The organism is Streptomyces sp. NPDC055962 (genome assembly GCF_042270185.1).
Taxonomy (GTDB): Bacteria; Actinomycetota; Actinomycetes; order Streptomycetales; family Streptomycetaceae; genus Streptomyces.
The window spans coordinates 455784-513454 of sequence record NZ_JBHJYN010000003.1 but is presented as its reverse complement, the minus strand read 5'-3'; the positions used below and the strand labels follow the sequence as shown (position 1 = coordinate 513454).

The following is a 57671-nucleotide window of genomic DNA, read 5'->3' as shown; positions in this document are numbered from 1 at the left end:
GAAGAGCAGGTGCTTCCCCTCGCGGCGGTGCCGGGCCAGCGTGCGGAGCGGCTCCTTGCCCCGCTCCGCCGTCCGCTGGTCCGTGGTCGTGATGACACACCGGCCGCACGGCTTCACGACGCGGAACGCGACCTCCCCGATCACGATCCGCTTCCAGCCGTCCTCGGCCCAGGGCGCCGTCCCCTCCACCACCACGTTCGGCCGGAACCGGTCCATCGGCAGCGGCCCCTCCTCCGGGTGATCCCCCTGCGCCACCAGCGCGTTGAGCGCGTCGAGCGAGGAACGGGCGGTGAGGAGCAGCGGGAAGCCGTCCGCGAAGGACACGGTCTCGCCCGGGCGGCCGAACTCCGGATCGACGGGCCTGCGATGCGACGGCGCGTCCAGATGGACGAGCCGGACCTCCGCATCGAGGCGCGCGCCGAGCCAGGTGTGTGCCTCCCCGGAGGCCGGCACCACCTCGACCTTGCTCCGGTGGAGCTCGGCGGTCATGGTGCGGGCCTGATCGGGCACCCCCACCGTGAGCGGCGCACTCCCGGGCGCGGACAGCGACACCCCGCCGTCCGCCAGTGTTTCGGCGGACAGCTGTGCCATGCGCGGCAGCTGACGCTGGGTGACGACCCTGTTCTCGCCGTCGATCAGCATCCAGCGACGGTCGCCGCCGAGTCCCCATGGCTCGACGACGGCCTGGTCCGCCGCACGGGCGGCCAGCGACTTGACCGGGTGGACGTACACGGCACCGAGTGAGGGAGAGTGCATGCCCTCATCCTGCCAGCCGTCACCGACCGTGTGCGGCAGCGCCGGTCAGTACCCCCGGCCCTGGTACGGGCGGTTGTAGGGCTCCTCGTACGGCGACTGCGCGGGCGCGGGCCGCGGCGACGCGGGACGCATCGCCTCGTAGCCCGTGCCGGGCCGCTGCGGCTGCGCCTGCTGCTGGTAGCCGCGGGGCGCGGACGGCTGCTGCGGGATGTAGGGCGCCGGCGCGTGCTGCAACTGTGCGGGCTGCATCATCGGCGCCTGCTGCATCCCGGCGTTCTGGTACTGCGGCTGGGCCGCCTGCTGCGGATAGCCGTAGGACCCGGAGTGCTGCGACGGAGCCGCAGGCAGGGCCGGGAGCGCCGACGGCAGAGCCGGCAGGTAGCTGTTCCCGGTGTCGTAGGCGGCAGGGACCCGGATCGGTGCGATCTGAGGGGTCCCCCGCTCGGCGACCAGGGAGTCGTAGATCGGGGTGTCGGGGAACGACGGCGCGGCGTAGTAGCCGCTGCCGTAGGTGGAGCGGGGGGAGGTCATGACACATAAGTTAAGCCCACGATGTGCTGGTTGGGGAGACCCAATCTTGGGCTCATCCTTTTTATGCTGGTTCTGTCCCCTTGACCTGGCAAAACATCGTCAAAACTCCCGTCGGCGGAGGGGGTATTTTCGTCGGATGGCCCGATCGATGACGGTACGTTTCGAATGGGCTACAAAGGGCGACACCCCTGTGGGCGTACCGGGACGGGTATTCCCGGCCACTGTCGCCTCGCGCCAAGGGGCCGGGGCACCTGGACCGCCGGCGCCGCCGACCTCGGCCGGCGGAGTCTCGGGCCTCATGCCTCCGGGCGGTCAGGGATGTCGAGCCGGCGACTGGATCGCCCACCGGTAACACCACACCCGGACCCTGCTCCGCCTCGCCACCCGGCCGCCTCGACCGAAGACTTGGTATGGATGACGGAAGGCGGATCGTGCAATCAGACGCGGACGCGGGTTCGTCGGACTGGGCGAGGGCCTGGATGCGCGCCACTTTCACCCGCGGTCTCCGCTCCGAGGAGGTGTTCGTCCGCCAAGGATCCGATCCGGAGCAGGTGCGTCTGCTCGGCTGGGACGCAGCCTCGGAGCTGCTCCCGGGGGATTCGGGTGACGGGACGGTCTCGCTTCTGCGGGCCGGCAGGGTCGGTGAACGGGCCTTCTGTGTCGAGGCGGACGGCGGTATCGGCTTCGGCGAAGAAGCGCTCACCGCGGCACTTCACCCCGGACGACGCAGCCCTCGCCAGGCCCTGGCCCAGCCTGACGCCCGCCGAGGACGACGCACCAGCAGCACCGCTGAGCACCACCTGACATGGCTGAGGGACCGGTCCCGCCCGGGACCGCCCCGGATCCCGGGCCTTCAAGTGGAATGTGCTGAACGGCAGGACCTCGGGATCCCCGTGGGGCCGGTCGACGATTCAGCTGCCTTCATCACGGCGTACGCGGCCGGTCGTGGCGCACCGGGACGTTCAGGATCCCTGAACGCGCCCACCTGCTCCGGCAGTCGGGGACGGCCCGCCTCGTGGGGCTCCCGGGACCGTGTGAACAGGCGTCTTCCGGGCAGCCTGACGACGGGTGGGTATGCCGCGCGCCCGGATACGGAGAACATGGTGACGTACGATCAGGATGAGGCCGAGCAGCTCCGGGAGGAGCTCGAGGACGCGATAGGCCACTACATGGTGGCGGTGGCGGCCAAACTCCTCGACGAGGGACTTCCGGTGGCCGGCATTTCCGCATTCGGCGCGTACGACGATCCGGGCCAGGCGGAATTCGACGGTGACGTCGAGGGCAGCGTGGAATTCACGCAGGCGTTCCAGCGAAGCCTCTCCTCCCAGGAAGGCGGCGCGGGTCTTCTCTGGTGCGGCGTCTCCGGCTGGTGTCTCTTTCTCACACCTCAGGGATCCGGACAGGTACTCATGGATTCGGCCCGCTGGATGGGCGCCGGTCTGCTGCCTGCGCCGGCGCGGGTCGCCGCGTTCCTCTCCGCGGCGCGACTCGATCCGTCGTCCGCGGGCAGCGGCGAGCGGCCGTTCTACCGTGCCCCGCGCAGCGGACCCGTGGCACTGCTCGACCGGCTCCACGGACTCGAGGACGCCGGATCCGCAGCCGAGGAGCGGTTCTTCGACCGGCGGTTCGCGAGTGTGCGGACCGGCGCCTACGAGCGACGCGTCGTCGACGCGCTCACCGCGCCGAAGCAGGGCGTCGTCGACCTGGCGCTGCACACGGGAGAACTCGACTCCCTGGTCCGGTTCCTGGAGTACGTCGAAGGAGTGGCGCCGAGCCGCGACGCCCGGGAGCTGGCGCGGAGGCTGGGATCGGACCTCTCCCTGCGCGCACGGGACGGTCGCGCGAGTCATCAGGAGCACCGGACCGCCTTCGACTACGCCGTGTCCGACCGGTCGGCCGGCGGCCCGACGGACTGACGGCTGCGGGACGCACCCGGCACTCTCCGGCGGGTCCGGGAGGGGCGGGGCACGGTGGCGCGGGCTCCCGGCATAGGTTGGCCGTTCCATCCGGCCTACCGTGACAAGGACCAGCCATGCCCAGCAGCACCAGGATCCGTCTGGTCGAACCCTCCGACGCCGCCCCGATCGCCGCGCACCGGGTGCGGGACGTCGAGGCGTTCCGGCGGTGGGAACCGGCCCAGCCGGCCGGCTTCTTCACCCCGGAGGGCCAGGCGGAGCGGATCGGGAAGCTGTTGGCGGGGCACCGCGCCGGCACGGTCTGGCCCGGCGTCGTGCTCGCCGACGACCAGGTGATCGGGCAGGTCACCGTGGGCGGCATCCTGCCGCAGCCGCACCTGCGCCGTTGCTCCCTCGGCTACTGGATCGCGAGCGTCGCCCAGAACCAGGGGCACGCGGGTCGCGCCGTCGGGCTCGCGCTCCGGGTGATGTCGGACGAGCTGGGGCTCCACCGCGTCGAGGCGTCCACGAATCCGGAGAACCTGCCGTCGCAGCGGGTGCTGCGCCGCAACGGGTTCAGCCCGTACGGCGTCGCGCACTCCTCGATCTTTCTCGACGGGGGCTGGCGGGACGGGCTGCTCTGGGAGCGGATCCTCGGTGACTGAGGGGCCGGCCCGGGGCCTGCTGCCCCCTCAGTGCGGTGCGGGCTGTGGATTCAGGGCGTTGTCGATGCTGCAGCCGCCCTCTCCGGGCATGCGCTGGATCCTGGGCGGTACCCACACCTCGGTGGATCCGGGGCCCACACGGGCGAGGAGGCAGTCCGTCGGGTCGAAGCCGTTGCCCTCGCCCAGCAGGAGAACACCGACCCGGCCGCCGGTCGCCTTCACGACGGTGCGGATCGCCGGATCCAGGTCCAGCGCCGCGAGGGTACGGCGGACCTCGGCCTCGTCGACCCGGCCGCCCTCCGGAACCCGGGGAAGTTTCGCGCGGAGCTCCTCGTACGGCAGCTCGGGCGGTTCGGGCGCCGGGGCGAAGGTCAGCGGAGGACCGTCCGGGCAGTCCACGTCACGGGGGGCCTCGTCCCATTCCGACCGGGACGACACCCGCAGCGTGAAACAGCGCCGCACGGTGACCTCCTCGACGTCGATCCACCCGTTGTACGCCGAGCCGGTGGTGCGGACGACCACGACGACGCCGTCCCCGTCGTGCGTCGACGTACCCGTCAGCCGCATGACCTCCACCCCGTCGACGCCGGAGGCGTTGCGCCCGACCTCCTCCGCCGTGCGCGGACGCTGGCTGTACAGCAGCCGGCCCGCCCTCCCGGCCACCTCCCGCGCGGCGTCCGTCGCCTCGTCGTCGGACGGCTGCACCAGGCCGCAGCCGGAGATGAACAGCAACAGCGGTGCGAGCACAAGGAGTCGGCGCATGCGTTCACCCTTCCGAGTGCCGCCCGCGGCGGGCACCCGCTGACGTACTCGGACCGGAGTAGGCGATCGTACTCAGGCGGTACGGCCGACGGGACCGGGCGTACCCCCTCGGGGTGCGCAGAGTGTCAGCCCGTGGGCGAGGAGGCCGCCCGTGAGGCGGACCAGGAGGCGAGCAGACGCAGGGAGTCCTCGGAGGGGGAGCCCGGCTCGGCGGTGTAGACGGTCAGGGTGAGGCCGGGTTCGGCGGCCATCTCCAGGCTCTCGTAGGCGAGGGTGAGGTCCCCGACCGCCTGATGCCGGAAGCGTTTGGTGCCGGCACCGTGGTGGCGGATGTCGTGGGCGCCCCAGCGGGTGCGGAACTCGTCGCTGCGGGTGGACAGCTCGCCGACGAGATCATGCAGGTCCTTGTCGTGCGGATTGCGGCCGGCCTCGGTGCGCAGGATGGCGACGGTGACGTCGGCCGCGAGCTCCCAGTCGGGGTAGAAGCGCCGGGAGGCGGGGTCCAGAAAGGTGAACCGGGCGAGGTTGGCCTGGTTGTGAGGGGTGGCGTGGACATCGCTGTAGAAGGCGTGGGCGAGGGCGTTCGTGGCGAGGACGTCCATGCGGCCGTTGCGGACGAACGCCGGACCGGCCGTGATCGCGTCCAGGGTCCACTGCAGACTGCGGTGCGGGACCCACTGTCCCCTGGCCCGACGGCGCCGGGGGCGCGTGAGTGCGTCGGACCCGTCCGCGGCCTGTGCCAGATGGAGCAGGTACGCACGCTCGGCTTCGTCGAGCCGCAGGGCCCGCGCGACGGCCTCCAGCACGGTCGGTGAGACGCCGGCGAGACTCCCGCGCTCCAGCTTCGCGTAGTACTCCACGCTCATGTCGGCGAGCGCCGCGACCTCGCTCCTGCGCAGGCCGGGGACGCGCCGTCGGCTGCCGGAGGGCAGTCCCGCCTGCTCGGGGCTGATCTTCGCACGCCGCGAGGTGAGGAACTCGCGGACCTCTTCACGGTTGTCCACACCTCGACAGTACGTCCCGCGTACGGCCACAGGGATGTACTGGCGGTACACCCCTCGACGGTGACTCGCTGCGCCCCCGGAAAGGGCGTTACCTGGGTGATGTGGGGCTTCTCCCGCTGCCGTGCACGCGGTCGGTGGGGGGCGGCCCCCCCCGCCCTGCGGGCGTCCGGCTGTCCGGACAGGCCCGCACACCGCACCCGGCGCCTGCCCGCACCCCCGGCAGCGCGTCTTCCGGCACCGAAGGAGTCCTCCCATGCGCGGAGCAGTCATCCACGCCCCCGGCGACGTCCGCTTCGAGACCCTGGACGACCCGAAGATCCTCTCGCCCACGGACGCGGTCATCCGTACCGCCGTCACGTGCGTGTGCGGGTCGGACCTGTGGGCCTGGCGGGGCCTGGAGCCGATCGGCGACCCGCACCCCATGGGGCACGAGTACGTCGGCTTCGTGGAGGAGGTCGGCAGCGAGGTCACCTCGGTCGAGCCCGGCCAGTTCGTGATCGGCTCGTTCGCCACCTCGGACAACACCTGTGCGAACTGCCGCAACGGCTTCCAGTCCCACTGTGTGCACCGCGAGTTCATGAGCACCTGCCAGGCCGACCGCGTGCGCATCCCCCACGCGCAGGGCACCCTCGTGGCCACCGACGAGGTGCCGGCCGAGGAGCTCTGGCCGAGCCTGCTGGCCGTGTCCGACGTGATGGGCACCGGCTGGTGGGCCGCCGACGCCGCGGAGGTGAAGCCCGGCTCCACCGCCGTGATTGTGGGGGACGGCGCGGTAGGCCTCTCCGCCGTGATCGCGGCCAAGGAGAGGGGTGCGGAGCGGATCATCGCCATGTCCCGTCACGAGACCCGGCAGAAGCTGGCCCGCGAGTTCGGTGCGACGGACATCGTCACCGAGCGTGGCGACGAGGGCATCGCCCGGATCAAGGATCTCACCGGTGGTATCGGCGCCGACAGCGTCCTGGAATGCGTCGGCACCGCCCAGGCCATGCGGCAGGCTCTGCACTCCGCACGGCCCGGCGGCAGCCTCGGCTTCGTCGGCGTCCCCCACGAGGTGGCCCTCGACGGGCAGGAACTCTTCTTCTCCCACGTCGGGTTGCGCGGCGGCCCCGCCCCGGTGCGCCGCTATCTCCCCGACCTGATCGACCGGGTGCTGACCGGCCGTATCGAACCGGGCAAGGTGTTCGACCTCAGCCTGCCCCTGGACCAGGTCGCCGAGGGGTACAGGGCCATGGACGAGCGCCGCGCCGTCAAGGCCCTCCTCAAACCCTGACACCACACGCCCCACCCGTCCCGGGCGGTCGCCGCACGAGAACCGGCGGTCCCCACAGGAAGGACCTCTCATGACCACGTTCGCCCTCGTCGGCGCCGGGCCCGGCCTCGGGCTGGCCACGGCCCGCCGCTTCGGCGCTGCCGGACACGACGTCGCCCTGATCTCCCGCAGTGCCGAACACCTCGCCCTGACGGCCGAACTCGGCCGTGACGGCGTCCGGGCCCGCGGCCACCGTGCCGACGTCCTCGACCCGGAATCCCTCACGTCGGCGCTCCAGGAGGCCGCGGAGGCGCAGGGGCCGGTCGAGATCCTGCAGTACAGCCCCGTCCCTCGCGCCGACTTCATGAAGCCGGTGCTCGACACCACCGCGGAGGACCTCGACGATCCCCTGGCCTTCTCGCTCGGAGCGCCCCTCACCTGCGTGAACGCCGTCCTTCCCGGGATGCGGGCCCTGGGGCGCGGCACTCTGCTGTTCGTCAACGGCGGCAGCGCGGTGCGCCCGCACCCCGAGCGAGCCGGGACGTCGATCGCGTTCGCCGCCGAGAGCGCCTACGCACGCATGCTCCACGAGGTCCTGGCCGGCGAGAACATCCACGTCACGCAGCTGATCGTCCCCGGGGCCATCAGCCCCGACGCCGAGCACAGCAGCCCCGGCGTTCTCGCCGATCGCCTCCACACCCTCCACACCGAGCGCAGCGGTTTCCGGCACTACGCCGAGCCGATGCCCGACTGACCCGGCCGTGCCCACCCGCCGGCACCCCGCACCACCCGACCCGACCGAGGAACACCTGCCGTGGAACACATCACCCGGACCCCCACCGTCAAGGCCCCTGCCGCACGCTTCACCGGCGACGTCCACCTCAACATGATCGCGACCCCGGCCGAGCCGGCCCGGCTCGCCACCGCCCTGGTGCGCTTCGCCCCCGGCGCCCGGACCCACTGGCACTCCCACGCCAACGGCCAGACCCTCTACGTCACCGACGGCGTCGGGCTGGTCGGCACCCGTGACGGTGACGTCGTCCGTGTCGGCGCAGGCGAGACCGTCACGTGCCCGCCCGGCGAGGAGCACTGGCACGGCGGCACCGACACCACCCTGATGGCCCACATCGCCATCGTCGTCGGCGACGCCGACGGTGACGGGACCACCTGGCTGGAGCCGGTCACCGACGAGCAGTACGCCACGGCCCTCGCCGCCACCCGCTGAGGCGAGCCGCCGTCCGGCGCGGGTGGGGACGGCCGTCCCCACCCGCGTGCGTGAAGCGGCCGGTCCGCGCCTCGTGGGGGACCCCTGGTCCCCGATCCGGGCGAATGCGCGCAACGGGGCACCGAGCGGTGCTTTGATCGTGCGGGGTGCGGGGTGCGGGGTGCGGGGTGCGGGGAGCGGGGGCCGGCGGTGGACCGACGGCACCTGTCCCGTCGAGACTGTGGGCTCCCCGCAGGACCGGGGACTAGGTTGGCGGGAGACTCTCCGGCGTAGCCGGACGCGTGATGGGGGCGGGCATGACCATGCAAAAGGGAACCAACGTCGCGGTGCCGGCGCACGCCGTGCGGGTCGAGCTGGGCTGGCGCGCCTCTCCGGGGACACCCGACGTGGACGCCTCGGCGCTCCTGCTGGTGTCGGGAAAGGTGCGCAGCGACGCGGACTTCGTCTTCTACAACCAGCCGGTGCACGGGTCCGGCGCGGTGCGCCACGAGGGCAAGCGCACGGACGGGGGCGTCGTCACGGACAGCCTCACCGTCGACTTCGCCCGGATGGAGCCGGCGATCGACCGCGTCGTGGTGGCCGCCTCGGCGGACGGCGGCACCTTCGGGCGCGTGACCGGCCTCTACGTGAGGATCGTGGACGCGGCCGGCGGTTCCGAGATCGCGCGTTTCGACAGTGCGGACGCGACGGTCGAGACCGCCTTCATCCTCGGCGAGCTGTACCTGCGCCAGGGCGCCTGGAAGTTCCGGGCGGTGGGACAGGGCTACGACACCGGACTCGCGGGCCTCGCGACGGACTTCGGCATCTCCGTCGACGAGCCGCAGCAGGTGCCGCCGGCCCCGCAGCCGGCGCGGGCCCCCCAGCCGCCGGCACGCCCCGCACCCCAGGCCGCCCCGGCACCGCCGCCCGCGCCCCCCGTCGTGCAGGCCGTCAGGCTGACCAAGGTCACCCTGACGAAGGAGGCTCCCTCGGTATCGCTCTCGAAACAGGGCGGAACGTCCGGGGTGCTCCGCGTCAACCTCAACTGGGAGGTGCGCAAGCAGTTCAAGGGCTGGGGGGCGAAGCTCGGGAGGGCCGTCGCCGTGCACGGCGACCTGGATCTCGACCTCTGCGCCCTGTACGAACTCACCGACGGGAGCAAGGGAGTCGTCCAGGCCCTCGGGAACGCCTTCGGTTCCCTCCGGCAGCCGCCCTGGATCCACCTCGACGGGGACGACCGCACGGGCGCGGTGTCCACGGGCGAGAACCTGACGGTCAACCTCGACCACAAGGACCGGCTGCGCCGTGTCCTGATCTTCGTCACCATCTACGAAGGTGCCCGGAGCTTCGCCGATCTGCACGCCACCGTCACGCTCCAGCCGCAGAACGGCGCCGCGATCGACTTCTCGCTCGACGAGTGCACCGTGCCGTCCACGGTCTGCGCGCTCGCGCTGATCACGGGCGACGGGGGAGACCTCACCGTGCAGCGCGAGGCGCGCTACCTCGTTCCGCAGCGGGGCGTGAGCCCCCAGCGGACCATCGACGCCGCCTACGGGTGGGGCATGAACTGGACCCCCGGACGCAAGTGACCCCCCGCGGCCGGGTTCAGCCCTCCGGTGCGGCCTCGGGGCGGGCGTACGTACGCCCCTTCCAGGCCGCACCGCGGCCCCGGTGGTGCTGCACCGCCGAATCCACCGTCATCAGGAGGTAGAGGACGGCGGTGAAGGGCAGCAGCGGCGCCAGCCACAGCGACTGCCGGTAGTACCCGAGCATGGGCATGTACGTCCCCGCCATCACCGCCCAGGCCGCCCCGCCCGCCGACGCGGCCACCGGATCGCCCGCCGCCAGACCGGCGAACAGCGTGACGGGCGGAGCGACGTAGACGAGACCGAGCCCCAGGACCGTGCCGGCCAGCAGCACGGGGCTGTGCCGCAGTTGTGCGTACGCGCTGCGCGAGACCATCCGCCACAGGTCGATGAGGCAGGGGTACGGGCGCACGCTGTCCACCCGGTCCGCGAGCCCCAGCCAGATGCGGCCGCCCGAGCGGCGCACCGCACGCGCCAGCGACACGTCGTCGATGACCGCCTGGCGGATGGACTCCGGGATCCGTGCCCGCTCGGCCGCCCCGGCGCGCAGCAGCACACAGCCGCCGGCCGCAGCGGCGGTCCGCGACCCCACCGCGTTCACCCGGCGGAAGGGGTAGAGCTGCCCGAAGAAGTAGACGAACGCCGGCACGACCAGCCGCTCCCAGGTGCTCGTCACCCGCAGCCGCGCCATCTGCGAGACCAGGTCGAACCCGCCCGCCCCCTCGGCCCCGGCCGCCGCGACGAGCTCCCGCAGACTGTCCGGTTCATGAGCGATGTCGGCGTCCGTGAGGAGCAGGAACTCGGGCTTCCGCTGCCCGGCCAGCGCCATCCCGTGCCGCAGCGCCCAGAGTTTGCCCGTCCATCCCGGCTCCGGCTCGCCGGGGGTGACCACGGTCAGCGGCAGGCCCCCGCACCGGTCGGAGAGCGCCCGGGCCAGCTCACCCGTGCCGTCCTCGCTGCAGTCGTCGACCAGGAAGATCTCCGCGTCACCCGGATAGTCCTGGGCGAGCAGGGACGGCAGGCTCAGGGGCAGGACGTCCGCCTCGTCCCGCGCGGGGACGACCACGGCCACCGACGGCCAGCGCGCCGGTTCGCCGCGCACGGGGAGCCGCTGGTCGGTGCGCCAGAAGAAGCCCTGGCCCAGCAACAGCCACACCCACACGGTCAGTGAACCCACGGCGATCCAGGCAAGGGCGCTCATCCGTCGAAGTGTGCCCCACTCCGACGGTGCCGCAAGGGCTGTCGACTATGGTGACCGGGTGAAGATCGCACTCATGGACTCGGGGATCGGCCTGCTCGCGGCAGCGGCCGCGGTACGCCGGCTGCGGCCCGACGCGGACCTGGTGCTGTCGTCGGATCCCGGCTCGATGCCCTGGGGACCCCGCACGCCCGATGACGTGACCCGACTGGCGCTCGCCGTGGCGCGTGCGGCAGCCGAGCACCGGCCCGACGCCCTGATCGTCGCCTGCAACACCGCCTCCGTGCACGCTCTGCCCGCCCTGCGCGCCGAGCTGGAGCCCGGCATTCCGGTCATCGGTACGGTGCCGGCGATCAAGCCCGCCGCCGCCGGCGGCGGCCCCTTCGCGATCTGGGCCACACCGGCGACCACCGGGAGCCCGTACCAGCGGGGACTGATCCACGACTTCGCCCGCTCGGTGGACGTGACCGAAGTGCCCTGCCCGGGGCTCGCCGACGCCGTCGAGCACGCCGACGAGGAGGCGATCACCCGGGCCGTGGCCGCCGCGGCCGCGCTCACCCCGGCCGGTGTCACGGACGTCGTCCTCGGCTGCACCCACTACGAGCTGGTGGCCGAACGGATCCGCGCCGCCGTGGAGGGCGACCGCCCCGGCCGGGCGCCGCTCGTGCTCCACGGCTCGGCCGACGCGGTGGCCGCTCAGGCGCTGCGCCGGTTCGGGGCCGAACCCGCTCCGTCGGCCGAACCGTCCGGCACCCTCACCGTGCTCCTCGGCGGACACGCCGCAGATCTCACGGAACCCGCTCTGGCCTACGCGGAGGGACTCCTGCTCAAGGCCGTCAGCCCCGCGATCTGACCCGTCCGGCGCCTCGCCGGGGCCGCGCACCCCCTCCCCGCGGGCGGGAACGTGGGTACGCTGCTCGGCATGACGGACCATCCCGGCAACACGCGGCACGGTTCGAGCCAGGCCCCGAGTACGGTCTGGACGGGCCGGGCCACCAACCGCTTCCAGTGGCTGCTCGCGGCCGTGGGGGCGGGCTGCCTGGCACTCGGGATCGAGCTCGCCGTCGACTCGGCCTGGAGCGCCGGGATCGCCCCCCTGCTCATGTCCGTCATCGGCTGTGTCGCCGCCGGACTCCTGATCCTCTTCGGCACCCTCGCCTTCGTCCACGTCGCCGTGAAGGTGGACGGCGACGCCCTGGAGGTGCGCTGCGGACACGCCGGACTGCCCAGGCGCCGGATCCTGCTCACCCACGTGGTGGGCGCGGACTTCGCTCCCAAGGTCACCCCGCGCCAGTGGGGCGGCTGGGGCTACCGCTGGCGTCCCGACCAGGGCACGGCCGTGGTCGTGCGCCGGGGGGAGGGGCTGGTGCTCCTGCTGGGGGACGGCAGGACCTTCACCGTCACGGTGGACGACGCGGAGGCCGCCGTACGCTTCATCCGCGACCGCCTGCACCTCCCGGCCACCGGGAAGGCCGCGGGCTCCGCCTGAACCGACCCCCGCAGGACCCGCACACCGGACCCCGGCAGGGTGGGGCGGGCCGGTCCGGGACCGTCGTCCGGCGCGGCTGACGTCCTCACAGCAGCTCACCGTAGACTCCGGCAGGTGAGCGCCACCATCACCACCGCCGAACCGCCGCCCGCCCCCGCCTCCCGCAGCAGCACGCTGTGGCCGCGGCTCGTCCGGCCGGCCGCAGCCGTCCTGTCCGGTGTGCTGCTCTACGCGAGCTTCCCGCCCCGGCCCCTGTGGTGGCTGGTGCTGCCCGGCTTCGCCCTGCTGGGCTGGGTCCTGACCGCGCGCCGGGTGCGCGCGTCGCTGGGCCTCGGCCTGCTCGCGGGCCTCGGCTTCATGCTCCCGCTGCTCCACTGGACGGGCGAGGAGGTCGGCCCCGTCCCCTGGCTGGCCCTCGCCCTCGCCGAAGCGCTGTTCATCGCCGTCGGCTGCGCCGGTGTCGCCGCGGTCTCCCGGCTCCCGTACTGGCCCGTCTGGGCAGCGGCCGTCTGGACCCTCGACGAGGCGCTCCGGGCCCGGGTCCCGTTCGGCGGCTTTCCCTGGGGCAAGATCGCCTTCGGCCAGGCCGACAGCGCGTTCCTGCCGCTCGCCGCCCTCGGCGGCACCCCCCTGCTCTCCTTCGCCGTGGTGCTCTGCGGCTTCGGCCTCCTGGAAGCCGTACGGCAGGCCCGTCGCCACCACGCCACCGGCACCGTGCCCCGCTCCGCCGTGATCGCGGCGGCCGTCACCGTCGCCGCCCCCGTGGCCGCGGCACTGGCCGCCCTTCCGCTCGTGGACGACTCGCCCGAGGACGGCACCGCCACGGTCGCGGCGGTCCAGGGCAACGTGCCGCGTCTGGGTCTCGACTTCAACTCCCAGCGCAGGGCCGTCCTGGACAACCACGCGCAGCGCACCGAACAGCTCGCCCGGGACGTCGCGGACGGGAAGGTCGCGCAGCCCGACTTCGTCCTCTGGCCGGAGAACTCCTCCGACCTCGACCCCTACCGCAACGCCGACGCCCGCGAGGCCATCGACCGGGCCGTCCGGGCCATCGGCGCCCCCACCGTGGTCGGCGCCGTCCTCACCCCCGACACCGGACCGCTCCGCAACACCCTGATCCAGTGGGATCCGAAGAGCGGTCCCGTGGACACGTACGACAAGCGGCACATCCAGCCGTTCGGCGAGTACATGCCGATGCGCTCCGTCGCACGGATCTTCAGCAAGGACGTCGACCGGGTGCAGCGGGACTTCGGCTCCGGCACCAAGGTCGGCGTGTTCGACCTGGCGGGCACGAAGGTCGGGTTCGTGACCTGCTACGAGGCCGCGTTCGACGACGCCGTGCGCGACACGGTCGAGGACGGCGGACAGCTGATCGCCGTACCGAGCAACAACGCGACCTTCGGGCGCAGCGAGATGACCTACCAGCAGCTCGCGATGAGCCAGGTGCGGGCGGTCGAGCACGGGCGGTCCGTCGTCGTGCCCGTCACCAGCGGGGTCAGCGCGGTGATCCGGCCGGACGGCACGATCGTCGAGAAGACGAAGATGTTCACCCCGGACGCCCTGGTCGACGAGGTGCCCCTGCGCTCCTCGCTCACGCCGGCCACCCGGATGGGAACCCTCCCGGAGGGCGTCCTGGCGCTGCTCGCCCTGGGCGGGATCGGCTGGGCGGCCACCCGCTCGGTGCGCGGGAGGAGGGCGCGGAAGGACGCCGCGGCCGGCCCGCAGGACGCTCCGGCGGCCACGTAGGCTCGCCGCATGGCTACTCCTGACTTCATCCGAGACATCCGCGCCACCGCCGGCCACCAGCTGCTCCTGCTGCCGGGGGTCACCGCGGTCGTCTTCGACGATGCCGGCAGGGTGCTGCTCGGCCGGCGGGCCGACACCGGCGAGTGGTCGGTCATCGGAGGCATCGGGGAGCCCGGCGAGGAACCGGCGCTGACCGCCGAGCGTGAGGTGTACGAGGAGACCGCCGTGCGCTGCGTCGCGGAGCGGGTCGTGCTCACCCAGGCGCTGAAGCCGGTGCAGTACGCCAACGGCGACCGGTGCCAGTACGTCGACATCACCTTCCGCTGCCGGGCCACCGGCGGCGAGGCACGGGTGAACGACGACGAGTCGCTGGACGTCGCGTGGTTCGCCGTCGACGCGCTGCCGCCGCTGAGCGAGTTCGCGCTGTTCCGGATCAAGCAGTCCCTCACGGACGGCCCCACCTGGTTCGCGCGCACCCCCGGCGCCTGACCCTCGGGTCCGGGGCACGGGAAGCGGCGTTCCGGTGACCTCCCCAGGCGCGGAACGCAGCTTCCCGTACGTGTCCTCCGGAGCTCGCGCGTCCTGGCTGACCGCAGGTCCGTTTCACCCGGAAACGAGCGCGCAAACCTGAAGACGTGTGGAGGGCGGCCGGGGGCGCGTCCGACCCTGTCGCGCGTCCGACCGGAAGAGCACCGGCCTCCGTGCGCTCCCCGCCGTGAAAACCCCTCCCGAGCAGGCGTGAAGTACTTGTGAAGGGGTACGCGGTGCTCATGCTTCCTGTCGTACTCGTGCTCCTCCTCGGCCTCGTCCTCCTCTGCGCAGGGTTCGCGCTGGAGGAGGTGTGATGAATCACGGTCACGGCGCCTGCCGTCCGTGCTCCGGTCCGGCCCGGCAGGGCGGGGACGCCCTGGTGGCGGGGGTGTGGACAGGCGCCTCCGAAGTCGCGCGAGGTGCTGTCCGCGAACCGGGAGCCCTCCGACGGGCAAGGTGTCGCGCCGGTGGCCCTCCTGGCGGACGGGACGCAGGCCGAGGCGTCGCAGCGATGACATACGCTGCGGAGGAACTGTGATGACGGGCATGAGAGAAGGGGTCACTTCGGTGGCAGAGCAAGAGATATCCACCCGCCTGGTGGCGCTGCTCACGGAGCAGCGGGAGTCGCTCGAATCCGCGTGGGTGGAGACGGTCTCGCGCACCCTGCGCGGGCGCATCTCCCTGGTGGAACTGGACCGTGAACTGCGCGAGCTGTACTCCGCGCTGTTGGAGGGCCTCCAGGCGGGCGGATTCGACTGGCAGGGCGACAAGTACGCCGAAGTCCGCGCCCTCCTCGGTGAACTGTCCCGGAACCGGGCGCGGCAGGGTTTCACGCCGACCGAGACAGCGATCAGCGTGCTCGCCGGCAAGGAGATCCTCGAGCCGACGACCGCGACATCGGCCGAGGACATCCACGCCTACCTCCGCTTCAGCCGCCTCATGGACGCCCTCGGGCTCTACACCATCGAGGTGTACGCGAAGGCGCGTGAGGAGATCATCAGCGCCCAGTCCGAGCAGTTGATGGAGTTGTCCACCCCGGTCGTGAAGCTGTGGGAGGGCGTCGTCGCCGTTCCCCTGGTGGGCACCCTCGATTCGGCGCGCACGCAGGTCGTGATGGAGAAGCTCCTCCAGACGCTCGTGGACACCGGCTCCGACCAGGCGATCATCGACATCACCGGCGTTCCCGCCGTCGACACCGAGGTCGCCCAGCACCTGCTCAAGACCGTGGTCGCTGCCCGGCTGATGGGCGCCGAGTGCACGATCTCGGGCATCCGGCCCCAGATCGCCCAGACGATCGTGGCGCTCGGTATCCAGTTCGGCGACATCGTCACCAAGGCGACGCTCGCCGACGCGCTCAAGCACGCTCTGCGGCGCAACAGCGTCGAGCTGACGCTGCCTGGAGGACAGGCGTGACCGAGCGTGTGCCCGTGCTGAAGATCGGCGACGTCCTGCTGGTCTCGATCCAGGTCGACCTCGAGGACCAGACCGTCCTCGACCTGCAGGAGGATCTCGCGGCGCGGATCGTGGCGACGGGGGCGTCCGGCGTCGTCATCGACATCACCGCGGTGGAGATCGTCGACTCGTTCGTCGGGCGCATGCTCGCGACGACGGCGGCCATCTCGCGGATGCTGGACGCCGAGACCGTCGTGGTCGGCATGCGGCCCGCCGTCGCCATCACGCTCGTGGAGCTGGGCCTCTCGCTCGGCGGCGTGCGCACGGCTCTCACCCTGGAGAAGGGGCTCGACATGCTGACCCGGCCCGACAGCCGTCCTCCGGCGACGACGTGAGCGGGTCGCGGCCCGTCCCCGACGCCGACCACGAGACGGTCACCATCGACTCGAACGACGACGTCGTCCGAGCCCGCCAGCTGGTGCGCACCCTGGCCCAGCGGTGCAAGCTCTCCCTCGTCGACCAGACCAAGCTGGTCACCGCTGCGAGCGAACTCGCGCGCAACACCCTGGTGTACGGAGGCGGAGGCGTCATGCGCACCGGGCTCGTCCGCCAGGACAGCCGGGTGGGCGTCACGGCCGTCTTCGAGGACTCCGGCCCCGGCATCCCGGACCTGGACCTGGCCCTGACGGACGGCTGGACGTCCGGCGGCGGCCTCGGTCTGGGCCTCAGCGGAGCGCGGAGGCTCGTGGACGACTTCACCCTGGACACCGAGGTCGGCCGGGGCACACAGGTCGCGGTGACCAAATGGGCCCGCTGAACCCGCCGCCCCTGCTCGAATCCGAGGACATCGCCTGGTTCCGTGACGACGAGTCGCTCCCGGCGTCGGCGAGAGGGGCAGCTGCCGCGCTTGCCAGACGCCTCGGGTTCGACGAACTGCGCTGCGCCGAGGTCGCTCTCGCCGTGAGCGAGGCCGCCTCCAATCTGCGTAAGCACGCCGTCGACGGCGCGCTGCTGCTGCGGGTCGTGCGTACGGAACACGACGCCGGCCTGGAGTTCGTCACCACGGACGAGGGCCCCGGCATGGCCGACGTCGACAGGTGTCTGGTGGACGGTTCGTCCTCGGCGGGCACGCTGGGGATCGGCCTCGGGGCGATCGTCCGCCTCGCCGATGCCTTTGACGTGCACTCGCTGCCGGGCAAGGGCACAGTCATGTCCGCCCGGTTCTGGACGAAGGACGCCGGAGGCCGATCCGCCGCGCCGGGTGAGCCCGTCGCCGCCGGGCTCACCCGTCCCATCACCGGCGAGACCGTGTGCGGGGACGCCTGGGCCGCGCGCGCCGTCGGCGGTCGTGAGCACCGGCCGAATCCCCCGGCCGCCCGGCAGGTGACGGGACGCGCATCCTCCGACGGGCCGCTCGGGTGGGCGGCGCTGACCGGATTCCGGCCGGAGCCGGAGCGGGCGCGGCCGGAGAGAGCCGCACAGGTGCACACGGGAGAGACCGGAGTGCCTGCCCTGCTGCTGATGTTCTGTGACGGGCTCGGTCACGGTCCTCTTGCACACCGCGCAGCCCAGACCGCCGTGACGGCGTTCCACGACAGCCTGTCGGAGACTCCGGAAGGCGTGCTCACCGACATGCACAAGGCCCTTCGCGGCAGCCGTGGGGGAGCGGTCGCCGTCGTGCGGGTCGAGGCATCGACGAGGAGTCTGTTCTTCTGCGGCGTGGGCAACGTGAGCACCTTCGTCGTCGACTCGGACACCGACACCCGGCGCGCACTCCTCTCGTCGCCCGGGATCGTGGGTCACCAGCTTCCGACGCTCCGTGCCGTCCGTCAGGAACTCCCGCGCCACGGCGGCGTGGTCATGCACTCCGACGGGCTCACCGAACGATGGCAGCCGGCCGCCCTGCCCGGCTTCCTGGAGCACACCCCGCTGGTGGCAGCCGCCCAGCTGCTCCGCGAGGCAGGGATACGCAAGGACGACGCAGGCGTCGCCGTACTGAAGGGAAATTGGTGAGTTCCACCGCGGCCGACGGCACCATCCACCTGGTGACGATCGCCATCACCACCGAGCAGGACATCTTCGCTCTTCGGCGCAGTGGCAAAGCGGCTGCCGAGGCTCTCGGTGCCGAGAGGCAGGACCAGATACGTCTGGCCACCGCGCTGAGCGAGATCGGCCGTGATCTGCTCGGATCGTCCGGCCTGAGGGTCGCCCTGAGCACGGAGCAGGGCACACAGCCCGTGCTGCGCGCCGTCCTCCTCTGGGGAGACGGACCGGGCCCCGGCGACGAGTCGCTGCAGGCCGCCTCCCGCCTGGTCCAGGTGCACCACGAGGACCACAGCCGGACGCTGCTGATCGAGCAGCAGCTCACCGCGGGCGCACAGACCGCAGAAAGCGTGGAGAGGGCGCGGGACCTTCTCGTGCAGCACAACGGCGGCAGTGTGCTCGAGGACGCCCGGGCCCAGACCAGGGACCTGATAGCTGCCCTGGAGGAGTCGCGAGGGCAGAGGGAGGAACTCCGCCGCCTCAACGAGGAGCTGGAGGAGACCAACCGGGGAGTGGTCGCCCTCTACTCCGAGTTGTCCGAGGAGCTGGAGGAGACCAACAGGGGGGTCGTCGCCCTGTACGCGGAGCTGGACGAGAAGTCGCAGCAGCTGAGGGAGGCCAGCGAGGCGAAGACACGGTTCTGGGCGAACGTGAGCCATGAACTGCGTACGCCGGTCAACTCCGTGGTGGGCCTCGCCCGGCTCCTGCTCGACGACGGCACCGGCGGGCTCGAAGGAGAACAGCGCAGACAGGTCTCCCTGATCTCCGCCTCCGGCGCCACGCTGCTGGCCCTCGTCGACGAGCTCCTCGACGTCGCCAAGGCCGAGTCGGGCCGACTCGAACCGCACATGGCGCAGGTGGACCTGCGGGCCGTACTCGGCCAGCTGCGCGGAACGCTGAAGGGGTACGGGGCGCAGGGCGAGGTGGACCTGTCGGTCGCCACCTCCGACCTTCCGCTCGTCACCGACGAGGTGATGCTCGCCCGGATCCTGCGCAACCTCCTGTCCAACGCGCTCAAGTTCACCGAGCACGGCACCGTGAGCCTCGACGTCGCGTCCGACGACGGTCCCGACGGCCGCCACGTGGTCTTCACGGTGACGGACACGGGGATCGGTATCCCGCCGGAGGAGCAGCAGCAGATCTTCGAGGAGTTCTACCAGGTGCGCGGGCCGCACCAGCGCGGGCGTTCCGGCACCGGTCTCGGCCTGCCCTACGCGCGCCGGCTCACGGAACTCCTCGGCGGCACCCTGGTCCTCACGAGCGGACCCGGTGCGGGTACCCGGGTCACCGTGAGACTGCCCGCCGGACCGGATTCCGGGGGCCCGGGCGTCGCTGCCACGCCGCACGGCCCGCTCCTCGCGACGCTGGTCACCGTGGACGACGACGAGGTGTTCCGGAGCACCATCCGTCCGGCCCTGGCACAGCTGGCCGGCCAGGTGGTCGAAGTCGGGGAAGGCGGCCTGGCGATCGCCACCGTCCGCACCGAACGGCCCGAGGCCGTCCTCCTCGACCTGCACATGCCGGACATGGACGGCTACGCGGTCCTGGCCGGACTCGCCGACGATCCCGAACTGCACGGCACACCGGTCGTGGTCGTCACCTCGGCCCCCGCCGGATCGCTGGACAGCGAAAGACTGGCGCACGCGCGAGCCGTCCTCGACAAGTCCACGCTCACCCTCGCGCGACTGGTCTCCGCCTTCGGGGACGTGAACACCCCTCGGGCGGCCGGAGAGGACGGCAGACAGTGAGTACCCACGCGCACACGGACAGCGCCGTCGCGACGGTCATGGTGCTCGACGACAACGACACGAAGCGCTACATCGTGAGCAGCTGGCTGCGGCGTGCCGGTCATACGGTGGTGGAGGCCGCCGACGGAGCCGAAGGGCTCGCCCTCCTGGCCGGGGCGTCGGAGGAGGAGATGCCGGAACTGGCCGTCGTGGACGTGCGCCTGCCGGACATGAGCGGGTTCGAGGTGTGCGAGCAGATCAAGGCGGACCCGCGTACCGCCTCCCTGCCCGTCATCCACGTATCGGCGACGGCCGTCGAAGTGAGCGACCGCGCCCAAGGGCTGCACCGTGGAGCCGATGCCTATCTGACCGAGCCGATCGCGCCCGACGAGTTGCTGGCCACGGTCACGGCGGCGCTGCGCTACGCCCGTGCCCGCCGGCGCGCCGAACGGCTGGCCAGGCGTGTGGCCGCGCTGAACAGCGGCACCCTCGCCGTGTACGGCGCGCGGAACGGTGAGGCCTTCACCACCGCTGCCGCCACGGGGGCGGCCGAGCTGATGTCCTCACCCGCCGTGGCGATCTCCCTGAGCCTCGACAACCGCACACTCCTCCTCGCCACGTCGCCGCCTGTTCCGTCCGGTTCGGCCGGGACGGCGGGGCCTCCGGAGCAGCCGACGGGATCGGCCTGGCAGGCGGACCTGCACGTCATGGACCGTCTCTGCGAGACGGCTCTCGGGGACGGCATCGGGACGGACACGGTGCTGCTCCCGGGTGAGCAGTGGAGAGCCCTCATGTCGAGGGACCCGTCCGGCCGGGCCGACGTGTTCCCCGGCCGGGTCGGACTGGTTCTCGCCCGGACGAAGCACGGACGCCCCCCGGTGGCGCTGGCGGTGGACGCCACGGCGCTGGCGGGAGACGACGACGGTGAGCTCCTGTCCCAGCTGGCACAGGCATGCGCACTGGCCCTGGAGGCGCTGCGCAGCCAGAGCGAGGAGCACGCCCTCGTACTCACCCTGCAGCGCTCGTTCCTGCCGGACCGGCTCCCCCGGACGGCCGGTGTGGACATGGCGGTGCGGTACGAGCCGGCGGCCGATCATGCCGAGATCGGCGGTGACTTCTACGAAGCCATGGAGACGCCCGACGGCCTGTTGCTGGCGATCGGCGACGTGGCCGGGCACTCCCTCCAGGCCGCCATGATCATGGGCGAGGTCCGCCACGCGCTGCGTGCCTACGCCATCGAGGGGCACGACCCACGGACCTTGCTGAACCGCCTGGACGCGTTGCTGGTGCGACTGCGCCCCTCCATCACCGTCACGGTCTGCCTCGTGCTCGTGGAGCCCGGCGGACGGCGGATCCACGTCGCGAACGCGGGACACATACCGCCGCTGCTGAGACGCACCGATGGCTCCACGAGCTATCTGACGGAACATGGCCCGCTCCTCGGCCTCCAGCTGCCGCACCCTCCCGCCACCAGTCATGACGTGGGGGAGGGCTCCACACTTCTGCTGCTGACCGACGGGCTCATCGAGGTCCCCGGGGAGGACCTGGACGACAGCATGGAGGCGCTGAGCAACACGCTCCGCGGCGCTCCGCAGGAACTGGGGAAGCTGTGCGACGTACTGCTCGACACCTTCGGAAAGGGGAAGACGGATGACATCGCACTGCTGGCGGCCCGCCTCCTCTGACATCCGGCGGGGCCCGGCCCGCCCCTGCCGTGACCAGGGCATCCGCTCGTCCCGACGGGGGGCGGAGGTTGCCTGACCGCGCGCTGGTACTCACAGCGGACCACAGCCCTTCGGGCGCCGTGGTCCTGAGGCTCACGGGAGAGCTCGACCACCTCACCGCCGACCGCTTCCGCAGGGCCGTCGAGGAGATCCCCCTGCGTGCGGAGTCACCGCTCGTCCTCGACATGTCCCGGCTCGCGTTCTGCGACTCGGTGGGACTCACGGAGCTCGTCCTCGTCCACCGCAGAGCCCGGACGGCGGGCACGTCGATTCTGCTCGTGGGCCTGTCGAGAGAGCTCCGCCATCTGTTCGAACTCACCGGTGTCGACAGGGTGCTGGCCGCGCAGGAGCACCCCCACCGCGCGCCGGGCTCCGGCGGGTGACGACCTGGGGCCCGGCCGTGGGGTGACGTGAACGCCCCGGTGCCCCGGGGCGCGGGCCGCGTGCACGCCCGTCCACGGAGCACCCTGTTGCCGAGGCACGTCCCCGTCGCGCGAGGCGGGCGGGCCGGGAGCCGGACCCCGGCCCGCCGGGGCGGAGGGTCAGACGCTCCGGGCGTCGGCGGGCAGCGTCGCGGGGTCCACGGCCTGCCGGCCGGTGTCCGGCTCGATGCCCGCGAGGTCCCGGCTCCGGGTCTCCTTCGCGCAGACGATCGCCAGCACGGTCAGGAGCGCGGCGGCGATCACGTACAGCGAGATCGGCGTCGAGCTGCCGAAGTCGGCGAGCAGCGCCGTGGCGATGAGCGGCGCGGGGGCGCCGGCCGCGACCGAGGAGAACTGCGCGCCTATCGACGCCCCCGAGTAGCGCATCCGCGTCGCGAACATCTCCGCGAAGAAGGCCGCCTGCGGCGCGTACATGGCGCCGTGGAAGATCAGCCCGACGGTGACGGCCAGCAGCAGGCTTCCGAAGCTGCTGGTGTCGATCAGCGCGAAGAACGGGAACATCCACAGCGCCACACCGACGGCGCCGACCAGGTAGACGGGCCTGCGGCCCACCCGGTCGGAGAGCGCACCCCACAGCGGGATCACGGCGAAGTGCACCGCGGACGCGATGAGTACGGCGTTCAGAGCCGTCTGCTTGCTCAGGTCCGCCGACGTCGTCGCGTACACGAGGATGAACGCGGTGATCACGTAGTAGCTGATGTTCTCGGCCATCCGCGCGCCCATGGCGATCAGGACATCGCGCCAGTGGTGCCGCAGGACGGCGACCAGCGGCATCTTCTCGGCCTGCGCGTCGGTGGCCTTGCGCTGCTCGGCCTGGGCCAGAGCCGCCTTGAAGACGGGCGATTCATCGACAGAGAGACGAATCCACAGGCCCAGGAGCACGAGGACCCCGGAGAGCAGGAAGGGGATCCGCCACCCCCACGCCCCGAACGCCGCATCCGACATGAGCGCGGTGAGGGCGGAGAGCACGCCGGTCGCGAGCAACTGCCCGGCGGGCGCACCCGTCTGGGGCCAGGACGCCCAGAACCCCCGTCGTTTCGCGTCACCGTGCTCCGACACGAGCAGCACGGCACCGCCCCACTCGCCGCCGAGCGCGAAGCCCTGTACCAGCCGGAGGACGGTGAGCAGGACGGGCGCAGCGGATCCGATGGTGGCGTGCGTCGGGAGGAGTCCGATGGCGAACGTCGCTCCGCCCATCATCAACAGGCTCAGCACCAGCAGCTTCTTGCGGCCGAGCCGGTCCCCGTAGTGCCCGAAGACCAGGGCTCCGACAGGGCGTGCGGCGAAGCCGACGGCGTAGGTGAGGAAGGAGAGGAGGGTGCCGACGAGCGGGTCGGACTCCGGGAAGAACAGCTTGTTGAAGACCAGCGCGGCGGCGGAGCCGTAGAGGAAGAAGTCGTACCACTCGATCGTGGTGCCGACGAGGGACGCGGCGACGACGCGCTTGAGGCTGTTCGGGGCCGGCGGGGCGGTTGCGGGCGACGACATCGGCACCACTTCCTGGCTGTGACGGGGACGTTTGCGTGTTGCCACACCGTAGGAATCCGCAGGTCAGGGGCACATGTGGTGGGGGGACATAGTTCGAGGGTCGGCTATGCGTGCAGCCACCATGCCGACTCGCGGGACGGCGGTTCAGGGGAGCCGTCGCGCTCGAGACGAGTGCCGTCCGGGACGCGTGGTTCAGGGTGATGATGGCGATGCCGGCTGCCACTGCGTACGGCATCGTCTGCGGAACAGGAGTGCTGGGGGTAGGTCCCCGTCCGGCCTTCCTTCTGCAGGACCGGCCGGTGCAGGCGCTGGGTCGGATGCGTTCGGACCGCGTCCTGCGACGCGCGGTTCCCTCGCGTGAGCCCGGGTGTCCGGAGTCGGCCGCCTCGGCGAGGTGTTGCATGCTGACCCTGTTCTTCAGGCGGTGGGCGGTTCGGTGGCGAGGGCCTCGGCGACGGCGCCAGGCAGCCAGTCGGTGGTGCGGGAGAAGGTGAAGCCCAGCTCCTTCGCGCGGGCGTTGCTCATGGCGTAGTGGCGGTCGAACGAGAACGGCGACGCCTGCCCACCTGTGGGGACGGTCCGGTAGACAGGGGTCCGTCCGGCCTGCGCTGCGACGATCGTGGCGACGTCGCGTACGCCAAGCGGACCGTCGGAGCAGGCATTGAGAGGGCCGGTGAAGTCCTCTGTGGCTGCCCACAGAAGCAGGTCGGCCAGCTCTTCGTAATGGATGAAGACCGTGGGCAGCGCGTGTGCGTGCACATGGATCTCTTCGCCGCGGGTAATGCGCTCGGCGTAGTACGTGAGCCGGCCGGTGAACTCCTGCGCACCACCGCCGAGTACGTGGGCGCTGCGGACACTGGCGAAGGCGAACGCGCTTTCCTGCGTAAAGACGGCCTCCGCCTGGCGCTTGCCTTCGGCGTAGTGGGCCTCCAGGTATGCGTCGTCGTGCCAGGGCAGGTCCATGGGCACCTGCCAGGTGGCTGGGTCCACGGTGTCTTCCGGCACCGGCGTGCCCGTCGGGGTCGACGGCAGTGCGGCGGTCGCCGGGTCGTAGACCTCAATCGTGGACGTCATGACGTAGCGCCGGGTACGGCCGGCGAAGGCGCGGGCGGCGATGGCGGCATGCACGGGCGTGTAGCAGACCTGATCCACCACGACGTCGAAGGTGCGGGAGCCGAGTGCGGCCGTCAGGGCCGCCTCGTCGTTGCGGTCGACGACGAGGTGCTCGACGCCGGCGGGCGGCTGAGTGGAGCCGCGGTTGATCACAGTGACCTGATGGCCGGCTGTCTGCAGCCGTGTGACCAGGAGCTTTCCGAAGTACCGGCTTCCGCCGATGACGCAGATCCGTTGCATGCCCCCACTCTGGACGTCTACGGTCATCAGAAGAAGTGCTGGCTTGCTGGATACGCATTAAGGAGAACTGTTGATCGATGTGCAGCGGCTCCGCATTCTGCGGGCAGTGGCAGAGCAGGGCAGCTTCAACCGGGCGGCTGCCGCCTTGCACCTCACACCCTCGGCAGTCTCCCAGCACGTAGCCGTCCTGGAACGCAGCCTGGGCGCCCAGGTCGTCGCCCGCAGCACCCGCGGCGTGACGCTCACCCCGGCTGGGCAGATCATGGTCGCCGCCGCCGAGTCCGTCGCAGCCGAGCTCGAACACGCCCAACAGCAGGTCGACCAGCTCAACACCGGCCACGTACAGCTCACCGTCGCCACCTTCACCAGCGGCGGCCGGCTCCTGCTGCCCGGCGCCCTCACCCGGCTGGTGCCTGTTCAGCCCCGCATCGTGCTCCACGTCAGGGAGGGCGAACCCGAGGACACCCTGCCCCTTGTCCGACAGGGCGCCGTGGACGTCGCACTCGCCTATCACTTCGACGGCCCGCTGCCCGTTGGGCCAGGCGGCGGCTCCAGCCTCGAATGGACCCCGATCATGAAAGACCCCCTGCACGTCGTCCTGCCGGACGGACATCGTCTCGCTGACCGGGACGTGCTCGACCTCACCGAGCTAGCGGCTGAGCCCTGGGTGCTCGGATGTCTGAAGACCGAGTCCTACCTGCGTCGCTTTGCCGAGGGGGCGGGATTCACACCAGAGGTTCGCGGTACCACCACCGACTACTTCTTCGCCCGCTCGCTCGTTGCCGCAGGTCTGGGGATCTCGTTGATCCCCTCCATCGCCCTCACCCCGGAAATCCCAGGCCTTCGCGCCATCCCGATCAAAATGCCGGGGCCGATCCGATACATCGGAGTCGCCGCGATCGGCGGCCGGGACCGCCCCCATGTCACGACGCTGGTCGAAGCTCTTCGCGCGCAGGCGATGCAGCAGCACCAGCAGCGGTGCTGAACCCGCTTCGCTTCGGTCGACCCAACTCCGTGGCTCCGTCGTTTCATAGGTGGTCGTCCGTGAGACGACGGCGCAATGGAGGTGGCGACGTGCGGTTTCATGAGTTGGTGCACATGGCGGGGCGGATGAAGCACCTTCATGAGGCGATTCCGGCGTGACCGCCGACTCGAACGTGATCGTTGAGGCGCGCGCCTGCCCGATGTCGTCCTGCGCTGCCCCGGCCGGCTCGCCGTGCCGGACCGATAAGGGAAAGGTCGTCGTGCAGTACCACACCGTCCGCTTCCGCCTGGTGTTCCAGCTCGCCAGGACTCTCAACGTCCCCACCTCGCCCGTTCGCAGGCCCGGCACGGCCTGGGTGGAGCTCCAGCGGGCTTGCTTGCGCTGAACCGACCGGACATGTCCGCCTCGGCTACGCCCGCGTCTCCACCGCCCGGCAGTGCCTCGACGTCCCTTCGACTCTGCGCCGAGGCCGGCGTGACCCGCATGTGAAGACTCCACCCGGATCGTGAAGCGGCCCGAGCTGGACAAGGCCGTCACGCTCGCGCGGAAACTGCGGGCTTGCGGCGGCCCTGGTCGCGCACGAGCACAAGCGCTCGGCCGCGGCATCGACCCCACCCTGGCCGAAGAGCTCATGGCGTCCGAGGTCGCCCTGGAGGTCCTGACCGGCGAACTGCGGGGCCAGCACGACCCTTCCGGGATGGTGTCCGTGCCTGCGCATCCACGACGGCGCGTTCTCGGCCACGGACCTCACCGCCCGCCACCCGCGCACCGGCGTTTCCCGTCTCAGGTTCCGTCTCGGGTTGCCGTCTCGAGGATGGTGTCCAGGATCGCCCTCGAACTCTCCAGCTGGGCAATCGCCTCGGTGACACGGTCACGTTCGTCCCGTATCACCCCGACGAAGGCCGGGCACTCGGCGGGCAACGTGAGGTCGTCCTTGTCGTGGACACAGTGCACAACCTTGGCGATGACCATGGTGGAGAGCCCGGCGGCAAGCAGCGCCCGGACGTGGTTCACCCTGGCGACATCCGTCTCGGCGTAGTCCCGGTAGCCGTTGCCCAGCCGGGCCGGCTGGAGGAGTCCCTGCTCCTCGTAGTAGCGCAGCAGCCTCCTGCTCACACCCGTCTCGCGGGCGAGGTCGCCGATGCGCATCTGCTTCCCCTTGACCTTCACACCGATGTGACGCCTTACCGTCCTTCAGTATCGCTGGTCAGGAAGCGGAGGAGTGAAGCCATGTCAGGTGCGGTGATCATAGGGGTGGGACCGGGGATCGGCCGGGCAGTCGCCCATCGGTTCGCACGGGAGGGCCTGCCGATCACGTTGATCTCCCGGCGTGAGCAGAATCTGCGCGACGTGGCCGAGTCGGTGGCTTCCCACGGTGTTCCCGTTCTGACGGTGCGGGCCGACAGCGCTGACCGGGCCGAGCTGGACGCGGCTCTCGAGCAGGCCGTCGACAGGCAGGGCGTTCCGCAGGTCGCCGTGTACAACGCCGCTCTTGTACGAGCGGACGAACTGGGCGAGTTGTCGGTGCGTGAGCACCTGGACGCATGGGCGGTCAACGTCATCGGTGCCGTGAACGCGGCAGCGCGCCTCGCGCCGGCCATGGCGGCCCGCGGGAGCGGCACCTTTCTCGTCACGGGCGGCATGCCCGAACCCAAGCCGCAGTACGTGAGCCTCTCCCTGGGCAAGTCGGGTCTTCGGACGCTGATCACACTGCTCGACCAGCAATACGCACCGGCCGGAGTGCATATGGCTGCCGTCACAGTGGACGGCCCGGTGTCGCCCGGCACCGACTTCGACCCCGACACCATCGCGGAGCACTACTGGCGGCTCCATACGCAGCCGCGCCACCTGTGGACCCAGGAGGTGCTGTACTCCGGGACTTCGTCGGAACTCTGAGACGAGCCCCGCCTCGTGCCGCGTACGGCCTGGGAGCGGGTGTCGCTGTTGCCCACCGCCGGCCGCCACGATCCCGTGCGGAGATCCGCCGCAAGGCTCCGCCCCCATTCGGCTAGGGCCGCTCGTTGTCAACGTTCCAGGGCCGGTCCGAGGCCCACGGCCCGTTCCACACCTCCACCACGTCGAAGCCCAGGAAGGGGAACATGAAGTCGCCCGGGGTAGGGCGCGTGCGGATGCGCGGCAACGCACAGGCCCCCTGCTCGGTGGACCTGTGCCAGGCACTTGTCCACCACCCCATCCCTGACCTGGTGGTTCCAGTCGGCGACCTCTTCGGGATCGAGGCCGAGCGCGAGCCAGTGCCCGGTCTTCGTGGTCACCTCTTCACCGAGAAGGACCAGGAAGTCATCGGCGGCCAGATGCCCCCGGATACCCCGGGCCGCGACCGGGTGTGCTCCGTCGTCGCGATGAAGTCGATCCTGGCCGACGGCTGTTGCTCTCGCCGAGAATGCTCAAGGCGAAGCGGATACGCCGCTCACGCTGGACAGCATCGTCGCTCATGTCGTTCCCCTGTCTCACCGCCGCAGTCACGCATGTCCAGTGTCCGGCGCGACACTGGACATGCGTGGCGTGCGCTCTCCCTTTCGGTTCCAGCCCATCACCGTCGGTTGATCTGGGACGGGTGTGTGGGGGCGTGGCCCTCGCAGCCGAAGTCTGCCAGGGCTGTGGTCTCACACCAGGCCGACCTGGCTCAGCAGGCGGCGGGCGCCGGGGGACGTGTCTTCCCACGTGTGCCCGTGCTCGAGGCTCTTGAAGACAACGGCACCCCTGGGGACGCGGTCAGCGTGGAAGGTGGACCAGGTGCGACATGTCGGACAGTCCCGGCCGATCAAGAACGGGCGCAGTAGGTGCAACGAGCCGTCGGTGCCGCGGAGGTAGAGGCTGCCCGTCTCCAGGTCGTTGCTGGGTGAGGTCATGGTCCGGGTCGGGACGACGGGGTGGTCTCCGGCCAGTTCCCGGTATTCCACGCGGGCGCTGCGGGCGAAGGCGTCCCAGCGGACGTCGGTGACCTCCAGCAGGGGCAGGTCGGCCAGAAAGCGGGCACTTTCGACCAAGCGGGTCAGGTCCGCGAAGGCGACATCGATGGCGTGGGGCAGATCGATCGGGTCGACACGCCGCAGGTGGGCCTGGTCATTGCGGCGCTCGCTCAGGGCTTGGCGGGCGTTCTCGGCGTCCGCATGTGCCAGCAGTGTCCGGATGTCGTTCAGGGGGTGGGCTTCGGGGAGGTTGTTGAGCTGTCGGCTGGTCGCGGCCTCGTTGAGTACGTTGGCCCAGTCGCCGAAGCCGGGGCCGCTGCGCCCGCCGGCGAGCTTGTCCCGGATCGCCGTCACTGCTCCCAGGGAGATCTGTCTCGCGTGGGTGAGGGCGAGGACGAGCTGGGCGACGTAGCACAGCAGTTGCTCGGCGGTGTCCAGGATCGCGGCGTAGGCGGCCTGGGCGTCACCAGCACTGATGAGGGCTTCACTCTCGCGCCAGCGGTAGGCGATGGGGTAGGGGAAGCGGGTGCGGACGCTGTGGCCGAGGTCGTCAAGCAGTGAGGCTGCTTCGACACGCAGCCTCACGGCGCGGCCGGAGTCGATGACGCGGGCGCGGGCCCGGGCCGCGGTCTTCTCCAGGAAGACGGATTCGATCACCGAGTCCGCCTCCTCTCCCCACCGTTTGAACTGCTGTTTGGCGGACGTCAGTTCGTCGAGGGCCTTGGTCAGTGCCTCATCGGGTTGCGGGACAGGCAGCGCGGACAGCGCTTCCATGGTGGTGGTGGCCAGCCGCGGCCCGGCCAGGGTCAGGGCGAGCGGGGTGCGTAGGAACATGGTGATCAAGCGGGCCTGCGGCCGAGAGAGCGGCTTGATGGGCCGCAGGACCACTACTTGTTCGGACGCGGCGGCGGGAAGGTCTTCTTCACCTATCTCGGCGCTGAAGAAGCCGTGTGGGGGCACCGTAATCGGGGCGATCAGGCGGCGGACCACCAGGTCCCCCGCAGCGAGTTGTTGCTCTGCCGGGATGGTCGCCCACAGGGTTTCCTCCGACGGCGGGGCGATCGTGCCGTCCCGGCCGATGTCCCGCGGCCGGACCACGCGCACCCCGCCGGGATCCTTCGGTGACGTCAGCTGCGTGCCCTTCCTCAGGGCTGTGTCGCTGAAGGGGGCGAGATGGAACGTGAAGATGTCACCGAGGGCGTTGACGGCTCCGAAGCCGGCCAGATCCTCGCGGCGTCGGAGGACGTGCGGGTCGAAGCGGTCGAAGTACAGGCCCTGTTCCGGGCCGGGCGGCTCCCGCAGCACATAGCCGTGCTCTCCCCTGCCGCCCTGACGGGCCAGCAGCCGCTCGAAGTCCTTGACGACAGCTGCCTCGTCAGGGCGGGGGCGCGGCACCTGGAAGACCTTCAGCACCGGCCTGGTCTGCGCTCGCGCCCGTAGGAAGACGACCGCCGATTCCACATTCGCATGCAGATGCGTCAGCGTGCCCGACATGTAGACCGCGAGCAGGGTGTCCCAGTGCTCGGCCACCTTCGCGCGCATCTCGGCCGCCCAGGGTCGGTCGGAGACCCACGCCTGCGCCGGAAGCAGCACCGCCATCACGGCGTCGGGTGAAGGCGGGCGGCAGGAGGTCATGACCTCGACGTAGTAGGAGTCGGGATCGGTTGCACGGCGCCTGTCCGGGTCCGCCCTTCGCTCCCATGTCGGCACCAAGAACAACGGTCCATCAGCGAGAAGCTCTCCGGCGCGCGCGGCCAGTAGCTCCCACGACGGCTCGCACACGCTCTGCAAGCCCTCCGGCGCACTGAAGGCCAGCTCGCCGGCGATCAGCGAGCTACTCAGCACAGCAGGCACGCCCTGGGCAAGCCGCTCAAAACCGATGGCAACCAACTGTGCACTCCACGGCGACAGCTGCACGGTCTCCACCACGTTCCCCCAAACTTCACCTACGCATCCCCTGACGAAAGCCTAAGGCTCGCAGATCACCGCGCCCCTCACCGGCAGCACCTCGGCGTACCGGGCTTCCGCCGCCTATCGACAAGCAGGCGGCCAAGGACACCGCGGTCGATGACGCATGAGGGGTGGCTCCGGGTAGGCGTGCCCCTGTTCCCCACCCAGCACGAGATCTTCCGGTGCTGGTCCGGTGCTGACTTTCGAGGGTCAAAGACGGGAAAACACCAGGTCGTAGATCTGATCGGATGAGTTGTCGTACCACTCCACGGTGGTGCCGACGATGCGGCGGAGGCCGGACGGCGGCGGTGGAGCGGTTGCGGGGGCGGCCATGTGTACCACTTCCGGACAGTTGGCGGGGACGTTTCCGTGTCGCCATACGGTAGGAAGGGGCAGGTCGGGGGCGTATGCGGCGGGACACCACAGTTCGGCCGGCCGGTGTGCGTGCAGGCGCTACGAGGAGGCGCGGGCCGCGCCGCCCGGAGTCAGAAGGGCTTCGACTCCAGGTGGTACGTCGTGTCGACCCGGAAGCCGTTCGTGGCGGCGGCCTTGATCTCCAGGACGTACTCGCCGGGCAGCAGGGGGGCCACGCTGCCCCAGACGCCCCACGCGTAGCGTTGCGTCAGTCCTGTCCTGAACGGCGCGCTGAACTCCTCCAGCGGCAGGGGCATCCCGTTGAGTGACGCGGTGGCCTGGGCCACCGGCATGGACAGGGGCACCCTCGAGTACGAGCGGGTGTGCTGCATGTTGAGCACGGGGAAGAACACCGGCCGGTCCGAGGGAACAGGGCAACGGCGTACGACCCGGCCGCCGTAGGTCCCCGCCAGGAACCACAGGTCGTCGGGCTGGTTCCAGGCTGCGTGCTCGCCCGTCGTGTCCTCGACCGGGCTGCGCCCCTCGGGCGCGGACAGGGCCCACGTCCACCACCTGCCCGCGAGCCTCCCGCCCTGTTCGCCGCTCAGCTTCCAGCCACTGTCGACCGGTCCTCCGCCGCCCATGACGCCCCTCCCGCGCACAGCCCCTGGTCAAGGGCTCGTTTCGGACGAGCAGACAGTACCCGGGGTGCGTCACCGGCCCCGCGGCGGCCCCTCCCGGCCGGTCACGACGGCCTGTGGCCGTCAGTCAGTCCTGACCCCCGCCGGCCGGCGTCCGTGGCGTCGCCGTCCGTGCCGCCGTCGGCCAGGGTGCGCAGCGTTCGGGAGCCAGGGCGCCGTCCGTGCCCCGCAGCGTCACCCCGACGGTGCCGTCCGGGCTCTCGGCGTACGCGATGGTGCAGACGAGCTGACGTCGTGCCGGCTCGGCCAGGCCGCTCAGCGGGACCGGCACGACGAGGTCGGCCGTGTCCCCGGTGCGTGAGAGGCGGGTGACTGCGGTCAGGGCGCTCAGCGACGGATCGTTGCGCAGGCCGGCCCGGCTCTCCGCCTTCAGGGGGCCCGACACCAGTGCGGCGACGGTCTTCTCGGTCGGCGGCCGCGAAGTGGGGTCCGCGGTGCCTGCCTTCTTCCCGTCCGGGAGGCCGTACTCGTCGCCGAAGCTCGCACCCCCGCCCTCGGCGCCCACGATCCGGGGCACCGGTACCACGGTGCCGTCGGGGGAGAGGAAGAAGAGCAGCATACGGACCTGCCGGGCGGGGAGCACGTCTATGGTGGCGGGCCCGCTCGCCCCGATGACATCCGTCTCCTGGATGCCGCACGCGGTCAGCACCGTCAGGGCGGCCACCCCGGCGGCCGCGCGGAGAGACGTCCTCATACCGGGGCCTCCTCCGGTCCGGGGCCGCTGCGCAGCGGCAGCTCGACCGTGAACACCGCGCCGCCGCGCGGCCCGTTGGCAGCCCGTACGGTACCTCCGTGCAACCGCACGTTCTCCTGGGTGATCGCGAGCCCGAGACCGCTGCCCGCGGAGCGGCCACGGGCGGCGTCCGCCTTGTAGAACCGGTCGAAGATGTGCGGCAGCACCTCGGGCCGGATGCCCGGTCCCTCGTCGGTGACCTCGGTGATCAGCACGTCCGCCCCGTCCGCGTCCCTGCCTCTGTCGAGCCGCACGGTGACGGACCCGCCGCCGTGCCGCAGGGCGTTGCCGACCAGGTTGGCGACGACGAGGTCGAACCGGCGCGGGTCGAGGCGGATCCGGATGCCGTCGCGCAGTTCGGTGCGGACGCGATCCTCCCAGTGCCGGTGGCCGAGGGTCTTGCGGACGGTTTCCGCGGCGTCGACCTCGTCGGTGTTCAGCTCTGCGGCGCGGGCGTCGAAGCGGGAGATCTCCATCAGGTCCTCGACGAGCACGGCGAGCTTGCCGGTCTCCGCACTGATCAGCCGCACCGCACGCGCGGTGTCGGGGTCGAGGCCGTCGGCGTCCTCGTCGAGCACCTCGGTCACCGCCAGCATCCCGGCGAGAGGGGTCCGCAGTTCGTGCGAGACGTCGGAGGCGAACCGGCGGGCACGTGCCTCGGCCTGCTGGAGCGCGTCGACGGAGTGTTCCAGCAGGCCGGCGGACTCGTTGAACGTACTGGCCAGGTCCGCGAGTTCGTCCGACCCCCGGACCTCGATCCGGGTGTCGAGCCGGCCGGTGCCCATGGAGCGGGCCGCCGTGTTCAGGGCGCGCACCGGGCGCAGTACGCTGCGCGCCGCGAACAGCGCGGGTACGAGGGCGATGGCGAGGGCCGGCAGCGCTCCGTTGCGGGCCGCGGTCAGCAGGGCGTCGACGTCGTTCTGCTCGTCCGTCATTCTCATCACCGCGAACAGGAGGAGACCGGTGGGCACGCTGCTGCCCCCGGCGCTGGTCCTGGTGACGACCGGCATGCCGATCGTGAGATAGGGGATCCCGCCGCTGACCACCCGCTGGAAGCCGCCGTGCGGTGAGGAGAGGGTGATGCGGCGGAGCTCAGGGGTGACCACCGAGGAGGTGGGGCTGGTCCCCGAGGACACGCGCAGCGACCCGTACTCGGCGAAGACGATCCAAGGGTGCGGTTTCGCCTTGGCGGCGATGACGAACAGCGACTCCCGGAGCATGTCGGGGGCCACCGGCAGTTCGGGCGCGAGCGTCTCGGCCTGCTCGCGGAAGGACGTCACCGCCGTGTCCTGGGCCCCGGCGAGGACGGCGTTGCGCGCCTCGCGGTAGGTGAGCGCGGCGGTCGTACCGGCGCTGACCGCGGCGACCAGGAGGAACGCCAGGACGAGGCGGGTACGCAGGCCGAAGGGCGCGGCCCGGCGGGGACGGCCGGTGCGCGGAGCACGGGTGACGGCGCGGGGCCGGCGGGCGCCGCTCACAGAGGCCCGAAGCGGTAGCCGAAGCCCCGCAGGGTCTGGATGTAGCGGGGGGTGCCCGGTACGTCCTCGATCTTGTTGCGCAGGCGTCGCACGCAGGCGTCCACGAGGCGCGCGTCGCCGTGGTAGCTGTGTTCCCACACGTGCTCCAGCAGTTGCTGACGGCTGAACACCTGCTCGGGCGCGGCGGACAGGTGGAGGAGCAGCTTCATCTCGGACGGGGCGAGCGCGACGCGGTCCCCTCGCTTCGTGACGGCCAGCCCGGCGCGGTCGAGGGCGAGATCCCCGTGGAACTCCACAGCGGGCCGACCGCCGCCCGGCGTCTCGATCCTGCGCAGCACGGCACGGATGCGGGCCTCGATGACCTCGGTGCGGGCGGGCTTGACGATGTAGTCGTCGGCCCCTGCCTCCAGACCGACGACGACGTCGAAGTCGTCCCCGCGGGCGGTGAGCATGATGATCGGCAACTGGCTGTCCTCCCGCACCTGACGGCAGACCTGCACCCCGTTCATGCCCGGGAGCATCAGATCCAGCAGGAGCAGGTCGGGCCGGAACTCGCCGAGGGCGACGAGCCCGGCCTCGCCGGTGGCCGCGGTCCGCACCTCGTGGCCGCGGCGGCGCAGTCCGAGCTCGACCCCTTCGCGTACGGAGGGGTCGTCTTCGATCAGGAGGACACGGGGCATGGGCAGAACATCCCTGGAAGCCGGAGACGGGTCGGGGTGAGGCGGTCAGGGCCTGCGGCGAATACGCGTGGCCGCGCCGCCGACCAGCGAGGTGATCCCGGCCAGCCGCAGGGGGCGGGCCAGGAGCAGGAAGACGGCGCAGAGGGAGACCGCTCCCACCGCGGTGGCCGCTGCCGCTCCGCCGGGGGCCGCCCAGTGCGCGGTGACGTGGCCGACCAGAGCCGCGGGGACGGCGGCCGTCAACAGCCGTGCCTGCGCGGCGGCGGTGGCGGAGCGCCACAGGGCGGGCGCCCGTGCGTCCCGCGGCGTCAGCCTGCGGTTCAGCACGGAGGCGGTGACGGCCCACCCGGCGAACAGCGCCAGGGAGTACGCCCCGGCGATGCCGGTCACCGCCCAGCGCGCCGGGAGCAGCGCGTAGAAACTCACGGACAGGCCCGCGTTCAGCCCGGCGATCACCAGGTTGAGGAGGAAGGGGGTCCGGGTGTCGGACAGGGCGTAGAACGTGCGGCTGAGGACGTACTGCCCCGAGAAGGCGATCAGCCCCGGGGCGAACGCCATCAGGGTGCCCGCCATGACCGCGATGTCCTCCGCGTCGGTCTCGCCGTACCCGAAGACGAGCGCCATCACGGGTTGGGCCAGGGCGAACAGGGCGCACGCCGCGGGCACGACCGCTGCCGAACTGGTGCGCAGGGCGTACGAGAGGTCGCGCCGCACTCCTGTCGTGTCCCCGTCGGCGGCCGCCGCGCTCATCCGGGGAATCAGCGCGGTGACCAGGGACACCGTGACGATGCCGTGCGGCACGGCCCACAGCAGATAGGCGTTGTTGTACGCGCTGAATCCCGCGCCCCCGTCGATGCCCGCGGCCTGCGCGTGCCGGCCCGCCGACGTTGCCAGCCGGGTCGTGACCCAGTAGGCCGCCTGGTTGGTGAGCACCAGCAGGACCAGCCAGCCGGCCGACCGCAACGGCCGGGTGAGCCCGCTGCCCCGCCAGTCGAAGCGGGGACGGAAGCCGAAGCGGGCCGCACGGAGCGCGGGCACCAGCGCCAGGGCCTGGACGGCGATGCCCGCGGTCGTGCCCCAGCCGAGCAGCGCGGTCTCGGCGGCGGTGAGGGACCCGCCGTCGCCGGACGCGAGGTAGAGCCCGAAGACGGCGACGACCACGACGTTGTTGAGGACGGGGGTCCACATCATCGCCCCGAACCGGCCCCGTGCGTTGAGCACTTGGCCGAGCAGGGTGAACAGCCCGAGGAAGAAGATCTGCGGCAGGCAGTAGCGCGCGAAGGCGACCGTCATGGACGCCTGCCCGCCCGTGTAGTCGGTGTACGCGCCGACGATCGCGGGCGCGGCCCACACCGCCGCGCCGGTGATCACCAGCAGAGCGAGCACGCAGACGGTGAGCAGCCGGTCGGTGTAGGCCGCCCCGCCGTCCTCGTGCTGCTTGGCTGCCTTGACGAGTTCGGGCACGAAGACGGCGTTGAGGGCGCCGCCGAGGAGCAGCATGTAGACGATGGTGGGCACGGAGTTGCCGACGGCGTATCCGTCCGCGGTCAGTCCGAGTCCGAGTGCGGCGGCCACCACGGCGGACCGCAGGAACCCGGTCGCCCGGGAGACGACCGACCCGGCAGCCATGATCGCCCCGCTGCGCAGGACCGACGGTGTGCGGGAGGGCGACGTCCCGTCGGACGCCTGCGCCGTGGTGACAGGCGCGCTCACCGGCGTGCCAAGTACGCCTGGAACGCGCGGTGCAGCGCGTGGTTGGCCGTGCCGTCCAACGGTCTCTCCCATTCCCCCAGCGTCTCGACGACGTCACCTCCGGTGCCGAGTTTCCAGCGCAGGAGCCCGTGGGAACGGTCGTCGGGATCGAGGGTCGAGGGTACCCCGCGCATGTCGTAGACGTCGGCGCCCAGTGCCTGGGCGCCGAGCAGCATGCGCCACTGCAGCAGGTTGGAGGGGCGCACCTCACGGCGGTGGCCGGCGGAGGCACCCGTCTGGTACCAGACCCGGCGGCCGACATGCACCATGGTGTGTGCGGCCAGGACCTCGCCGTCGTGGCGGGCGAGCCAGAGCCTCATCCGGCCGGGCTCCTCCGCGTTGAGCGCCGCGTACTGGCGCTCGTAGTACTCCAGCGATCTGCCGAGCCGGAAGCCGTCGCGCTCCTCGGTGACGCGCAGCAGCCGGTAGAACTCGGGCAGGTCCGCCGCGCCACCGGTCACGACCTCGACCCCCGACTTCTCGGCACGGCGGATGTTGCGCCGCCATTCCTGGCTGAGCCCGGCCCACAGGTCGTCCGGTCCGCGCCCGGCGAGCGGCACCTGGAAGACGTGGCGCGGCTGCGCGTCGCCGTCCTCCTCGCCCCCGCACCTCTGCCATCCCCGGGCACGCAGCCGTTCCGCGACCGCTGCGCCCAAGGGATCGACCTGGCTCGCGAGGACGTCCGGAAGCCTCCGGCCCGGTCCCGTCCCCGACTTGACCCGGTTCGCGCTCCAGCGGCGGTACGCCGGCGAGGGCCCTATCCGTACGGCGAAGGCGCCCGCCGCACGCAGATGCCGCAGCAGCGGCCGGAGCCAGCCGTCGATGCCGGGATCCGCCCAGTCGACGACCGGACCCTCCGGGAGGTAGGCGAAGTACTTGCGTGTGCCCGGCAGGGGGCGCAGCAGGACGAGAGCCGCACCGGTCAGCCTTCCGGACTCCGGATCGGGCCCCCAGCCCAGGAGCTGCGCGCGCCAGCCCTCCTTGACCTGCGCCCAGGACGGGCACTGCAGGAAACCGGGCCCCAACTCCGCCCCCTCGCCCGACGCCAGGAACGCGCGGTACACGGCCGGGGTGACCGTCCCCAGTGACATCTCCTGGCCGCGGCCGGCCGTCACGAGCAATGCTGACACGGTGTGCGCCTCTCTCCGAGCGGGATACCGGTGATGCTCACAGCCGTCCGTGACCGCTCCGCGGGCCGGATGTGACCGGACGGCGACCGTTGCCCTACGGTCGCCGTCACATGGCCACATCGCCGCTCACCTGCGGTTCCTCCGTCCTACAGTCGCTGCCGTATCCACCTGACGACCCTGGACGGAGGCTCAGTTGAGCCATATACGTGTGCGCATCGCGGCGGTCGCGGTGCTCCTGGCACCTCTTGCCGCCTGCTCGCCGGGACCCGGGCCCGACGCGGTGGCCCGGACCACCGGCCACGATGCTGAGGCGGGGCCACGCGACCGCCCGGCGGGCGTGAGCGTGGCCCCCGAGGGCCGAGGGGCCCGCGCCGGCGGGAGGGTGAAGGTCACAGCGACGGGGGGCACGCTCACCTCGGTCACCGTCGCCGACGGTGACGGCCGCGCGCTGACCGGAACGTTCTCCGCGGACCGGGCGAGCTGGACCTCCCGGCGGAAGACCGCACCGGGCAGCTCGTACACCGTGACGGCCGCCACCACCACCGAGGCCGGTACGAAGGGCTCGGACCGCTCCGTCTTCTCCACGGGCGCGGCCGACAAGGTCAACAAGGTGGACTGGAGGCCGGGCACCGGAACGACGGTCGGCGTCGCCCAGCCGGTCTCCCTCGTCTTCGACCACCCCGTCACCGACAGGGCCGAGGTCGAGAGGCAGCTGAAGATCACCACCTCGCAGCGGACCGAGGGTTCCTGGGCCTGGATGACGGACTGGTCGGGCCGGGACCGGGTCGACTGGCGGCCCAGGGAGTACTGGAAGCCCGGTACGAAGGTCACCCTGGACGCGGAACTGAAGGGCACCGACTCCGGCGACGGCGGCTGGTTCGTCCGCGACTACACGACGACCTTCACCGTCGGCGCGCGCCAGATCACCGAGGTCGACCTCGACCGCAAGGTGCTGACCTTCGAACGGGACGGCAGGACGGTCCGCACCCTACCGGTCTCCGGTGGCACACCCGGCGGCGACAAGCGGTCCTGGAAGGGGACCGCGGTGCTGATGGCCAAGGAGGGCACGATCAACATGAACTCGGAGACCGTGGGCCTCGGCGACGCGTACGACAAGATGGTCGACCACTCGATGCGCCTCACCTGGTCCGGCATGTACGCGCACGCCGCGCCGTGGAACCAACGGTGGTTCGGCAGGGCCAACATGAGCTCCGGCTGTATCGGCATGAGTGACGCCGACGCCGCCTGGCTCTACGGCCGGGTCCGCCCCGGCGACCCTTTCGAGATCAAGGGCCGCGACACCAAGGGCACCGTCGCTCCGGGCAACGGATTCGGTGACTGGAACGTGTCGTGGGAGCGGTGGCGGTCGATGAGTGCGCTGCGCTGAGTGGCGGTCGATGACTGCGCCGCGCCGGCCACGTCGTGCGGCAGCCTGCCGGGCCTGCGGCGGTGGAGCCGGGAGAACGGTCGTGCGTCCACCGCGTCCGACATCCTGGACGCTCCTGGACACGGGCGCTGACGACCGGACGTCCTGGAGGACCGCCGCCGGGGAGGCGGAGGGACGCCCACGGCCTCACGGCCTGGACGGCTGCATCGTCTCCGAGCCGATGATCGTAAGCTGGCCCCGGTCGGCGCGGCGGCGAGCGTCGCCCCTGCGGGCCGGCGGCCGGGGCCGGCCCGCGACGGCCGGACGCACACGATTCATCAGCAAGGAAGTCCATGCAGGGAGTTCTCACCGGCTTCGCGGTGATCGCCGTCGTCATAGGCGTCGGCTACGTCCTCGGCCGCCGCGGACACCTGGGGGACGACGGCCGCACGGTCCTCACCCGGCTCGCCTTCAACGTGGCGACCCCCGCGCTCCTCTTCACCACGCTGGCGCGAGCCGACCTGTCGGTCATCTTCTCCGAGCGTCTCCTGGTCACGGCGGCGGCCACCGCCGCCACAGCCGCCGTCTTCCTCACCGTCGGTCTCCTCAGAGGCTGGGGTGCCGGACGGCTCACGATCGGCGCGCTGTGTTCCAGCTACGTCAACGCCGGCAACCTCGGCATCCCGATCGCCGTCTACGTGCTGGGCGACGCCTCGCTCGTCGCCCCCGTGCTGCTCTTCCAGCAGATCGTCGTCACCCCGCTGGCCCTGACCGTCCTCGACCTGAACAGGCCCGGCGAGCCCCGCCCCCTCCGGCAGCGCCTGACCACGCCGCTCCGCAACCCGATGGCCGTCGGCTCGCTGTCGGGCGTCGCGGTGGCGGCCGGCGGGTGGACCGTCCCCGCGCCCGCCTTCGAACCGCTCACGCTCATCGGGAACATGTCCGTCCCCGCCGTACTGCTGGCCTTCGGGATCTCGCTGCGCGGGAGCGGCATGCCCGCCCGCGGGGACGACCGGCCCGCCGTCATCCTGTCCGCGGCCCTCAAGACGACCGTTCAGCCGCTCATCGCGGTGGCCGTGGGGGCGGGCGCCTTCCATCTGCGCGGCGCGGCTCTCCTCGACGTCGTCGTGATCTCGGCCCTGCCCGCCGCCCAGAACCTCTTCACCTACGCCAGCCAGTACCGGGTCGCCGAACAACTCGCCCGGGAGTCCATACTCCTGTCCACCATGGCCTCCGTTCCGGTCCTGATCTCCATCGCCGCCGTCCTGGGATGAACGGGGCCCGGCCTCGCGCCGGGTGAGGGCGCGGACCGCTGCCCTCTACACCCGTTCATGCGGATCCCGCAGCCGTTCAGGAGTACGCGCCGGCCGGACCAGGTGAGCCGCATACGGTCGGGCGCATGCCAGACACTTCTGACGCCACGTCACAGCCGGTCCCACCGTCCCGGCGCGGGGTGCTGCGCGCGGCGGCCGTCGTCGGCGGAGCCCTCGGCGTCCCCGGCGGGGCGCTCGCGGCAGGAACGCCGTCCGCCGCGGCGACGCCGGCCGTCACCCCCTCGCCCGCTCCCGAACTGCCCTCCGGGCTGGAGCCGTACCGCACGCCCTACACCAACTGGGTTGGTGAGATCACCCATCACGGGCTCTGGGCCTGTGCTCCCCGCGACGGCCAGGATCTCGCGGACCTCGCCAACTGGGCGCACCGCAGGGGCTGGCGGCTGCGGGCCCGGGGCAAGGCGCACACCTGGTCGCCCCTCACCATCACCGGCCCGGCCGAGTCCGATCAGCGCGTGCTGCTGCTGGACACGACCGAGCACCTGACCCGCATGGAGCTGGTCGATCCGCCCGCCGGCGCTCCCGGCGCCGTACGCGCACAGACGGGGGTGACCCTGGAGGCGCTGACGGCCTTCCTCGCCGGTCACGGGCTGGGTGTCACCAACACCCCCGCTCCGGGGGAACTGACGCTCGGCGGCACCCTGGCCATCGACGCCCATGGCACCAGCGTGCCCGCGGTGGGGGAGGCCCCGCGTCCGGGCCACTCCTACGGAACCCTGAGCAACCTCGTCCTGTCGGTCACCGCCGTCGTCTGGGACGCCGCCCGTTCCGCCTACGTCGTACGCACCTTCCACCGGGGCTCCGACGAGGAGTGCGAGGCCCTGGCCGCGCACCTCGGCCGGGGCCTCGTCGTCGAGGCGGTGCTCCAGGCCGGGGAGGAGACCCCCCTTCGCTGCCGCAGCCGGACCGACCTCACCAGCGACGAACTGTTCGCCGCTCCGGGCAGCGCACTGGCACGCCGGGGGAACACCTTCGCCGACTTCCTCGACCGGACCGGGCGGGTGGAGGCCATCTGGTTCGCGTTCACGGACAGGCCGTGGCTGAAGGTGTGGAGTCTCAGCCCGGAGCGGCCCCTCACGGCGAGGGAGGTGCACCATCCGTACAACTATCCTTTCAGCGACTCCCTGCCGACGCCGGTCGCCCGGCTGGCCGGGCGCATGCTGGGGGAGGCGGCCTGGTACCTCGCCCCGGCCTTCGGCGCCGCCCAGTACACGGTGGCGGCGACGGGGCTGACCGCCACCCTGGCCACCGATCTGTGGGGCCCCGCGCACACCCTGCAGTTCTATCTGCGCCCGACGACCCTGCGGGAGACCGCGAACGGCTACGCCGTCCTGACCCGGCGCGCGGATGTGCAGCGCGTCATCTCGGAGTTCGCGGCCCACTACAGCGAGCAGCTGAAGTCGCGGGCGGCACGGGGCGAGTTCCCCGTCAACGGGCAGGTCGAGATCCGGGTGGGCGGGCTGGACCGCCCCGAGGAGTCGGCTGCCCCCGGTGCCCGGCCTCCCCTGCTCTCCGTCGTGCGACCGCCCGCGGACCGGCCGGAGTTCGACTGCGCGGTGTGGATCGATGTGCTGACCCAGCCGACGACGCCCGGGGCCCACGCGTTCTACCGCGATCTGGAGCGCTTCCTCCTCGCCACATTCGACGGGGAGTACGCCCTGACACGCGTCGAGTGGTCGAAGGGATGGGCGTACACCGGCACCGAGGCATGGGCGGACGAGGAGGTCATCGGGACCACGGTCCCGGCTTCGTACGGCCCGGGGCGGTGGACGGAGGCGGTGGGCGTGCTGGACCGCCTCGACCCCCACGGCGTCTTCGGCAACGCCTTCACCGACCGGCTGGTCCGCGCCTGAGGGGCCGCGCCCAGGTCCGTTCCCCGTACGGCGCGTCCGGTGGCAGCGCGCCGAGTTCCACGGTGCTCGGAGGGGGACGGACCGGCAGGTCAGGAAGAGGACCGGCCCCGCGGTGAGCGGGGCCGGTCCCTTTGGTGGCGGGGACACTCACACCTGGCGGTGGAGCAGGAACCCGAGCAGCACCTCGATCTCGTGGGCCGCCCGCGGGGCGAGGGGCACGCTCCGCAGACAGGCGCGGGCGGCATCGAGGTGGTGGCGGGCCTCGTCCAGGGTGGCTGCGCGGCCGCCGCACGACTCGACGAGCGCTGCGGCTCGGGCCGCGCCCGCGTCGTCGAGGGGGAGGGGGGAACGCAGAAGCGCGGCGAGCTCCCCGGAGCGTGGGCCGTCCCCGGCGAGGGCGGCCAGCACGGGACAGGTCTTCTTCCGCTGCCGCAGATCGCTGTACACGGGCTTGCCGGTCACCGCCGGGTCGCCCCAGATGCCGAGCAGGTCGTCGACGGCCTGGAAGGCCACCCCGAGGTGACGGCCCGCCAGGTCCAGGGCGGCGACGGTGCGGGCGGGCGCCCCGCCCAGCAGCCCGCCGAGTGCGGCGGCGCAGCCCAGCAGGGTGCCGGTCTTGAGCTCCGCCATGGCGCGGTACTCGTCGGTCCGGACGGCGTCCGCCCCCGTCCAGGGGCGGGCGGAGAAGAGCAGGTCCTCCGCCTGACCGCGTACGAGGCCGTTCAGCGTCTCGGACAGCCGGCCGACGGCCGCGCCGGTGTGCGGTGCCGGTGTCTCGGCGAGGATCTGCACCGCGAGCGCGAACAGTGCGTCTCCCGCGAGCACGGCGGGCCCGGTGCCGTACGCCTTCCACACGGTCTCCCGCTGCCGCCGCGTCCCGTCCCCGTCCATGATGTCGTCGTGCATCAGCGAGAAGGTGTGGATCAGCTCGACGGCCACCGCGCCCGCGGCGGCCTTCTCCCCGGGCGCCCCCACCGCCTCGGCGCACAGGACGGCCAGGGCCTGGCGCACCCCCTTGCCCTCGTGCGACCCGTCGGCGGGCGTCCCTCCGACACCGCACCAGCCGAGTGAGAACGCAGCCATCTCGCCGTGCCAGGGGTGGAGCCGGGATATCGCCGCGGACAGGGAGGGGCGCACCAGGTCACGGCAGCGCGCGAGTATGCGGGGCGCGGTGATCCGGGACGCGGCCTTCCCGCCGGGGGAGGTGTGCCGTACGGGCCCGGCGTCGTACGCGGGTCCCGCCGGCGCGGTCGCGGGGGAGGTCATCGCGTCACCGCCTCCTCGACGCGGTGGCCGGAGCCGGGCAGCGGGCCCACGCCCAGCTCGACCGTCGCCTTGTCCACCATGTCCCGTGCATGCCGCAGACCGATCCGGTCCAGGGTCCGGCGGAGTTCGGCCAGCTCCACGACGGTCTCCGCCGGGTTCCGTCCGAGCCGGGCCAGCGACTTCGCGAGCCCCAGCCGGGAGAGCGCGGTCCCCCGTGGTTCGTTCATCTCGCGGAACTCCCCGAGTGCCTGCGCGTAGGAGTCCCGTGCCTGCGGGTACTGCCCCGCACGGTAGTGCACATTGCCCCGCATCTTGTGGTTGTAGGCCAGGGCACTGGACAACTTCATCTCGCGGCAGGCGGATTCGGCCTCGGTGAGCAGGGCGAGCGCGCGCTCCACGTCACCGTCCCGTACGGAGACGACGTCGGCTATGCCGCGCAGCGCCCAGGCCCGCCCCCTGCGGTCGTCGGCCCGGCCCGCGGTCTCGGCCGCCTCCTCGAAGAGGGCGAGCGCCCTGTCGTACGAGCCGGTGTTCCGATGCATCTGGGCGATGCCTTCCAGCGCCCAGACCGTGTGCCTGGCCTCGCCCCGCCGGCGGGCCTCGGCGAGCAGTTGTTCGTGCAGTTCACCGACGGCCTGGTAGTCGCCCTGGATGCGCCCGGTCTCCGCGAGGCCCGCCAGCGAGTAACCGCGCACCACCACGTCGCCCCCGCGCTCGCCCAGTTCGGCCGCGAGCCCGAGCAGCCGGTACGCCAGTGCCAGCGAGCCGCGCTGGCGGGCGAGCGTGCCGCCGCTCCAGAGCGCCCAGGCCATCGCTCCGACGTCCTGCGCCTCACGGGCCGCGCGGTAGCTCGCCTTCCAGGCGGCGTCGGCTTCCGCCACTCGCCCCAGGCGCCGGCACGCCTCGGCCACCGCCAGCCCGCAGCGGGCCATCTCCCCGTGCTGACCTGCGCGTTCGGCGGCGCGCAACTCCTCGACGCCCTTCGCCAGTACCTCGGTGAGGGAGGAGTTCACCGACAGCGAGCCGAGCGCCCCCTGGTACTCCGGTGCGAACGCCTTCTCCTTCGGCCGATGCTGCTGAGTCATCCGTGCCACCCGCTCACTGTCTCGCCTGTCTTCGGAAACATCCCGGCGGTGGTCGGCCGCCGTCCTTGATCAAGACGGTAGGAGCGGGACGGGGTTCCCGAATCCCTCTGTACGCCGGTCATGGGTGGTACCTGAGTGCCATGCGAGGCGCCCTCCGTAGTCAGCGGGAGGGATGCCGCCCCGCGCGCGGGGCGGGGGCCGCACGTCCCGGGAGCGGTGGCCCACCGGTCCTGCCGCACCGATCCGCCTTCGGCCGAGGCCAGTTCGACCACCCCGCGGCCCGGTGCGCGGGGAGGGACATCCGGGTAGAGTCGCCGACAGTCAGGCAAAGAGAGCCTTACCTAAGTTCGAGGAGACCCGGTGACCAATCCTTTCGAGGACGAGAACGGCACCTACCTGGTGCTCGTCAACGACGAGGGGCAGTACTCGCTCTGGCCCGCGTTCGCCGAGGTGCCGGGCGGCTGGACGGTGGCCCACCCGGAGGACACCCGCCAGGCCTGCCTCGACCACGTGGAGCGGAACTGGACCGACCTGCGGCCCAGGAGCCTGGTGCAGAGCATGACCGCCGACCCGGCCTGAAGCCTCCGGGGCGCTTTCGTGCACCTCGCGCGTGACCGCCCCGGACCCGTACCGGACGCGACCGGTCACGCCGGCCGCGTCCGGATGCTCTCAGCCAGGGGGCCGGGCGATCCGCACGCGGCTGCTCCCGCCGTCGGACAGGAACCCCGCGAGCCCGGTCCCTTCCTCCGCGACGGCCTCGCGGTCGGCCCGCGACAGCCCGTGCAGCGGCCTCACCACCACGGTGCCGTCGTCCGTGCTCCAGGTCGCGGCGACCCGGCCGTCGACCAGCACCACACGCTCACCGGCGACCGAGAGCCCCCGGTGGGCGTCGTCGATGATCCGGCCCCGGTCGTGATAGCCGAGGATCGCGTTGTCGAAGGCCGGCAGGAACCGCACGGGTGCGGGAGTGCCGGGGTCGGGACGCGGTGCGCCGGGGAGGTCGAGCAGTTCCCGGCCGCGCTCGTCCCGGAAGGACACCAGCTCCTCCCGCAGCGCCGACACCGCCGCGGGGAGGCCGGACAGGCCGCACCACGCACGCAGATCGGCCGACGCCGCAGGCCCGAAGGCGGCCAGGTAGCGACGCACCAGCGCCCGGCCCACCGGGTCCGACGCGTCGGTGGGCGCGGGGTCGACGTCCCGGCCCAGCCAGGAGGAGAGCAGGACGTTCCGGACCCCTCCCTTGGTGCGCCACAGTCCCCTGGGCGGCGCCTGCACCACCGGTACGAGCGCGGCGAGCACCATCTCGCCCAGGGCCCGCCGCCCCGGCGCCGGGTGACGGCCGGCGAGGGCGTCGACGACCTCGGCGGGCGTACGCGCCGCTCCGTCGGCCAGCAGCGCCCGTCCCGCCGCCGCGAGTTCGCCGAGATCGGTACCGTCGAACTCGTGCCTGTAGACCCCGAGCACCCGTTGGCGCAGCATGGCGTCGTGGCGGCCACGCCAGGCGACGGCGTCGTCGGCGGTGACGAGGTGGACGGTGCGCCGCATGAGGTGCATGCGCACCGCACCGCGCCCGGTCAGCAGCTCTGACAGGGACGCCGGTTCGAACTGCCCCAGCCGTGACCAGAGCCCGACGTACGGCTCCTGCGGCTCCTGCGCCTGGAGGCCGCAGAGATGGCCTACGGCGGCCTGCGCCGGGAGCGCGGCGCGGTCGAGCAGCAACTGCCGCGCCAGCGTCGCGCGGTTGAGGGCACGGGTGTCCAGTACGGTCATCGCGTCACCGCCGGGCCCGGACTCCCGGGGCGGTGCCCCGGGGATCGCTTCTTCATCGTGGGTCTCTCTCCTCGGGGCCGTCCAGGTGTGCGAGCGTGAGGTGACAAGGGATCAGGTCGCCCTTTGCCCGTCGAGCGTCTCCCTCAGGATGTCCGCGTGACCGGCGTGCTGCGCCGTCTCGGCGACGAGGTGCGTCAGGACCCGGCGCACGCTGCGCACGGCTCCCGGTTCGTTCCAGGGTGCCTCCGGGAGCGGGTGGGCCGCGGAGAGGTCGGGGACACCGGCGACGACCTCCTCGGTCCGGGCGGCGACCTCCTCGTAGTGCCGCAGGACCCCGTCCAGGGTCTCGCCGGGCAGCATCCGGAACTCGTTCGCGTGGTCGGTCATCCACTGAGGGATCCGGCGTGCGGTACCGGCGGCGAGATCGGCCCAGGTCACCCCGTCGGGCAGGTCGTGACGCATGCCCGACGGACCCTCGACCACGAAGCGCATCCATCCGGCCTCGGTGGACGCCACATGCTTGACCAGGCCGCCGGGACAGAGCGTGCTGACCGTCGGGGATGCGGCGGCCTGCTCGTCGCTGAGCCCGCGCACCGCCTTCGTGAGTGCCGCCCGGGCGGCCGCGAGCGCGGCGAGCAGATCGGCCCGCTCGCCGTCGAGGGGCGTGGAGGGGGTGGTCATCCTGATCAGTCCTTCTGGTCGTTCCCGGTGGCGTGCAGGATCACCGTCGCAGGAGAAGAGGTCAGGAGCCGTCCGCCTCTCCGGGCGATACTGAGCACCATGCCGAAGACCTCCGCGCGACTGCTCTCGCTCCTCTCCCTCCTCCAGTCGCGCAGGGACTGGCCTGGGCAGCTGCTGGCGGAGCGGTTGGAGGTCAGCCCCCGCACCGTGCGCCGTGACGTGGACCGCCTGCGGGAGCTCGGCTACCCCGTGGTGGCCGCCAAGGGCCCGTACGGGGGGTACCGGCTCGATGCCGGCGCGGAGCTGCCGCCGCTGCTGTTCGACGACGACCAGGCCGTCGCCCTCGCCGTCGCGCTCCGGACGGCGGCCGCCACCGGTGCCGGGATCGAGGAAGCGGCGGAACGCGCCCTGAGCACCGTCCGGCAGGTCATGCCCGCACGGCTGCGCCATCGCGTCGACGCCCTCCACGTCACCGCGGTCGGGCGGGCGGGGACGCGGCCGGAGCCGCAGGCCGACCCCCGGGTCCTCGTGGCGCTCGGTACGGCCGTCCACGCCCGCGAGGTGCTGCGCTTCGACTACTCCCCGGCATCCCCGGAGGCCGGCGCCGGGCAGGCCGCGGGACCGCCGCGCCGGGTCCAGCCGCACCACCTCGTCACCTGGGGCGGGCGCTGGTATCTCGTCGCCTGGGACCTGGAGCGGGAGGACTGGCGCACCTTCCGCGCCGACCGGATCACCCCGCGCACCCCCACCGGGCCGCGCTTCACCCCGCGTGACGTGCCCGGCGGGAACGTGGCGGCCTTCGTGGCCGGCAGATTCCGGGGATCCGGCGACGACGGCGAATGGCCCTGCCTCGGCGAGGTCGTCCTCGATCTGCCGGCCGCCGTCGTGTCCGTCCACGCCGGCGACGGGTTCGTCGAAGCGCTCGGCCCCGACCGCTGCCGGCTCGTCCTGGGGGCATGGTCCTGGCCCGGTCTGGCCGCCAGCCTCGGCAGGTTCGACGCCGGCATCCAGGTCGTCGGACCGCCCGAGCTCAGGCACGCCTTCGCCCACCTGGCCCGTCGCTTCGCCGACGCCGCCGAGCGGTGACCGGGCGTCATCCGCCGTACGGACCCGGGCCGGGCACGCGGAGAGCCGGGACAGCCGCTGCGGTCAGGACTCCCCGGCGGTCGCGGTCTCCCGGGCCGGGCCCGCCACCACAGGCTCGTCGCGCCGGGACCGGTGGGACATCCACGCGGCGACCAGGGCGCCCGAGATGTTGTGCCACACGGAGAACACCGCGGCCGGCAGGGCGGCCAGCGGGCTGAAGTGGGCCGTCGCCAGCGAGGCGGCCAGCCCCGAGTTCTGCATGCCGACCTCGAAGGCCATGGCGCGGCTCGCGGGCCGGCCGAGCCCCGAGACCTTGCCCGCGCCGTAGCCGAGGGCCAGTCCGAGGCCGTTGTGCAGCACGACGGCGATCAGCACGGTCACGGCGGCCGACTTGATGGCACCGGCACTCCCCGCCACGACGGCACAGACGATCGCGGCGATGGCCAGCGACGACAGCCAGGGCATGAAGCCCAGCACACGGTCGACGAACCTGCCCGCCACCAGCCGCACCACCAGGCCCCCGAGGACCGGCAGCAGAACGGTCTTCAGGATGTCCGTGATCATCGAGCCCGCGTCCACCGGCAGGTACGCCCCGGCGAGCAGCAGGGTGAGCGGCGGGGTCACCAGAGGGGCGACCAGGGTGGAGACGGTCGCGACGGAGACCGACAGCGCCACGTCACCGCGGGCGAGGAACGTCACCACGTTCGACGCCGTGCCGCTCGGCGCACAGCCGACCAGGATGAGTCCGGCCGCCAGCTGCGGCGGCAGACCGAGCAGATGGGCGATCGCCCAGCCCAGTCCCGGCATGATCACGTAGTGCGCGACGAGGCCGATCGCCACCGCCCACGGGCGCTTCGCCACACCCCGGAAGTCGAGCGGGGTCATCGTCAGGCCCATGCAGAACATGACGACGCCCAGCAGGTACGGGACCGACTCCGTCCAGCCGTCGAACGTGCCCGGGGTGACGAGGCCGGCCACACCCGCCACGAGCACAAGGACGGGGAACACCGTGACGGCGCGCCTCGCGGCCTTGTCTTCGGAACGCGGCTGATCAGGGGTTATCTCTTCGTTCTGCACAGGCGCGATCAGACGCCGCGGGCAGGGGCATCCGCAAGCGAGTCCCAGGATGCGGACACGCTGTCCAGGATGCGTGCAGGCCGGGATCGTCGCGACGGGGTCACAGACGCAGTTCACGCCCCTGCCAGCGCCTCCGCAGCCAGCGGTCGTGACCGGCCAGCACGATCGCTCCCGGACCCGCGCCCATGGCCGCCTCCAACTCGTCGCAGAGCCGCGGCGACAGATGGTTCGTCGGCTCGTCGAGCAGCAGCAGCTCGGGCGGGTGCGCCACCAGGAGCGCGAGGGCGAGCCGGCGGCGCTGGCCGACGGAGAGGCGCCCGACCGGCTTGCCCAGATCCGTGTCGCTCATCAGGCCCAGTGAACTCAGCGGTACGGATTCCGCGCGCTCGGCACCGAGCGTCCGCACGTAGGTGTCCCGGACGGTGCGGTCCGGCCGGTCGAACACGGTGTCCTGCGTCAGCAGTCCCACCGAGACCCCGCCCCTGCGCCGCACGTCGCCGTCCGCGGCGAGACGGCCGGCGAGCACCGCCAGCAGCGTCGACTTCCCCGACCCGTTCCCACCCGTCACGAGCAGGCGGTCGGCCGCCGTCACGTCGAGCCGGTCGACGGCGAGCCGGCCGGGCACCCGCACACGGCGCAGCGAGACGAGGATCCCCTCCGCCGACGGCCCGCCGAGCACGGTGCGGCGGAAACGCAGCGGCCGAGGCGGCTCCGCCGTCCGGTTCCGCTCCAGGTCGCCCAGTCTGCGGGCGGCGTTGCGCACCCGCCGTGAGATCTGGCTCTGCACCCGCCCGGCCCGGAGCCCGTAACCCATCTTCTCGGTGTCACGCGGCCCGCGGTCCGGGGCGACCCGGTGGGTCGTCGTGCCGATGGACCGGCGCAGGGCCTCCAGTTCCTCCTGCTCCTCGGCGAAGCGCCGCTCCCAGCGCTCCCGCTCGGCGCGCTTCTCGGCCTGGTAGGCGGTGTAGTTGCCGCCGTACCGCACCGGGCCGTCCACGGCGGGGTCGAGGTCGATCAGATCGGTGCACACGGCGTCGAGGAACGCCCGGTCGTGGCTGGCCACGACCACGGCGCCGGGCAGGCCGCGGACCTGCTCCTCCACGAACGCGGCGGCTTCGTCGTCGAGGTGGTTGGTCGGCTCGTCCAGCAGCAGCGCGGACGGCCTCCGGATCAGCAGGGAGGCCAGGGCCAGACGGCCGCGCTGACCGCCGGACAGGGAACCGAGCGGCCGGCCGGGATCTGCCGCGCCCAGCCCGACGCCGTCGAGCACCATCGCGGCGCGCCGGTCGGCGTCCCACGCCTCCTGTTCCTGGGCGGCCTCCAGCCGTCGGCCGTAGGCGTCGAGGAGCGCGGCGTGACGGGGGGAGTCCTCCCGGGTGCCGGAGAGCTCCACGGAGAGACGTTCGAGCCCGGCGAGCGTGTCGCGCACCTCGCTCAGGGCTTCGTCCAGCACGTCGGCGATCGTGGCCGCGGAGTCGAACGGCATCTCCTGGTGCAGGAACCCCAGATCGGCGGGGCGCGTGATGCTCCCCGCGTCGGGTTCGTCCACCCCGGCGAGCAGACGCAGCAGCGTCGACTTACCGACGCCGTTCTCCCCGATCAGGCCGATGCGGTGGCCGGGGGACGCGGTGAGGGAGAAGCCGTCGACCACACGTCCGCTGCCGAAGGAGCGGACGACGTCGTGTGCGAGCAGGGGCGCCGAGGCGTCGGACATGGGTGTGACCTCGTGAGACACGTGGGCGGACGGACTTCCGCCCGGGACGGACAGGGGAGAGGGGGGCGACGTGCGGCATCGCGGCCACGGTGCTGTCGCGCACGGGCCGGGGGCCGGTCACATCCGGGTGTCACCCGGAGATGTCGTCGTCTCCCACCATGTCCGTCTCCTCACCGAGAGATCAGTGTCGGGGAGGGACCCTAGCAGCCGCCGTCCCCGGGATCCCGTAGTTCCCACGGGCCAGGGTCAGGGGGGCGGGGCTCGTGAGTTCCCACGGGCCAGGGTCAGGGGGCGGGGCCGAGGCTCGTGCCCGTCAGGAACCGTGCTCCGGGGCCGGATCGCGGCCGGATCGCGGCCGCCGGGGATGCGGAGGGCCGGGACTGCGGGCAGCGTGGGGGAGTGTCGCAGTTGCTGAGAACCCGGTGGATCCCCGTAGGCCTCATCGTGCTGGCCGTGGTGGTCGACCTCGCCACGCCGCACGACGTGACGTCCGCGCCGCTGCTCATGGCCGCTCCCGTGGCCGCCGCACCCCTCCTTGGGGGTGCGCGGAATCGTCGGCGTGGGCATCACCGCGATGATCGTCCACGCCTTCCTCGCGCGGGTCGACGGGACCTTCGGCTGGCGTGCGGGTGTGGCCAACCAGATCACCCTCGCGGCCGTCACCGCGCTCGCCGTCCTGATCCACCGCACGCTGCGCCGACAGGACGCCCGTGCCCGCCGCGCGCAGCACGTCGCGGCCGTCGCCCAGCGCGCCGTGCTGCCCAGACCCCCGTCACGTCTGGGTTCCCTGCACATCGACGCCCGGTACGTGCCCGCCGAGAGCGAGGCGCTCATCGGCGGGGACCTGTACGTGGTGCAGAGCACCCCGTACGGAATCCGGGTGATGGTCGGCGACGTACGGGGGAAGGGGCTCGGGGCGGTCAGCGCCGTCAGCGCCGACCTGGGCGCCTTCCGGTACGCGGCGGACGAGGCCGAGGACCTGGCGCAACTGGTGGCCCGGCTGGAGCGTGCCCTCCTGCGCGAGGGCGGCCGACGCGGCGGCCAGCAGCAGGAGGAGGGCTTCACGACGGCCCTCATCGCGGAGTTCTCGACGGACCTGGAGACCGTGCGCCTGGTCAACCGGGGCCATCCGCCCCCCGTGCTGATCGACGCGCGGGGCGGCGCCACGCTCCTCGGCGCATCCGAGGAGGCACCCCCGCTGGGGTTGAGCGACCTGGGCGCCTGGTCGGCCCCGGTCGACAGCTTCGCGTTCCCCGCCGGCTCCACCCTGCTCTGCTACACCGACGGCGTCACCGAGTCCCGGAACGCCGCCGGACGCTTCTACGACCCCGTCGCCCGCCTCCCGCTCGTGCTCGGCAGGCGGCTGCGCACGGGCGCCCGCGTCACGCCCGGCCAGATCCTGGACCTGCTGATCCACGACGTCCACCGCCATGCCGACGGCAGGCCCCAGGACGACCAGGCCATGCTGGCCCTGCACCGCTTCCGTGACGGGCACGGGCCCGCCCCGGCCGTGCCCCCGGCATGACCCGGGCGACACGATCGGACTGATGTTCCCCCGCCGGGGGAGCCCGCGGACCGTTTGCCGGGCGGCACACTGGACATGATCCGCCCGTGACGGAGCGTACTGATCCGATGACGTGGACGCTGAAGAGTGAGCGTCCGGAGCCGGCCGGCTATCTGACGGTGCGGTGCCGGACCTACGTGCAGCCGGACGGCAAGGACTCGGAGTGGGACATCCTCCACGGCTCCCGGACGGTCGCCCTCGTGGCGTTCACAGAGGACGGCCGGGGCATCCTCGTACGCCAGTTCCGGCCGGGCCCGGGCAAGGTGCTGGCCGAGCTGCCGGGCGGCATGATCGAGCCCGGCGAGGAGGTCCTGCACGCGGCGGCTCGCGAACTCCTCGAGGAGACCGGCTACCAGGCAGGGAGCGCCGAAGTCGTCATGCGGACGTACCTGGCGTCCTACGCGACCCATGTGCGCTACGCGGTGCTCGCCAGGGACTGCCGGAAGGTCGCCGAGCCCACGCCCGACGCGGAGGAGTTCGTCGATCCGTTCACCCTGGCCCAGGACGTGTACGTGGAGCATCTCCTCGGCGGCGAGTACACCGACGCGGACGTGGGCCTGGCGGGACTCGTCGCGGCGGGCCTGCTCCTCAGGAAGCCCTGAGCACCACCGTCCGAGGTACGCGGGAGCGTCCTTGACGTGCGCGCGGTTCCCACCCCGTACAGACTCGGACCATGTGCACCCACAGGGCCCCTTCGGGCACGGGCGCGGCCGAACCCCCTCCCGGACGGGGCGCCGCCCACCAGACGCTGGCCCTCGCGGCGATGCTGTTCGCCGTGTCGATGACGTTCATCGACCAGACGATCGTCTCCATCGCCGCTCCGAGCATCGTCGGCGAACTCGGCCTCTCGTCCTCCGGGATGCAATGGGTGGTCAACGCGTACCTGCTGTCGCTCGCCGCCTTCTTCGCCCTCGGCGGACGGCTCTCCGACATCGTCGGCCACAAGCGGGTGATGCTGATCGGCACCCTCCTGTTCGTCGTCTCGTCCGTGCTGTGCGGATGCGTCCCGGCCGGTGACCTCGCACAGACCTGGCTGATCGTCTTCCGCGCCACCCAGGGGCTCGGCGCGGCGCTCATGTTCCCCGCCGCGCTCGCCGTCGTCGTCGCGGTCTTCCCGGTGGAGAAGCGGGGCAGGGCCCTGGCGCTGTTCTTCGGCCTGTCGGGTGCGCTCACGGCGGTCGGGCCGTTGCTCGGCGGCTGGCTGACGGCCTGGACCTGGCGGGCCGTCTTCTGGGTGAACGTGCCGGTCGCGGCCGTCGCCCTGGTCCTGGCGGCCATGGCCCACATCCCGGGGTCCCGCAGGCGGGAGAAGCTGGACGTGCCCGGGGCGGCGCTGGTCGCCGTGGGCATGGGTCTGAGCGTGCTCGGCTTCCAGCAGGCGTCCGCGTGGGGCTGGAGCAGCGTCGCCACCTGGGCCTGCATCGTCGGCGGGCTCGCGGTCCTGGTCGTGTTCTGCCGCTACGAACGCGGGGTCGCCCAGCCGCTCATCACGCTGAAGGTCTTCCGCGACCGGGCGTTCACCGTCGACACGCTCGTCCTCTTCTTCGCGATGCTCGCCTTCGTCCCGGTGTTCTTCTTCGCCTCCGTGTACGCGCAGGTCTCGCTGAGCGCCTCGCCGAACCAGGCCGCCCTGTACCTGCTGTACTTCTTCATCGGCTTCGGCATCGCCTCCCAGTGGGGCGGCCGCATCCTGGACCGGCGCGGAGCCCGCCCGGCGATGAAGCTCGGCACGGCGCTCGGCGCAGTGGGATTCGCCCTGTGGGCGAACAAGCTGACGGACCTCTCGATGCACGACCAGTGGCCGTACGCGGCCCTCGCCGGCGCGGGCATCGGCTTCCTCCTCGCGCCCGCGTCCACCGACGCGGTCAACCGCTCGATCGGCGCCTCGTACGGCGAGGTCACCGGCATCACCCAGACCGTGCGCAACTACGCGGCCAGCATCGGGATCGCCGTCTTCGGGACGGTCCTCACCCATGTCACCACCGACAAGGTCCTGGAGACCCTCACGTCCCGGGGGGTACCGGCGGGCGTGGCGGACGACGCCGCCCGGTCGGTCGCGGAGGCCGTCACGGGGAATCCGGACGCCCGGGAACCGGCCGGCGACGGCCGGATCGCCACGCTGATGCGGGACTCCATGGACGCGGTCCGGCTGGACTTCGCCGAGGCGAACCAGTGGGTGTTCTACGGCATGGCGATCGCACTCGCCGTCGCGTACGTGTGCGCGCATCTGCACCCGGGGACACGGGTGACCGAAGAGACCGTCACGGAGCCGCCCGCGCGTCCCGGAGCGCGTCCCGGCAACGACGGCGGCTAGGAGTCCTCGGAACCGGAACGCCGGTGGCCGAAGAGTTTCCGGAACCGGAGCGGCGGCGGACGGCGCCTCCCCCGGATCCGTACGCGTGCTCCACCGAGGTCACGGGTGTGCGACGGCGCTCGCCGGGGAGGCGTGACGCATGCACTCATGGACTCTCGACGACATGCCCGACCTCTCCGGCACCACGGCGGTGGTCACGGGCGCCAACAGCGGGATCGGGGCGGTGACCGCGCTCGCCCTGGCCCGCTCCGGCGCGCGGACGATCCTCGCCTGCCGCGACCCGGAACGCGGCGGCCGAGCCCTGGACGCCGTGCGCCGCGCCGCCCCCGGATCCGACGCCCGGCTCGTCGGTCTCGACCTGGCGGACCTCTCCAGTGTGGCGGAGGCCGCCGGCCGTATCGCGAAGGAGACCGACGGCAGGCTGGATCTGCTGGTCAACAACGCGGGGGTGATGGCCCTTCCCCTGCTGCGGACGGCCGACGGGTTCGAGATGCAGTTCGGCACCAACCACCTCGGCCACTTCGCGCTGACGCACCATCTGCTGCCTCTCCTCGGCCAGGGGGCGCCCTCGCGGGTCGTGACGGTGTCGTCGCTGGCGCACCGCATCGGGCGCATCGACTTCGCCGGCCTCGACGCGGAGCACGGCTACGACAAGTGGCGCGCCTACGCGCAGTCCAAGCTCGCCAATCTGCTCTTCACCGCGGAACTCCAGCGCCGCGCGGACCTGGCAGGCAGGCCGGTCCTCTCGCTGGCCGCCCATCCCGGCCTCTCCGCGACGGAGCTCGGACAGGCGGGCCCGAGGCTCGCCGGACGGGCCTGGGCGGCGAAGCTGGAACGGGTGACGCGCCTCTACACCCAGCGCCCGTCCGCGGGGGCGCTCCCCACCCTGTACGCCGCCACCCTTCCCGACGCGCTCGGCGGAAGCTACTACGGCCCCCGGCTGCTGGGCGAGACCAGGGGAGCGCCCGGCCCCGCCCGCATGTCGGCCCGCGCGCAGGACACGGACACGGCCCGCGCCCTGTGGGACGTGTCGGCGCGCCTCACCGGGACCGACGCCGAGGCCGTCTGAGACCGGGGGGCCGGGGCCGGGTGAGGCGCGTCTCACCCGGCCCCGGCCGCTTGCTATGCAACCAGTTGCATAAGACGATCGGGGTATGGCGCTCGAACACGCGATCCTCGTCTCCCTGCTGGAGCAGCCGGGCTCCGGCTACGAGCTGGCCCGGAGGTTCGAGCGGTCCATCGGGTACTTCTGGACCGCCACGCACCAGCAGATCTACCGCGTGCTCAAGCGCATGGAGAGCGACGGCCTGCTCGACGTCCGCGACGTCCCGCAGGAGCGCCGGCCGGACAAGAAGGAGTACTCGGTCGCCGGTCCCGGCCGTACCGTCCTCGCCGAGTGGCTGCACGAACCGATCGAACCCGAGAGCCTCCGCCACGACCTCGCCGTGAAGATCCGGGGCGCCGCCTTCGACGACCCGGCCGCGCTGCTGCACGAGGTCGAGCGGCACCACCGGGTGCACAGCGACCGGCTCGCGCACTACCTGGCCGGGGAGCACCGTGACTTCACCGGGCCGGGCGCGCCCGCACCGCTCGACGCCGGCCAGGAGCTCCAGCACGTCGTGCTGCGGGGCGGCATCGCGTACGAGCGGATGACGGTCGCGTGGCTCGACGACGTCCTCGCCACCCTCCACCGGCTCGCCTGAACCCGTCCCGCACCCCCGCCCGCCCACACCTGCCCGGAAGGCGTATCACCATGTCCGACCCGCTGCTGTTCAACCCGCGTGCCTACGACCCCGCACACTTCGACCCCGAGACCCGCAGGCTGCTGCGCGCCACCGTCGACTGGTTCGAGGCCCGCGGAAAGCGCCGGCTGGTGGAGGACTACCGGTCCCGCGCCTGGCTGGGTGACTTCCTCGACTTCGCGTCCAAGGAGGGCCTGTTCGCCACCTTCCTCACGCCCGCCTCGGCCGCCGAGCGGGAGGACCAGCGCTGGGACACCGCCCGGATCGCCGCGCTCAACGAGATCTTCGGCTTCTACGGGCTCGACTACTGGTACGCCTGGCAGGTCACCATCCTCGGTCTGGGACCGGTCTGGCAGAGCGACAACGCCGCCGCCCGCACACGCGCGGCGCAGCTCCTGGCCGAGGGCGAGGTGTTCGCCTTCGGACTCTCGGAGAAGACGCACGGCGCCGACATCTACTCCACCGACATGCTCCTGGAGCCGCAGGAGGACGGCGGTTTCCTGGCCACCGGGTCCAAGTACTACATAGGCAACGGCAACGCGGCCGGCCTCGTCTCCGTCTTCGGCCGCCGCACCGACGTCGAAGGCCCCGACGGCTACGTCTTCTTCGCGGCCGACAGCCGCCACCCGGCCTACCAGCTGGTGAAGAACGTCGTCGACTCCTCCAAGTACGTCAGCGAGTTCCGCCTCGACGGCTACCCGGTCGGCCCCGAGGACGTCCTGCACACCGGCCGCGCCGCCTTCGACGCGGCCCTCAACACCGTCAACGTGGGCAAGTTCAACCTCTGCACCGCCTCGATCGGCATCTGCGAGCACGCGATGTACGAGGCCGTCACCCACGCGCACAACCGCATCCTCTACGGCCGCCCCGTGACCGCCTTCCCGCACGTGCGCCGCGAGCTGGCCGACGCCTACGTGCGGCTCGTCGGGATGAAGCTGTTCAGCGACCGCGCCGTCGACTACTTCCGCTCGGCCGGGCCCGACGACCGCAGGTACCTGCTGTTCAACCCGATGACGAAGATGAAGGTGACCACCGAGGGCGAGAAGGTGATCGACCTGATGTGGGACGTCATCGCCGCCAAGGGCTTCGAGAAGGACACCTACTTCGCGCAGGCGGCCGTGGAGATCCGCAGCCTGCCCAAGCTGGAGGGGACGGTTCACGTCAACCTCGCCCTCATCTTGAAGTTCATGCGCAACCACCTGCTGGAGCCGGCCGGCTACGAGCCGGTGACGACCCGTCTGGACGCCGCGGACGACGGGTTCCTCTTCCGGCAGGGCCCGGCCCGCGGCCTCGGCTCGGTGCGCTTCCACGACTGGCGCCCGGCCTACGACGCGTACGCCTCC

At 72.1% G+C, this 57671-nt stretch carries 51 protein-coding genes and 1 pseudogene (2 of these 52 cut by a window edge); 31 read left to right on the top strand and 21 right to left on the bottom strand.

All coding sequences use genetic code 11. The annotated features are described in order from the left end of the window. Positions 1-756, bottom strand: the 5' portion of a protein-coding gene (locus tag ACFC51_RS12825) for an MOSC domain-containing protein (protein WP_376528488.1). The gene continues 69 nt to the left of window position 1, outside the view; 756 of the gene's 825 nt are visible here — the first part of the coding sequence; it begins with the start codon at positions 754-756; the stop codon falls past the left edge of the window. 45 nt (positions 757-801) lie between these two features. Further along, positions 802-1287 (bottom strand): DUF6643 family protein, encoded by a 486-nt coding sequence (locus ACFC51_RS12820; RefSeq protein WP_376371542.1) that lies wholly within the window; start codon positions 1285-1287, stop codon positions 802-804. Between the two features lie 1100 nt (positions 1288-2387). On the opposite strand from ACFC51_RS12820, the gene ACFC51_RS12815 reads away from it, so the two are divergent. Both ACFC51_RS12815 and ACFC51_RS12810 read left to right on the top strand, forming a co-directional pair. Next, positions 2388-3203, top strand: a complete 816-nt coding sequence (locus tag ACFC51_RS12815; RefSeq protein ID WP_376371545.1) for a hypothetical protein — start codon at positions 2388-2390, stop codon at positions 3201-3203. Positions 3204-3319: 116 nt separating this feature from the next. Next, on the top strand, positions 3320-3847 hold the full coding sequence (locus ACFC51_RS12810; RefSeq protein ID WP_376528485.1) for a GNAT family N-acetyltransferase: 528 nt from the start codon (positions 3320-3322) through the stop codon (positions 3845-3847). A 27-nt stretch (positions 3848-3874) separates the two neighbouring features. On the opposite strand, the gene ACFC51_RS12805 is transcribed toward ACFC51_RS12810, so the two are convergent. Together ACFC51_RS12805 and ACFC51_RS12800 are read right to left on the bottom strand one after the other, a co-directional pair. Next, positions 3875-4609 (bottom strand): translation initiation factor IF-2, encoded by a 735-nt coding sequence (locus tag ACFC51_RS12805; protein ID WP_376528482.1) that lies wholly within the window; start codon positions 4607-4609, stop codon positions 3875-3877. Positions 4610-4734: 125 nt separating this feature from the next. Beyond that, positions 4735-5613 (bottom strand): helix-turn-helix transcriptional regulator, encoded by an 879-nt coding sequence (locus ACFC51_RS12800; RefSeq protein ID WP_376528480.1) that lies wholly within the window; start codon positions 5611-5613, stop codon positions 4735-4737. A gap of 253 nt (positions 5614-5866) precedes the next feature. Here ACFC51_RS12800 and ACFC51_RS12795 point away from each other — a divergent pair, with 253 nt between their 5' ends. From ACFC51_RS12795 to ACFC51_RS12780, 4 genes are all read left to right on the top strand, one after another. Next, positions 5867-6883, top strand: coding sequence for a zinc-dependent alcohol dehydrogenase family protein (locus ACFC51_RS12795; RefSeq protein WP_376528478.1), 1017 nt, complete (start codon positions 5867-5869; stop codon positions 6881-6883). Between the two features lie 70 nt (positions 6884-6953). Further along, positions 6954-7616: an SDR family NAD(P)-dependent oxidoreductase gene (locus ACFC51_RS12790; protein ID WP_376528475.1), complete on the top strand. Its 663-nt coding sequence runs from the start codon at positions 6954-6956 to the stop codon at positions 7614-7616. A gap of 60 nt (positions 7617-7676) precedes the next feature. Further along, a complete protein-coding gene (locus tag ACFC51_RS12785) occupies positions 7677-8087 on the top strand; it encodes a cupin domain-containing protein (RefSeq protein ID WP_376528472.1) in 411 nt (136 codons plus the stop codon). A gap of 284 nt (positions 8088-8371) precedes the next feature. Further along, positions 8372-9655, top strand: coding sequence for a TerD family protein (locus ACFC51_RS12780; protein ID WP_376371566.1), 1284 nt, complete (start codon positions 8372-8374; stop codon positions 9653-9655). 16 nt (positions 9656-9671) lie between these two features. Here the strand turns inward: ACFC51_RS12780 and ACFC51_RS12775 are convergent, their stop codons facing one another. After that, positions 9672-10853 carry a glycosyltransferase gene (locus tag ACFC51_RS12775; protein WP_376371568.1) on the bottom strand — a complete coding sequence of 394 codons (1182 nt, stop codon included), beginning with the start codon at positions 10851-10853 and terminating at the stop codon, positions 9672-9674. Between the two features lie 58 nt (positions 10854-10911). Between ACFC51_RS12775 and ACFC51_RS12770 the strand changes: the two genes are divergently transcribed. The 11 genes from ACFC51_RS12770 (at position 10912) to ACFC51_RS12720 (ending at position 21885) form a co-directional block, all read left to right on the top strand. Further along, a complete protein-coding gene (locus ACFC51_RS12770; RefSeq protein ID WP_376528470.1) occupies positions 10912-11703 on the top strand; it encodes a glutamate racemase in 792 nt (263 codons plus the stop codon). A gap of 69 nt (positions 11704-11772) precedes the next feature. Further along, on the top strand, positions 11773-12339 hold the full coding sequence (locus tag ACFC51_RS12765) for a hypothetical protein (RefSeq protein ID WP_376371573.1): 567 nt from the start codon (positions 11773-11775) through the stop codon (positions 12337-12339). A 114-nt stretch (positions 12340-12453) separates the two neighbouring features. Beyond that, a complete protein-coding gene (gene lnt, locus ACFC51_RS12760; RefSeq protein WP_376371576.1) occupies positions 12454-14085 on the top strand; it encodes an apolipoprotein N-acyltransferase in 1632 nt (543 codons plus the stop codon). Between the two features lie 9 nt (positions 14086-14094). Next, entirely contained in the window at positions 14095-14574 is a 480-nt protein-coding gene (locus ACFC51_RS12755) for an NUDIX domain-containing protein (RefSeq protein ID WP_376371578.1), read from the top strand. A gap of 609 nt (positions 14575-15183) precedes the next feature. Then, a complete protein-coding gene (locus ACFC51_RS12750; RefSeq protein ID WP_376528462.1) occupies positions 15184-16029 on the top strand; it encodes an STAS domain-containing protein in 846 nt (281 codons plus the stop codon). Then, positions 16026-16403 (top strand): STAS domain-containing protein, encoded by a 378-nt coding sequence (locus ACFC51_RS12745; protein WP_376371584.1) that lies wholly within the window; start codon positions 16026-16028, stop codon positions 16401-16403. Before ACFC51_RS12750 ends, ACFC51_RS12745 begins: the two co-directional genes overlap by 4 nt. Further along, the gene (locus ACFC51_RS12740; protein WP_376371587.1) at positions 16400-16825 is read left to right on the top strand and encodes an anti-sigma regulatory factor; all 426 of its coding nucleotides are present in this window, start codon (positions 16400-16402) and stop codon (positions 16823-16825) included. Before ACFC51_RS12745 ends, ACFC51_RS12740 begins: the two co-directional genes overlap by 4 nt. Continuing rightward, on the top strand, positions 16813-18021 hold the full coding sequence (locus tag ACFC51_RS12735) for an ATP-binding SpoIIE family protein phosphatase (protein ID WP_376371590.1): 1209 nt from the start codon (positions 16813-16815) through the stop codon (positions 18019-18021). The genes ACFC51_RS12740 and ACFC51_RS12735 overlap by 13 nt, the downstream gene beginning before the upstream one ends. Further along, positions 18018-19799, top strand: a complete 1782-nt coding sequence (locus tag ACFC51_RS12730; RefSeq protein ID WP_376371592.1) for an ATP-binding protein — start codon at positions 18018-18020, stop codon at positions 19797-19799. Before ACFC51_RS12735 ends, ACFC51_RS12730 begins: the two co-directional genes overlap by 4 nt. Then, on the top strand, positions 19796-21463 hold the full coding sequence (locus ACFC51_RS12725; RefSeq protein WP_376371595.1) for a SpoIIE family protein phosphatase: 1668 nt from the start codon (positions 19796-19798) through the stop codon (positions 21461-21463). The genes ACFC51_RS12730 and ACFC51_RS12725 overlap by 4 nt, the downstream gene beginning before the upstream one ends. Before the next feature lie 68 nt (positions 21464-21531). Then, positions 21532-21885 (top strand): STAS domain-containing protein, encoded by a 354-nt coding sequence (locus ACFC51_RS12720; RefSeq protein ID WP_376528460.1) that lies wholly within the window; start codon positions 21532-21534, stop codon positions 21883-21885. A 159-nt stretch (positions 21886-22044) separates the two neighbouring features. On the opposite strand, the gene ACFC51_RS12715 is transcribed toward ACFC51_RS12720, so the two are convergent. Continuing rightward, complete coding sequence (locus ACFC51_RS12715; RefSeq protein WP_376528457.1) at positions 22045-23433, bottom strand: MFS transporter; 1389 nt, start codon at positions 23431-23433, stop codon at positions 22045-22047. A gap of 417 nt (positions 23434-23850) precedes the next feature. Continuing rightward, a complete protein-coding gene (locus tag ACFC51_RS12710; RefSeq protein WP_376371604.1) occupies positions 23851-24786 on the bottom strand; it encodes an NAD-dependent epimerase/dehydratase family protein in 936 nt (311 codons plus the stop codon). 70 nt (positions 24787-24856) lie between these two features. On the opposite strand from ACFC51_RS12710, the gene ACFC51_RS12705 reads away from it, so the two are divergent. Both ACFC51_RS12705 and ACFC51_RS12700 read left to right on the top strand, forming a co-directional pair. Then, positions 24857-25771, top strand: a complete 915-nt coding sequence (locus tag ACFC51_RS12705; RefSeq protein ID WP_376528454.1) for a LysR family transcriptional regulator — start codon at positions 24857-24859, stop codon at positions 25769-25771. Between the two features lie 259 nt (positions 25772-26030). Continuing rightward, positions 26031-26156 (top strand): hypothetical protein, encoded by a 126-nt coding sequence (locus ACFC51_RS12700; protein ID WP_376528452.1) that lies wholly within the window; start codon positions 26031-26033, stop codon positions 26154-26156. A 398-nt stretch (positions 26157-26554) separates the two neighbouring features. Here ACFC51_RS12700 and ACFC51_RS12695 read toward each other — a convergent pair whose 3' ends face one another. Next, positions 26555-26920, bottom strand: coding sequence for a MerR family transcriptional regulator (locus ACFC51_RS12695; protein WP_376371665.1), 366 nt, complete (start codon positions 26918-26920; stop codon positions 26555-26557). Positions 26921-27001: 81 nt separating this feature from the next. Between ACFC51_RS12695 and ACFC51_RS12690 the strand changes: the two genes are divergently transcribed. Then, positions 27002-27667, top strand: a complete 666-nt coding sequence (locus ACFC51_RS12690; RefSeq protein ID WP_376371612.1) for an SDR family NAD(P)-dependent oxidoreductase — start codon at positions 27002-27004, stop codon at positions 27665-27667. Positions 27668-28395: 728 nt separating this feature from the next. Here the strand turns inward: ACFC51_RS12690 and ACFC51_RS12685 are convergent. From ACFC51_RS12685 to ACFC51_RS12655, 7 genes are all read right to left on the bottom strand, one after another. Next, positions 28396-30630 carry a hypothetical protein gene (locus tag ACFC51_RS12685; protein ID WP_376528450.1) on the bottom strand — a complete coding sequence of 745 codons (2235 nt, stop codon included), beginning with the start codon at positions 30628-30630 and terminating at the stop codon, positions 28396-28398. 506 nt (positions 30631-31136) lie between these two features. Then, positions 31137-31649 carry a hypothetical protein gene (locus ACFC51_RS12680; RefSeq protein WP_376371617.1) on the bottom strand — a complete coding sequence of 171 codons (513 nt, stop codon included), beginning with the start codon at positions 31647-31649 and terminating at the stop codon, positions 31137-31139. A 124-nt stretch (positions 31650-31773) separates the two neighbouring features. Then, the gene (locus tag ACFC51_RS12675) at positions 31774-32400 is read right to left on the bottom strand and encodes a hypothetical protein (RefSeq protein ID WP_376528448.1); all 627 of its coding nucleotides are present in this window, start codon (positions 32398-32400) and stop codon (positions 31774-31776) included. After that, positions 32397-33917, bottom strand: a complete 1521-nt coding sequence (locus ACFC51_RS12670) for an ATP-binding protein (protein ID WP_376371622.1) — start codon at positions 33915-33917, stop codon at positions 32397-32399. Before ACFC51_RS12670 ends, ACFC51_RS12675 begins: the two co-directional genes overlap by 4 nt. Beyond that, complete coding sequence (locus ACFC51_RS12665; protein WP_376371625.1) at positions 33914-34597, bottom strand: response regulator; 684 nt, start codon at positions 34595-34597, stop codon at positions 33914-33916. Before ACFC51_RS12665 ends, ACFC51_RS12670 begins: the two co-directional genes overlap by 4 nt. Positions 34598-34642: 45 nt before the next feature. Continuing rightward, positions 34643-36226: a murein biosynthesis integral membrane protein MurJ gene (murJ, locus tag ACFC51_RS12660; protein WP_376528651.1), complete on the bottom strand. Its 1584-nt coding sequence runs from the start codon at positions 36224-36226 to the stop codon at positions 34643-34645. A gap of 80 nt (positions 36227-36306) precedes the next feature. Beyond that, the gene (locus ACFC51_RS12655) at positions 36307-37479 is read right to left on the bottom strand and encodes a lipid II:glycine glycyltransferase FemX (protein WP_376371628.1); all 1173 of its coding nucleotides are present in this window, start codon (positions 37477-37479) and stop codon (positions 36307-36309) included. A 193-nt stretch (positions 37480-37672) separates the two neighbouring features. On the opposite strand from ACFC51_RS12655, the gene ACFC51_RS12650 reads away from it, so the two are divergent. From ACFC51_RS12650 to ACFC51_RS12640, 3 genes are all read left to right on the top strand, one after another. Beyond that, positions 37673-38866 carry an Ig-like domain-containing protein gene (locus tag ACFC51_RS12650; RefSeq protein WP_376528445.1) on the top strand — a complete coding sequence of 398 codons (1194 nt, stop codon included), beginning with the start codon at positions 37673-37675 and terminating at the stop codon, positions 38864-38866. A 332-nt stretch (positions 38867-39198) separates the two neighbouring features. Next, positions 39199-40119, top strand: coding sequence for an AEC family transporter (locus ACFC51_RS12645; RefSeq protein WP_376528444.1), 921 nt, complete (start codon positions 39199-39201; stop codon positions 40117-40119). Positions 40120-40244: 125 nt separating this feature from the next. After that, entirely contained in the window at positions 40245-42029 is a 1785-nt protein-coding gene (locus ACFC51_RS12640) for a cholesterol oxidase substrate-binding domain-containing protein (RefSeq protein ID WP_376528443.1), read from the top strand. A gap of 147 nt (positions 42030-42176) precedes the next feature. Here ACFC51_RS12640 and ACFC51_RS12635 read toward each other — a convergent pair whose 3' ends face one another. Both ACFC51_RS12635 and ACFC51_RS12630 read right to left on the bottom strand, forming a co-directional pair. Beyond that, the gene (locus ACFC51_RS12635) at positions 42177-43295 is read right to left on the bottom strand and encodes a polyprenyl synthetase family protein (RefSeq protein WP_376528441.1); all 1119 of its coding nucleotides are present in this window, start codon (positions 43293-43295) and stop codon (positions 42177-42179) included. Then, positions 43292-44380: a tetratricopeptide repeat protein gene (locus tag ACFC51_RS12630; RefSeq protein ID WP_376371643.1), complete on the bottom strand. Its 1089-nt coding sequence runs from the start codon at positions 44378-44380 to the stop codon at positions 43292-43294. The genes ACFC51_RS12635 and ACFC51_RS12630 overlap by 4 nt, the downstream gene beginning before the upstream one ends. A gap of 360 nt (positions 44381-44740) precedes the next feature. Between ACFC51_RS12630 and ACFC51_RS12625 the strand changes: the two genes are divergently transcribed. Continuing rightward, positions 44741-44959: an MbtH family protein gene (locus tag ACFC51_RS12625; RefSeq protein WP_376371645.1), complete on the top strand. Its 219-nt coding sequence runs from the start codon at positions 44741-44743 to the stop codon at positions 44957-44959. Positions 44960-45049: 90 nt separating this feature from the next. Here the strand turns inward: ACFC51_RS12625 and ACFC51_RS12620 are convergent, their stop codons facing one another. Together ACFC51_RS12620 and ACFC51_RS12615 are read right to left on the bottom strand one after the other, a co-directional pair. Beyond that, positions 45050-46150 carry a winged helix DNA-binding domain-containing protein gene (locus tag ACFC51_RS12620; protein WP_376371648.1) on the bottom strand — a complete coding sequence of 367 codons (1101 nt, stop codon included), beginning with the start codon at positions 46148-46150 and terminating at the stop codon, positions 45050-45052. 111 nt (positions 46151-46261) lie between these two features. Beyond that, positions 46262-46840 (bottom strand): DinB family protein, encoded by a 579-nt coding sequence (locus tag ACFC51_RS12615; RefSeq protein WP_376371670.1) that lies wholly within the window; start codon positions 46838-46840, stop codon positions 46262-46264. 90 nt (positions 46841-46930) lie between these two features. On the opposite strand from ACFC51_RS12615, the gene ACFC51_RS12610 reads away from it, so the two are divergent. After that, positions 46931-47917, top strand: coding sequence for a helix-turn-helix transcriptional regulator (locus ACFC51_RS12610; protein WP_376528438.1), 987 nt, complete (start codon positions 46931-46933; stop codon positions 47915-47917). 63 nt (positions 47918-47980) lie between these two features. Here the strand turns inward: ACFC51_RS12610 and ACFC51_RS12605 are convergent, their stop codons facing one another. Together ACFC51_RS12605 and ACFC51_RS12600 are read right to left on the bottom strand one after the other, a co-directional pair. Further along, the gene (locus tag ACFC51_RS12605; protein WP_376528436.1) at positions 47981-48994 is read right to left on the bottom strand and encodes a bile acid:sodium symporter family protein; all 1014 of its coding nucleotides are present in this window, start codon (positions 48992-48994) and stop codon (positions 47981-47983) included. 100 nt (positions 48995-49094) lie between these two features. Further along, a complete protein-coding gene (locus ACFC51_RS12600) occupies positions 49095-50708 on the bottom strand; it encodes an ABC-F family ATP-binding cassette domain-containing protein (protein ID WP_376528434.1) in 1614 nt (537 codons plus the stop codon). Between the two features lie 399 nt (positions 50709-51107). Between ACFC51_RS12600 and ACFC51_RS12595 the strand changes: the two are divergent. The 6 genes and pseudogenes from ACFC51_RS12595 to ACFC51_RS12570 form a co-directional block, all read left to right on the top strand. Further along, positions 51108-52233, top strand: a pseudogene (locus ACFC51_RS12595) (PP2C family protein-serine/threonine phosphatase). A gap of 86 nt (positions 52234-52319) precedes the next feature. Continuing rightward, the gene (locus ACFC51_RS12590; RefSeq protein ID WP_376528432.1) at positions 52320-52874 is read left to right on the top strand and encodes an NUDIX hydrolase; all 555 of its coding nucleotides are present in this window, start codon (positions 52320-52322) and stop codon (positions 52872-52874) included. Positions 52875-53035: 161 nt separating this feature from the next. After that, the gene (locus ACFC51_RS12585) at positions 53036-54586 is read left to right on the top strand and encodes an MFS transporter (protein ID WP_376371673.1); all 1551 of its coding nucleotides are present in this window, start codon (positions 53036-53038) and stop codon (positions 54584-54586) included. A gap of 139 nt (positions 54587-54725) precedes the next feature. Further along, positions 54726-55655: an oxidoreductase gene (locus ACFC51_RS12580; RefSeq protein WP_376371663.1), complete on the top strand. Its 930-nt coding sequence runs from the start codon at positions 54726-54728 to the stop codon at positions 55653-55655. Positions 55656-55740: 85 nt separating this feature from the next. After that, complete coding sequence (locus ACFC51_RS12575) at positions 55741-56289, top strand: PadR family transcriptional regulator (protein ID WP_376378072.1); 549 nt, start codon at positions 55741-55743, stop codon at positions 56287-56289. Positions 56290-56339: 50 nt separating this feature from the next. Continuing rightward, positions 56340-57671 carry the 5' portion of an acyl-CoA dehydrogenase family protein gene (locus ACFC51_RS12570; protein ID WP_376378075.1) on the top strand. Its footprint extends 387 nt past the window's final position, so the window shows 1332 of its 1719 coding nt (coding positions 1-1332); it begins with the start codon at positions 56340-56342; its stop codon lies beyond the right edge, outside the window.

What these genes read in the sequence shown, in the direction of transcription:
- ACFC51_RS12790 (WP_376528475.1), top strand. Translation starts at nt 6,954, where the DNA reads ATGACCACGTTCGCCCTCGTCGGCGCCGGGCCCGGCCTCGGGCTGGCC.
- ACFC51_RS12805 (WP_376528482.1), bottom strand. Translation starts at nt 4,609, where the DNA reads ATGCGCCGACTCCTTGTGCTCGCACCGCTGTTGCTGTTCATCTCCGGC.
- ACFC51_RS12610 (WP_376528438.1), top strand. Translation starts at nt 46,931, where the DNA reads ATGCCGAAGACCTCCGCGCGACTGCTCTCGCTCCTCTCCCTCCTCCAG.
- ACFC51_RS12630 (WP_376371643.1), bottom strand. Translation starts at nt 44,380, where the DNA reads ATGACTCAGCAGCATCGGCCGAAGGAGAAGGCGTTCGCACCGGAGTAC.
- ACFC51_RS12810 (WP_376528485.1), top strand. Translation starts at nt 3,320, where the DNA reads ATGCCCAGCAGCACCAGGATCCGTCTGGTCGAACCCTCCGACGCCGCC.
- ACFC51_RS12775 (WP_376371568.1), bottom strand. Translation starts at nt 10,853, where the DNA reads ATGAGCGCCCTTGCCTGGATCGCCGTGGGTTCACTGACCGTGTGGGTG.
- ACFC51_RS12820 (WP_376371542.1), bottom strand. Translation starts at nt 1,287, where the DNA reads ATGACCTCCCCCCGCTCCACCTACGGCAGCGGCTACTACGCCGCGCCG.
- ACFC51_RS12585 (WP_376371673.1), top strand. Translation starts at nt 53,036, where the DNA reads ATGCTGTTCGCCGTGTCGATGACGTTCATCGACCAGACGATCGTCTCC.
- ACFC51_RS12765 (WP_376371573.1), top strand. Translation starts at nt 11,773, where the DNA reads ATGACGGACCATCCCGGCAACACGCGGCACGGTTCGAGCCAGGCCCCG.
- ACFC51_RS12580 (WP_376371663.1), top strand. Translation starts at nt 54,726, where the DNA reads ATGCACTCATGGACTCTCGACGACATGCCCGACCTCTCCGGCACCACG.
- ACFC51_RS12675 (WP_376528448.1), bottom strand. Translation starts at nt 32,400, where the DNA reads ATGAGGACGTCTCTCCGCGCGGCCGCCGGGGTGGCCGCCCTGACGGTG.
- ACFC51_RS12755 (WP_376371578.1), top strand. Translation starts at nt 14,095, where the DNA reads ATGGCTACTCCTGACTTCATCCGAGACATCCGCGCCACCGCCGGCCAC.
- ACFC51_RS12635 (WP_376528441.1), bottom strand. Translation starts at nt 43,295, where the DNA reads ATGACCTCCCCCGCGACCGCGCCGGCGGGACCCGCGTACGACGCCGGG.
- ACFC51_RS12620 (WP_376371648.1), bottom strand. Translation starts at nt 46,150, where the DNA reads ATGACCGTACTGGACACCCGTGCCCTCAACCGCGCGACGCTGGCGCGG.
- ACFC51_RS12815 (WP_376371545.1), top strand. Translation starts at nt 2,388, where the DNA reads ATGGTGACGTACGATCAGGATGAGGCCGAGCAGCTCCGGGAGGAGCTC.
- ACFC51_RS12575 (WP_376378072.1), top strand. Translation starts at nt 55,741, where the DNA reads ATGGCGCTCGAACACGCGATCCTCGTCTCCCTGCTGGAGCAGCCGGGC.
- ACFC51_RS12710 (WP_376371604.1), bottom strand. Translation starts at nt 24,786, where the DNA reads ATGCAACGGATCTGCGTCATCGGCGGAAGCCGGTACTTCGGAAAGCTC.
- ACFC51_RS12690 (WP_376371612.1), top strand. Translation starts at nt 27,002, where the DNA reads ATGTCAGGTGCGGTGATCATAGGGGTGGGACCGGGGATCGGCCGGGCA.
- ACFC51_RS12665 (WP_376371625.1), bottom strand. Translation starts at nt 34,597, where the DNA reads ATGCCCCGTGTCCTCCTGATCGAAGACGACCCCTCCGTACGCGAAGGG.
- ACFC51_RS12780 (WP_376371566.1), top strand. Translation starts at nt 8,372, where the DNA reads ATGGGGGCGGGCATGACCATGCAAAAGGGAACCAACGTCGCGGTGCCG.
- ACFC51_RS12735 (WP_376371590.1), top strand. Translation starts at nt 16,813, where the DNA reads ATGGGCCCGCTGAACCCGCCGCCCCTGCTCGAATCCGAGGACATCGCC.
- ACFC51_RS12695 (WP_376371665.1), bottom strand. Translation starts at nt 26,920, where the DNA reads ATGCGCATCGGCGACCTCGCCCGCGAGACGGGTGTGAGCAGGAGGCTG.
- ACFC51_RS12645 (WP_376528444.1), top strand. Translation starts at nt 39,199, where the DNA reads ATGCAGGGAGTTCTCACCGGCTTCGCGGTGATCGCCGTCGTCATAGGC.
- ACFC51_RS12795 (WP_376528478.1), top strand. Translation starts at nt 5,867, where the DNA reads ATGCGCGGAGCAGTCATCCACGCCCCCGGCGACGTCCGCTTCGAGACC.
- ACFC51_RS12715 (WP_376528457.1), bottom strand. Translation starts at nt 23,433, where the DNA reads ATGTCGTCGCCCGCAACCGCCCCGCCGGCCCCGAACAGCCTCAAGCGC.
- ACFC51_RS12600 (WP_376528434.1), bottom strand. Translation starts at nt 50,708, where the DNA reads ATGTCCGACGCCTCGGCGCCCCTGCTCGCACACGACGTCGTCCGCTCC.
- ACFC51_RS12680 (WP_376371617.1), bottom strand. Translation starts at nt 31,649, where the DNA reads ATGGGCGGCGGAGGACCGGTCGACAGTGGCTGGAAGCTGAGCGGCGAA.
- ACFC51_RS12640 (WP_376528443.1), top strand. Translation starts at nt 40,245, where the DNA reads ATGCCAGACACTTCTGACGCCACGTCACAGCCGGTCCCACCGTCCCGG.
- murJ (WP_376528651.1), bottom strand. Translation starts at nt 36,226, where the DNA reads ATGGCTGCCGGGTCGGTCGTCTCCCGGGCGACCGGGTTCCTGCGGTCC.